Annotated in this window: 48 protein-coding genes; 34 read left to right on the forward strand and 14 right to left on the reverse strand. The window is 44.8% G+C overall.

Annotation, left to right across the window (positions count from 1 at the left end):
* The 4 genes from F6X55_RS20145 to F6X55_RS01125 form a co-directional block, all read left to right on the forward strand.
* Positions 1 to 320 (forward strand): hypothetical protein (locus F6X55_RS20145; protein ID WP_419866447.1); only part of this gene is annotated, 320 nt, incomplete at its 5' end.
* A gap of 35 nt (positions 321 to 355) precedes the next feature.
* A complete protein-coding gene (locus F6X55_RS01115; RefSeq protein WP_026772436.1) occupies positions 356 to 877 on the forward strand; it encodes a hypothetical protein in 522 nt (173 codons plus the stop codon).
* A 439-nt stretch (positions 878 to 1,316) separates the two neighbouring features.
* Positions 1,317 to 2,507 carry a NupC/NupG family nucleoside CNT transporter gene (locus F6X55_RS01120; protein ID WP_153461575.1) on the forward strand — a complete coding sequence of 397 codons (1,191 nt, stop codon included), beginning with the start codon at positions 1,317 to 1,319 and terminating at the stop codon, positions 2,505 to 2,507.
* Positions 2,508 to 2,738: 231 nt separating this feature from the next.
* Positions 2,739 to 4,169, forward strand: a complete 1,431-nt coding sequence (locus F6X55_RS01125; protein WP_153461578.1) for an aldehyde dehydrogenase family protein — start codon at positions 2,739 to 2,741, stop codon at positions 4,167 to 4,169.
* 331 nt (positions 4,170 to 4,500) lie between these two features.
* Here F6X55_RS01125 and F6X55_RS01130 read toward each other — a convergent pair whose 3' ends face one another.
* Positions 4,501 to 5,988 carry an MATE family efflux transporter gene (locus F6X55_RS01130; RefSeq protein ID WP_081704676.1) on the reverse strand — a complete coding sequence of 496 codons (1,488 nt, stop codon included), beginning with the start codon at positions 5,986 to 5,988 and terminating at the stop codon, positions 4,501 to 4,503.
* On the opposite strand from F6X55_RS01130, the gene F6X55_RS01135 reads away from it, so the two are divergent.
* Positions 5,989 to 7,074: an undecaprenyldiphospho-muramoylpentapeptide beta-N-acetylglucosaminyltransferase gene (locus tag F6X55_RS01135; RefSeq protein ID WP_153461580.1), complete on the forward strand. Its 1,086-nt coding sequence runs from the start codon at positions 5,989 to 5,991 to the stop codon at positions 7,072 to 7,074.
* A gap of 479 nt (positions 7,075 to 7,553) precedes the next feature.
* Here F6X55_RS01135 and F6X55_RS01140 read toward each other — a convergent pair whose 3' ends face one another.
* Together F6X55_RS01140 and F6X55_RS01145 are read right to left on the reverse strand one after the other, a co-directional pair.
* Positions 7,554 to 10,658: an MMPL family transporter gene (locus tag F6X55_RS01140; RefSeq protein ID WP_153461582.1), complete on the reverse strand. Its 3,105-nt coding sequence runs from the start codon at positions 10,656 to 10,658 to the stop codon at positions 7,554 to 7,556.
* A 46-nt stretch (positions 10,659 to 10,704) separates the two neighbouring features.
* On the reverse strand, positions 10,705 to 11,145 hold the full coding sequence (locus F6X55_RS01145; RefSeq protein ID WP_026571853.1) for a MarR family winged helix-turn-helix transcriptional regulator: 441 nt from the start codon (positions 11,143 to 11,145) through the stop codon (positions 10,705 to 10,707).
* A gap of 190 nt (positions 11,146 to 11,335) precedes the next feature.
* On the opposite strand from F6X55_RS01145, the gene F6X55_RS01150 reads away from it, so the two are divergent.
* From F6X55_RS01150 to F6X55_RS01170, 5 genes are all read left to right on the forward strand, one after another.
* On the forward strand, positions 11,336 to 11,665 hold the full coding sequence (locus F6X55_RS01150; protein WP_153461584.1) for a hypothetical protein: 330 nt from the start codon (positions 11,336 to 11,338) through the stop codon (positions 11,663 to 11,665).
* A 526-nt stretch (positions 11,666 to 12,191) separates the two neighbouring features.
* Positions 12,192 to 13,205: an ABC transporter substrate-binding protein gene (locus F6X55_RS01155; protein ID WP_026772433.1), complete on the forward strand. Its 1,014-nt coding sequence runs from the start codon at positions 12,192 to 12,194 to the stop codon at positions 13,203 to 13,205.
* A 171-nt stretch (positions 13,206 to 13,376) separates the two neighbouring features.
* On the forward strand, positions 13,377 to 14,234 hold the full coding sequence (locus F6X55_RS01160; RefSeq protein ID WP_026571857.1) for an ABC transporter permease: 858 nt from the start codon (positions 13,377 to 13,379) through the stop codon (positions 14,232 to 14,234).
* Positions 14,234 to 15,445 (forward strand): quaternary amine ABC transporter ATP-binding protein, encoded by a 1,212-nt coding sequence (locus F6X55_RS01165; protein ID WP_026772432.1) that lies wholly within the window; start codon positions 14,234 to 14,236, stop codon positions 15,443 to 15,445. Before F6X55_RS01160 ends, F6X55_RS01165 begins: the two co-directional genes overlap by 1 nt.
* A 191-nt stretch (positions 15,446 to 15,636) precedes the next feature.
* Positions 15,637 to 16,464: an aldo/keto reductase gene (locus F6X55_RS01170; protein WP_153461586.1), complete on the forward strand. Its 828-nt coding sequence runs from the start codon at positions 15,637 to 15,639 to the stop codon at positions 16,462 to 16,464.
* 371 nt (positions 16,465 to 16,835) lie between these two features.
* On the opposite strand, the gene F6X55_RS01175 is transcribed toward F6X55_RS01170, so the two are convergent.
* Genes F6X55_RS01175 through F6X55_RS01185 form a run of 3 tightly spaced genes read right to left on the reverse strand, consistent with a single transcriptional unit; the run spans position 16,836 to position 20,601 of the window.
* On the reverse strand, positions 16,836 to 17,963 hold the full coding sequence (locus tag F6X55_RS01175) for a Ger(x)C family spore germination protein (protein ID WP_237648572.1): 1,128 nt from the start codon (positions 17,961 to 17,963) through the stop codon (positions 16,836 to 16,838).
* Positions 17,960 to 19,081, reverse strand: a complete 1,122-nt coding sequence (locus tag F6X55_RS01180; RefSeq protein ID WP_153461590.1) for a GerAB/ArcD/ProY family transporter — start codon at positions 19,079 to 19,081, stop codon at positions 17,960 to 17,962. Before F6X55_RS01180 ends, F6X55_RS01175 begins: the two co-directional genes overlap by 4 nt.
* 11 nt (positions 19,082 to 19,092) lie before the next feature.
* A complete protein-coding gene (locus F6X55_RS01185; RefSeq protein ID WP_153461592.1) occupies positions 19,093 to 20,601 on the reverse strand; it encodes a spore germination protein in 1,509 nt (502 codons plus the stop codon).
* 54 nt (positions 20,602 to 20,655) lie between these two features.
* Between F6X55_RS01185 and F6X55_RS01190 the strand changes: the two genes are divergently transcribed.
* Complete coding sequence (locus F6X55_RS01190) at positions 20,656 to 20,832, forward strand: hypothetical protein (RefSeq protein WP_153461594.1); 177 nt, start codon at positions 20,656 to 20,658, stop codon at positions 20,830 to 20,832.
* A 4-nt stretch (positions 20,833 to 20,836) separates the two neighbouring features.
* Here F6X55_RS01190 and F6X55_RS01195 read toward each other — a convergent pair whose 3' ends face one another.
* Complete coding sequence (locus tag F6X55_RS01195) at positions 20,837 to 21,385, reverse strand: beta-class carbonic anhydrase (protein WP_153461596.1); 549 nt, start codon at positions 21,383 to 21,385, stop codon at positions 20,837 to 20,839.
* Between the two features lie 292 nt (positions 21,386 to 21,677).
* On the opposite strand from F6X55_RS01195, the gene F6X55_RS01200 reads away from it, so the two are divergent.
* The 10 genes from F6X55_RS01200 to F6X55_RS01245 all read left to right on the forward strand — a co-directional run bounded on the left by F6X55_RS01200 (position 21,678) and on the right by F6X55_RS01245 (position 34,208).
* A complete protein-coding gene (locus F6X55_RS01200; RefSeq protein ID WP_237648573.1) occupies positions 21,678 to 21,893 on the forward strand; it encodes a hypothetical protein in 216 nt (71 codons plus the stop codon).
* A 974-nt stretch (positions 21,894 to 22,867) separates the two neighbouring features.
* Positions 22,868 to 24,616 (forward strand): ABC transporter ATP-binding protein, encoded by a 1,749-nt coding sequence (locus tag F6X55_RS01205; RefSeq protein WP_153461600.1) that lies wholly within the window; start codon positions 22,868 to 22,870, stop codon positions 24,614 to 24,616.
* A complete protein-coding gene (locus F6X55_RS01210; RefSeq protein ID WP_026772429.1) occupies positions 24,616 to 26,649 on the forward strand; it encodes an ABC transporter ATP-binding protein in 2,034 nt (677 codons plus the stop codon). Before F6X55_RS01205 ends, F6X55_RS01210 begins: the two co-directional genes overlap by 1 nt.
* A gap of 28 nt (positions 26,650 to 26,677) precedes the next feature.
* Positions 26,678 to 27,487: a S1C family serine protease gene (locus F6X55_RS01215; RefSeq protein WP_026772428.1), complete on the forward strand. Its 810-nt coding sequence runs from the start codon at positions 26,678 to 26,680 to the stop codon at positions 27,485 to 27,487.
* A gap of 198 nt (positions 27,488 to 27,685) precedes the next feature.
* Positions 27,686 to 28,459 carry a PRC-barrel domain-containing protein gene (locus F6X55_RS01220; RefSeq protein ID WP_026772427.1) on the forward strand — a complete coding sequence of 258 codons (774 nt, stop codon included), beginning with the start codon at positions 27,686 to 27,688 and terminating at the stop codon, positions 28,457 to 28,459.
* 341 nt (positions 28,460 to 28,800) lie between these two features.
* Entirely contained in the window at positions 28,801 to 29,535 is a 735-nt protein-coding gene (gene sigI / locus F6X55_RS01225; protein ID WP_026571868.1) for an RNA polymerase sigma-I factor, read from the forward strand.
* Positions 29,535 to 30,764: an anti-sigma-I factor RsgI family protein gene (locus tag F6X55_RS01230; protein WP_153461604.1), complete on the forward strand. Its 1,230-nt coding sequence runs from the start codon at positions 29,535 to 29,537 to the stop codon at positions 30,762 to 30,764. Before sigI ends, F6X55_RS01230 begins: the two co-directional genes overlap by 1 nt.
* A 165-nt stretch (positions 30,765 to 30,929) precedes the next feature.
* Complete coding sequence (locus F6X55_RS01235) at positions 30,930 to 31,862, forward strand: Gfo/Idh/MocA family protein (protein ID WP_153461606.1); 933 nt, start codon at positions 30,930 to 30,932, stop codon at positions 31,860 to 31,862.
* 45 nt (positions 31,863 to 31,907) lie between these two features.
* Positions 31,908 to 33,476, forward strand: a complete 1,569-nt coding sequence (locus F6X55_RS01240) for a bifunctional GNAT family N-acetyltransferase/carbon-nitrogen hydrolase family protein (RefSeq protein WP_026571871.1) — start codon at positions 31,908 to 31,910, stop codon at positions 33,474 to 33,476.
* Positions 33,477 to 33,482: 6 nt separating this feature from the next.
* Entirely contained in the window at positions 33,483 to 34,208 is a 726-nt protein-coding gene (locus tag F6X55_RS01245) for an SDR family oxidoreductase (RefSeq protein ID WP_026571872.1), read from the forward strand.
* A 221-nt stretch (positions 34,209 to 34,429) separates the two neighbouring features.
* On the opposite strand, the gene F6X55_RS01250 is transcribed toward F6X55_RS01245, so the two are convergent.
* The gene (locus tag F6X55_RS01250; RefSeq protein ID WP_026772424.1) at positions 34,430 to 34,666 is read right to left on the reverse strand and encodes a YhdB family protein; all 237 of its coding nucleotides are present in this window, start codon (positions 34,664 to 34,666) and stop codon (positions 34,430 to 34,432) included.
* A gap of 217 nt (positions 34,667 to 34,883) precedes the next feature.
* Here F6X55_RS01250 and F6X55_RS01255 point away from each other — a divergent pair, with 217 nt between their 5' ends.
* The 7 genes from F6X55_RS01255 to F6X55_RS01285 all read left to right on the forward strand — a co-directional run bounded on the left by F6X55_RS01255 (position 34,884) and on the right by F6X55_RS01285 (position 41,735).
* Positions 34,884 to 35,594, forward strand: a complete 711-nt coding sequence (locus F6X55_RS01255; RefSeq protein WP_153461608.1) for a YhcN/YlaJ family sporulation lipoprotein — start codon at positions 34,884 to 34,886, stop codon at positions 35,592 to 35,594.
* Between the two features lie 295 nt (positions 35,595 to 35,889).
* A complete protein-coding gene (locus tag F6X55_RS01260; protein ID WP_153461610.1) occupies positions 35,890 to 36,528 on the forward strand; it encodes a class I SAM-dependent DNA methyltransferase in 639 nt (212 codons plus the stop codon).
* A gap of 24 nt (positions 36,529 to 36,552) precedes the next feature.
* On the forward strand, positions 36,553 to 37,020 hold the full coding sequence (locus F6X55_RS01265; protein WP_026571876.1) for an S-ribosylhomocysteine lyase: 468 nt from the start codon (positions 36,553 to 36,555) through the stop codon (positions 37,018 to 37,020).
* Between the two features lie 12 nt (positions 37,021 to 37,032).
* The gene (locus tag F6X55_RS01270) at positions 37,033 to 37,956 is read left to right on the forward strand and encodes a PLP-dependent cysteine synthase family protein (protein WP_026772421.1); all 924 of its coding nucleotides are present in this window, start codon (positions 37,033 to 37,035) and stop codon (positions 37,954 to 37,956) included.
* The gene (locus F6X55_RS01275) at positions 37,956 to 39,089 is read left to right on the forward strand and encodes a bifunctional cystathionine gamma-lyase/homocysteine desulfhydrase (protein ID WP_153461612.1); all 1,134 of its coding nucleotides are present in this window, start codon (positions 37,956 to 37,958) and stop codon (positions 39,087 to 39,089) included. The genes F6X55_RS01270 and F6X55_RS01275 overlap by 1 nt, the downstream gene beginning before the upstream one ends.
* Before the next feature lie 403 nt (positions 39,090 to 39,492).
* A complete protein-coding gene (locus F6X55_RS01280; RefSeq protein WP_153461614.1) occupies positions 39,493 to 40,869 on the forward strand; it encodes a dipeptidase in 1,377 nt (458 codons plus the stop codon).
* 398 nt (positions 40,870 to 41,267) lie between these two features.
* Positions 41,268 to 41,735, forward strand: coding sequence for a PCYCGC motif-containing (lipo)protein (locus F6X55_RS01285; protein WP_026571880.1), 468 nt, complete (start codon positions 41,268 to 41,270; stop codon positions 41,733 to 41,735).
* Between the two features lie 341 nt (positions 41,736 to 42,076).
* Here the strand turns inward: F6X55_RS01285 and F6X55_RS01290 are convergent, their stop codons facing one another.
* Positions 42,077 to 43,387, reverse strand: coding sequence for a WD40/YVTN/BNR-like repeat-containing protein (locus F6X55_RS01290; protein ID WP_153461616.1), 1,311 nt, complete (start codon positions 43,385 to 43,387; stop codon positions 42,077 to 42,079).
* 257 nt (positions 43,388 to 43,644) lie between these two features.
* On the opposite strand from F6X55_RS01290, the gene F6X55_RS01295 reads away from it, so the two are divergent.
* Positions 43,645 to 45,054, forward strand: coding sequence for a SpoVR family protein (locus F6X55_RS01295; RefSeq protein WP_153461618.1), 1,410 nt, complete (start codon positions 43,645 to 43,647; stop codon positions 45,052 to 45,054).
* Between the two features lie 593 nt (positions 45,055 to 45,647).
* Here the strand turns inward: F6X55_RS01295 and F6X55_RS01300 are convergent.
* Positions 45,648 to 46,283, reverse strand: coding sequence for an FMN-dependent NADH-azoreductase (locus F6X55_RS01300; RefSeq protein ID WP_026571882.1), 636 nt, complete (start codon positions 46,281 to 46,283; stop codon positions 45,648 to 45,650).
* A 173-nt stretch (positions 46,284 to 46,456) separates the two neighbouring features.
* Positions 46,457 to 46,594 carry a hypothetical protein gene (locus F6X55_RS20005; protein WP_162832898.1) on the reverse strand — a complete coding sequence of 46 codons (138 nt, stop codon included), beginning with the start codon at positions 46,592 to 46,594 and terminating at the stop codon, positions 46,457 to 46,459.
* Between the two features lie 387 nt (positions 46,595 to 46,981).
* Between F6X55_RS20005 and F6X55_RS01305 the strand changes: the two genes are divergently transcribed.
* The 4 genes from F6X55_RS01305 to F6X55_RS01320 all read left to right on the forward strand — a co-directional run bounded on the left by F6X55_RS01305 (position 46,982) and on the right by F6X55_RS01320 (position 51,857).
* A complete protein-coding gene (locus tag F6X55_RS01305) occupies positions 46,982 to 47,839 on the forward strand; it encodes an STAS domain-containing protein (protein ID WP_026571883.1) in 858 nt (285 codons plus the stop codon).
* A 586-nt stretch (positions 47,840 to 48,425) separates the two neighbouring features.
* On the forward strand, positions 48,426 to 48,794 hold the full coding sequence (locus tag F6X55_RS01310; RefSeq protein WP_153461620.1) for an ArsR/SmtB family transcription factor: 369 nt from the start codon (positions 48,426 to 48,428) through the stop codon (positions 48,792 to 48,794).
* Positions 48,784 to 50,907, forward strand: coding sequence for a heavy metal translocating P-type ATPase (locus F6X55_RS01315; RefSeq protein WP_153461622.1), 2,124 nt, complete (start codon positions 48,784 to 48,786; stop codon positions 50,905 to 50,907). The genes F6X55_RS01310 and F6X55_RS01315 overlap by 11 nt, the downstream gene beginning before the upstream one ends.
* 389 nt (positions 50,908 to 51,296) lie before the next feature.
* Complete coding sequence (locus F6X55_RS01320) at positions 51,297 to 51,857, forward strand: GNAT family N-acetyltransferase (protein ID WP_026772418.1); 561 nt, start codon at positions 51,297 to 51,299, stop codon at positions 51,855 to 51,857.
* A gap of 146 nt (positions 51,858 to 52,003) precedes the next feature.
* On the opposite strand, the gene F6X55_RS01325 is transcribed toward F6X55_RS01320, so the two are convergent.
* From F6X55_RS01325 to F6X55_RS01335, 3 genes are all read right to left on the reverse strand, one after another.
* A complete protein-coding gene (locus tag F6X55_RS01325) occupies positions 52,004 to 52,942 on the reverse strand; it encodes an NAD-dependent epimerase/dehydratase family protein (protein ID WP_153461624.1) in 939 nt (312 codons plus the stop codon).
* A 19-nt stretch (positions 52,943 to 52,961) separates the two neighbouring features.
* Positions 52,962 to 54,065, reverse strand: coding sequence for a glycosyltransferase (locus tag F6X55_RS01330; RefSeq protein WP_153461626.1), 1,104 nt, complete (start codon positions 54,063 to 54,065; stop codon positions 52,962 to 52,964).
* A gap of 178 nt (positions 54,066 to 54,243) precedes the next feature.
* A complete protein-coding gene (locus F6X55_RS01335) occupies positions 54,244 to 55,515 on the reverse strand; it encodes an NTTRR-F1 domain (protein WP_202616101.1) in 1,272 nt (423 codons plus the stop codon).
* 209 nt (positions 55,516 to 55,724) lie between these two features.
* Here F6X55_RS01335 and F6X55_RS01340 point away from each other — a divergent pair, with 209 nt between their 5' ends.
* A complete protein-coding gene (locus F6X55_RS01340; RefSeq protein ID WP_237648574.1) occupies positions 55,725 to 57,098 on the forward strand; it encodes a glycosyltransferase family protein in 1,374 nt (457 codons plus the stop codon).
* The last annotated feature ends 573 nt before the right edge of the window (positions 57,099 to 57,671 follow it).

A 57,671-nucleotide genomic window follows, 5' to 3' on the forward strand; every position in this document is an offset into this window, starting at 1 on the left:
CTTTAGAATTAGTGAGTGAATGTGGTGCAGGCGGGAAACCCTTTCGGTGGGCCTTTCAGGCCGAGGCCGGTAACAGAGGCTTTCAGCCGCAGAGCAAACCACCAGTTCACACTGGTGGTTTTGATTTTTTTTGCTTTTGTTCAATGGATGTTGAGTGTTGGACCAGCAGCCCAAACTATGGCAACCGTTTCACTTTGGGTCTCGGAAGCAGTCTGGTTAAATCGATTTTCGCATGTGGAAAAGATGCCGTTTTACAGGATTCATCGTTGTTCGGGAAAATCGTGATATTTCGTCAAAACCATTTAGCTGTTATGGAATAAATGGTAAAATGGTGGAAAAAAAGGAGGATTAATTATTGCGGCAATTCTATTTTTTTCTACCACGAATAATGTTATATACAACTTTGTTGCTGTTTCTGACAGCGTGCCAGCAGTCTTCCTCCATTCCCGAAGGGTTTTATGATTACCAAAAAGAAAAGGCGGAAAATGCGGCGGCCGAGCTTTCGTTTTCACCAAATTTGCCGGAGTACGTGCCGATGGAAGTCGCTTTTCTAGTATCGGACCGCTATTATCTTAATGACAGTGAGAAGGAGGCACTTGATATCAGCCTCTATACCCAGGAAAATGACTTACTGTCCATCCAATTCATCCAGGGGAACATAGAGACGGGACTGATTGATGCGGAAACGGTTATGATCGATGAACAGCTGGAGGGTGAATATGTCGACAATTCTTTTGCGAAAATCCTAAGCTGGAAGAAGGATGGAATTACTTATAAAATGTCTTATCGAGAGAACACTTTAGGGACTACCCAGGAAAAAAACAACAATGTGTCCAAGCAGGATCTAGTCCAGGTTGCCCGTTCCTTTCATTCGTAAAAAAGAAATCATCCGATGATTTCTTTTTTTTATGTCGGGGGGTCAGTCCCTCGTAAAAAGAGGGACTGACCCCAGACGCTGTAACAGACTAAAGGAGTTTGTCCGGTTATTGGATGATTATTTGGGGAAGGAATAAACTAATATATAGGGCATGAGAGAAAAATGTCGAAATTTACACTTGCAAGACGTCTGACAAGCTGTTAAAATCCATAATTGGAAAACAAGGACTGAAAGCATTTTCATTTTAGATGCATGACTGGAAAAACATGGTGCATTTGTGAGGCCAGAAGCCTGCTTCGTATCCCAGGCGGAGAGCCGAATATCACCGTATTTCCAAGAATGCAACGGCTTTCATGTCTGTAGCGATAAAGCGGTAATAGCAGCTGCCTGAGAAGGGGTGGCCTGTATTCCGCTAAAGACTTTAAGGGAGGCTCATGCCGTGGATATTCTTCTTGGTTTGCTGGCAATTGTTATCATCCTCGGGATTTCATTTTTATTGTCCAATGACCGCAGCAACATAAATTATAAAGGGATAGCAATTATGCTGATCGCACAGGTGATTACCACTTGGTTCATGTTTAAGACCAAAATTGGTGAATGGGTGATCACTGGTATTTCGGATGGTTTCAATAAGTTGATCGATTTCGGGATGGAAGGGATCAACTTTGTCGTAGGCGGTTTAATGGTCGAAGAAGGAGGCAGCGTGTTCTTCTTCAACGTTCTGTTATTGATCGTCTTCTTTTCCACTATTTTGGCCGTGCTCACGCATCTGAAGATTTTGCCGACAATCATCAAATATTTCGGCGGATTCCTATCATACATTACAGGACTTCCAAAGGTGGAATCGTTCAATGCTGTCAATAGCATTTTTTTCGGTCAGTCGGAGGCGCTGATTGCGATTAAATCGCAGTTTCATCACCTTAGCGACAATCGTCTTTATATTGTCAGTGCTTCCGCAATGGGTTCTGTTTCCGCGTCCATTGTCGGGGCTTATATTCAAATGCTTCCCGCACAATACGTGTTGGTTGCACTGCCGCTGAACATGTTCAGTTCCTTGATCATCGCATCCATGATTTCTCCGGTAAAAGTCGATAAAAAGGACGACAAAGTCGACATCAAGGAAGTGTCAGATTCCAAAAGTATTTTTGAAGCGATGGGTAACGGAGCGCTGGACGGCGGAAGAATCGCCTTGATTGTCGCCGCCATGCTGATTGCTTTCATTGCTTCACTTGAACTGGTCAACTGGATTATCCAGGCGATTTTCGCAGGTGTGACCCTCCAGCAGATTCTTGGCTACATTTTAGCTCCAATCGGATTCTTGATGGGTATCGCACCGGGAGAGTTGATTCAAGCTGGCGGTATCATGGGTACGAAAATCGTCACCAATGAATTTGTCGCAATGCTGGAATTACAACCGGCAATCGATTCACTGTCTGAGAAAACAGTCGGTATCGTCACGGTCTTCTTGACCAGCTTCGCAAATTTCTCTTCCATCGGTATCATTGCAGGTACTGTACAGGCGATTGATTCGAAAAAAGCCGTGGCCGTTTCAAAATTCGGCCTGAAGCTGTTACTAGGGGCAACATTGGGCTCGATTTTGTCAGCCACAATGGCAGGATTGTTTTTATAATTCGAAAAAGGGTATTCGTGAGATACCCATGGCTGCCGGGATTTCCCGGCAGTCTTTTTTTGATGTGAGAAATTATTCATTCGGTGTATAATTCTTTTTTGATTAAGAGTGCCAAACGGATTAGTTGTATACTGGACAGTTCTCAAACAGGAAAATTAATGATTGGCAACGTTTATATTACAATGAAGGTGGAATGAAAAGTAATATCACGACAAAGAAAGGACGTTGTTTATGTCTGAGCAATATAAATTGTTTATCAACGGTCAATGGGTGGAGACTGATGAAACACTGGATGTACTCGATAAATATTCCCAGAAAACGTACGCAACCGTATACAAAGCGGGAGAGGAACAGGTCGACCAAGCCATTTCCAGTGCTGAGTCTGCCTTTCACAACCATCCGTTATCCCCATATCAACGGTATGAGATATTGAAAAAAGTCAGTGAATTACTTGCAGATAATAAAGAGGAATTAGCTCAAACGATTACGAGAGAAGCGGGAAAACCGCTAAAACAGGCCCTGACAGAAATCGATCGCAGCTCGCAAACCTTTGAGGTTGCGGCAGAAGAAGCCAAACGGATCAGCGGCGAAGGGGTGCCGGTGGAAGCTGCCCCCGGTTCGGAAAACCGGATGGCATTCACCATCCGTGTTCCAGTCGGAGTGGTCGGGGCCATCAGTCCGTTTAATTTCCCGTTGAATTTAGTTTCGCATAAAGTGGCTCCTGCAATCGCGGCAGGCAATGCGGTCGTTTTAAAGCCGGCAAGCGCGACGCCGATCACTTCTTTAAAGCTTGCTGAGCTGTTCGTGCAGGCAGGGCTTCCAGCCGGTCTGTTCAATGTCATTGTCGGTTCCGGTTCGGTCGTCGGCCAGCAAATGATGGAGGACAGTCGTATCCAGCTTTACACGTTTACCGGAAGTGCCAAAGTCGGATTAAAACTGAAACAGACAACCGGGTTGAATAAACTCATCCTGGAACTGGGCAATAATTCTCCGGTCATTGTCGACAAGGATGCAGATGTCGAACAGGCTGCGAACAACATTGCGCAAAAAGGTTTCGCCTTTGCCGGACAGGTTTGTATTTCAGTGCAACGAGTGTATGTTCATGAAGAAATCAAAGACACTTTCCAAAAAAGGCTGATAGAAGCTGTCAAATCACTGAAAGTCGGAGATCCGAACGACCCTGATACCGATGTCGGTCCGATGATCGCTGAATCGGAAGCAGAACGTGCGGAACAGTGGGTGAAAGAAGCTGTCGACAACGGAGCCGAACTGTTAATCGGCGGGGAACGAAACGGACCAGTTTATCAACCGACCGTCGTCAATAGCGTGAAAAAAGACATGAAAGTCGTGTGTGAAGAAATCTTTGCTCCGGTAATCAGTTTAATCAGTTACAATAATCTCGATGACTGTATCGACGAAGTGAATGAATCGCCTTATGGCTTGCAGGGCGGCATCTTTACGCAAAATCTCGATACAGCATTCTATGCTGCCAGAAAAGTAGAGGTCGGCGGGCTGATGGTTAATGACTCTTCCCAGTACCGTGTAGACCTGATGCCATATGGTGGCGTCAAAGACAGTGGCTCAGGAAAAGAAGGGCCGAAGTATTCGATAGAAGAAATGACGAATGAGCGATTGATTGTATGGAACTTAAAAAACGGCTGATTCCTCGGGAGTGGACAGCAAACGAGAAGAGCTTCGGACAAAATCCTCATGACCAAAATGAAAACAGAACATCTTTCTGTTTGGATTTGAAAAAAGGAAGCGTTCTACCCTTCTCATCTGAAAAGTGCGGCTACCCATTCCGGCAAGGTACTTCGCTTTCCATAGCGATACGAAACACGCATTAAACAACAGGACAAAAAGCAAAAAACCGAACGAATTTGATTGGTGGCATTTAGAATTCGCTCGGTTTTTTGCTATGGTGGTTGTTTTTGTTCCCCGCTCTTTTTGATGGGAAGTCTGGTATTCTTTTAAAAGGGCGTATAGGCTTTTATCATTCTTTAGCAAGTTGACCAGCGAGCTTCCGTTGCAGGAAAACAAGCCTTCCGTATAAGGTAATGGCCCCGGCGCTTAAACCGATAATAATGCCCATCCAGTAGCCGAACGGACCGAATTCGGTGAAATTGGCCAGAACCCAGCCGCTGGGTAGACCGATGAGCCAGTAAGAAATCAATGCCATGATCAGTGTGATGTTGACATCTTTATAGCCGCGCAACGCACCTTGCAACGGTGCCCCGACAGCGTCGGCAAACTGAAAGAAAATCGCGTAAAATATGAACTGCTTCGTCAGGTTGATGACAGCCGGGTTATCGTTATACAATCGGGCAACGGCGTCATCGAGGGTATATAAAATCAATCCAGCGAAAAAAGAAATCGCAATCCCGCAGCACAGACCGATGTAGGAGTATACTTTCGCATCATGCACCCTTCTGCCGCCTACTTCAAACCCGACGGCAATCGTTAAGGCCATCGCAATACTAAGGGGAATCATATATAGATAGGATGCAAAGTTGATCGCTGCCTGATGGGCGGCAATTGTTTCCGTACTATATACACTCATCAGCAGGGTCACTGCTGCAAAAATGCTGGTTTCAAAAAAGATGGCAAATCCTATCGGGATGCCGATGCGCAGCTGTTCCCACCAAGCGTGCAGGGAAGGTCTGCGCCAATGCCTGAAAATCATATAAAAACGGAAGGGCTTGTATCGATAGATAACCAAGACCGCTACTGCGCAGGATATCCAGTAAGTCAACGACGAGGCTATCCCGGCGCCGATCCCGCCTAATGCCGGCATGCCCAACCGCCCGAAAATGAACATATAATTAAATAGAATGTTGAGCGGGAGCGATATCAATATAACCATCATCGAGGTTCGCGTCTGACCTAATGCATCGATGAAACAACGAAGCAAATTGAACAAAAACAAGGGAATGATACCTGTTGCCAGCGCGGCTAAATAATACTTGGCCACATGGGCGACTTCTGACTCCAAATCCATCCGGTTGAGAATTGGATCGACAACAAAGAAGCCGATGATGGTGACTACTGTTGCCAAACCGACCGATAAATACATGCCCTGCCGGACGACTTCCGGAACTTCCTTCTCTTTCCCGCCTCCGACTAATTGAGATACGATTGGAGATAATGCAAGCAATATTCCGTTTATTCCGGTGAATACTGGGACCCACAGGTTAGAGCCGATCGCGACTCCGGCCAAATCATGGGTACCGAATCTTCCCGACATCACGGTGTCAAAAAAATTCATGGCATATAAGCTTAACTGGGTTATTAAAATGGGAATAAGAATTACGAGGAATAATTTGAGTTTTTGTTTTAATGAATTCGTCCGGTACATACTGCTCTTCCTTTTTACATAGATTTCGATTAGGATAGAGAGGATTATAGCACATTCCTGTTCATTATTATACTTAGGTTTCTTATGGATAACACTACTACCACAGAAAGAGAGAGGAATTAACATATGAGTGACAAACGGATATTATTTACTGGCGGGGGGACTGCCGGCCATGTAATCGTCAATCTTGCGGTCATTCCCCATTTTCAAAAAGAGGGATGGAAAATAGATTATATCGGGTCGAAAAACGGTATTGAAAAAGAGCTGATCGGCCGTCTCGATAATGTAGAGTATCATGAAATCTCTACAGGCAAGCTGCGACGTTATTTTTCGAAGGAAAACTTTAAAGATCCCTTCAAGGTGTTGAAAGGGGTGCTGCAATCTTACCGGATTATCGGGAAGCGTAAACCGTCGGTCATTTTCTCAAAAGGCGGATTTGTCTCCGTACCGGTGCTTGCAGCGGCCTGGCTTCGAAAAACCCCTGCAGTGATTCATGAATCAGACTATACGCCCGGGCTTGCCAATAAGCTGGCCATCCCTTTTGCCAAAAAAGTGTTGACCACTTTTCCGGAAACGATTCAATACTTGCCGGAAACCAAAGCGGAATGGATCGGGGCAGTTGTACGCGATGAATTATTCGAAGGTAACAGGGAAAAAGGATTGGCTATCGCCGATTTGGATAACAGTAAACCGGTGTTGCTGATCATGGGGGGAAGCGGCGGCTCTGCCAAAATCAATGAATCAGTCCGTGGTAGCCTGGATGAGCTGCTTGAGGACTATCAAATCATTCATATTTGCGGAAAAAATAATGTGGATCCATCCATCAAAAAACGAGGATATACCCAGTTTGAATATGTAAATGAAGAGCTGAGCGATTTGTTTGCCGCTACCGACTTTGTCTTGTCCAGGGCCGGGTCCAATGCAATTTTTGAGTTCCTGGCTTTGCGAAAACCGATGCTGCTCGTACCGCTTTCCCGGAATGCAAGTCGTGGAGATCAAATACTGAATGCCAATTCTTTTCAAAAGCAGGGGTATGCCCACATGGTCGAAGAAGAGGAATTGACAGACAAGCGGCTTGTAGAGGAGCTGAAGCGACTGAAGCAAGAAAAAGCGACGATTCTCCAACATATGCGAAATTATGAAAGTCGCGAGGCGAAGCAGCAGGTCATTTCGACCATTAAACAGGCAGGGCGCATCGGCAGCCAAAAATAAAGGTATAGGACATGACATAGTGCACATAACCACTCCGGCAGGTCATTTCACTTTCCACGGGTACAGCTTCAGCTATTTTGTCAAAGAAGATTTCTTTGCCAATTGGATCTTCAGCTCGCGCTGCTTTCGCTGGAGTCTCCGTGCCTTGCAGGAATGGATGGTTTGCCCCATCATCCTAAGAGAAGCTATAATATTTGCTTCAGAGAATAAAAATCGAAAAAAAGAAAAACCGAGCGAGTTCGAATACGCAGCGTTTCGAATCATCGTTCGGTTTTTTCTTTGGCAACTATGTCTTTGTTCCGGTTTTGTTTGACCCTGAAATTGGCGGAATCAATGGATGCTGTACTTTTCTATGGCAAGCACCACTCCAACCCTCTCCCTCGAGGTCTCGGCAAAGCCTCGTTATGGAAGAAAAATGCCAATTTGACGCTCGGCCCAGACTGGAACGGGCGGGTGACGAGGAGCTTCCGCTTCGCTCCTCATTCTTCTTGTTTGCGATGGAACGGCCACCAGTTACCTTGTTTGAACAGTCGTACCATGATCGGTATGAACAGTGGCAGCATGATCACTGCATATAAGAACAATCCAGTAAGCACAACTGTAGCGATCTGCAACAAGGATAAGACACCGGCCGGCATCATTGCGCTGAATGTTCCTCCTAGTATTACTGCGGCTGAGATAATGACTGTGCCCATGTTTTTCATGGCCGATAACAGCGCATCCTTGATTGTCATGCTGCTGTTCTCGTTAAACCGACCCATCAGGAAGATACTGTAGTCGATTCCAAGAGCGATCAGGATGACAAATGCAAAGAACGGAACTGCCCAGCTTATGCCTTCATAATCGAGAATGTTGATGAAGATAATTTCGGCAATTCCCATCGACGTATAGTAAGTCAGAACAAGCGATCCAATCAGATAAATCGGCATTACAAGCGAACGCAGCAGGATCACCAAAATAATGAAAATCCCTGCCAGCATAAAGATGACGGTACGTGAATAGTCCTGATCGGAAATTTCCTGTAGGTCATGGTTTGTACTGCTTACACCACCGATGGAAGTTTCGGAATCTGCAAAAATCGTTCCATCTTTCGCCTCATCCACAGCTTCCTCCAAATCTCCGATAAAATCGACCGACTCTGTCGAGTATGGGTTGTTGCTCAATACCACTTCAAAAGTCGTAATGGTTTTATCATCTGACAAATATGGTTCGATACCTTCTTGGAAATCTTCGTTTTCGATGGCTTCTTCTGGTATGTTGACCGTCGGTTGTTGTTTGGCGGTTGAAAACTCGTCCAGGTAACTTTGTACTTCTTTCAGGCCGTCGGAAATTTGCACCAACCCATCCGATCCTTCTTGAAGCCCGTCTGCCAGCTCGGAAAGCTGGGACTGCATGTCACTGAAAGCCCCCTTCAGTTCTTCTTGACCGCCGTAAATATCGGTCAGCCCATCCTGCAGGCTTGGGATATTATTGACGACTTGCTGTTGTCCATCAGAGGCCTGATTCAGCCCGGACTGAAGATCGCCTACAGCATCGCTCAACTGTGAAAGACCGTCAGCCAATTGTTCCTGCCCGTCGATTGTACTGGTGAATCCTTGATTTGCTTCTTGCAAACCAGTTAAGACTTGTCTTTCTAGCGTGTTATTTAAACCGGCCAAACCGGGTTGCTCGTCGGTTCCTTGTACGACTGCGGCCAGCTGGCCTTTCGCCGTTTGAAAATCCGGATCCTGTGCAAGGGCCGGGTTGTTTTGTTCAGCACTGTTCAGGCTTTGCAAGGACCCTGAAAGGACTTGCTCCATCGATTGATATCCTTGGACGAGCGAACTCAACCCTTGTTCCACCCCTTGATAGCCATTCAGTAATTCCCGATTGCCATCGATAGTTTGCTGGAGGTTGGTTTGGATTGTTTCCAGGTTGCTTTGAATTTCCCCGGCTCCTTGAGCCCCGGAGGCAATACCGGCTTGGATTTCTGACAATGCAGATTGCATTTCGCCAATCCCGTTGTTTGCTTCCTGGGTACCGTTCATCAATTGATCTACTCCGGATTCCGCCTCTTTCAACTGTGGCTGGGAATCCTTAAGTTGATCGGCTGCATCGGAGAAACCAGATTCAATCTCATCAATTCCATCCGTACTTTCGCCGACTCCTTCACTAAGCTGATCGGTTTGACTATCAACTGTGAAATCTTCGATTACGTCACCGGCAGGGCGGGTTGCACTTCGAACGGAATCGACCCCGTCAAGAGCCGCGATGTGCTGGGAAAGCAGCTCGATATCCTGATAGTCTTCCGGTGATTCGATTTGCTTATCTGTCTTCAATACTACGGTGGCAGGCATTGCCTGGCCAGGTCCTACAGAATCTGCAATCCAGTTAAAAGCCTGCACAGATCCGTAATCATTACCTATCTCCTCTAGTGAGTTATAGGATTTTTGCCCGTTGTATGCAATCACACTCGGTACGGTGATGACCAAAACAATCAATAAAGAAATGAGCGGCCTTGTCCAGGCAAAGGTGCCGACTCGCCCCCACAGTTTGCTTTCATTGTGGGAAACATTTTTATCAAACGGCCAGAACAACTTCCTGCCTAGAACGACGAGGAAGAACGGTACAAGTGTGGCCAAAGCAATCAAAACGACGGCGACCCCCACCGCAACAGCTACAGCAGATTGGTAGAGGGAAAAGGTCGAAAAGCCGATGGTCGAAAAACCGATCAAAACAGCCAGCCCGGCGAAGAATATCGTTTTCCCTGCGGCTTTATATGTCGCCATTACTGCTTCCTTGGTCGTTTCGTGATGCGCTAGTTCCTCTTTAAATCGGCTGATCAGCAAAATACAGTAATCTGTTCCGATTCCGAACATGACGGCAACCATGAAAATCTGGGTGAAGTTCGATAGCGGGAAATCAACCGTATCGGCCAGAATCGACACAATTCCCTGGGCCGCCAGATAACTGATCCCGACCGTAAGCAGCGGGATGAACGGCGCCACAACCGACCGGAAAACTAAAAAGAGGATGATCAGGATAATCGCTACGGTGATGTATTCTGTTTTTTTCAAGCCCTCTTGGGAATTGACCATGATATCATCGGAAATGTAGGTCTCTCCAGTCAGGTAGTGTTCGATCTCGATGGAAGAGGTTGCCTCGTATATGGCATCCCGGGATTCCTGAACTTCACGGTCGGCAAGCGATACGTTCATTGGCACCATGATGGTCGTTCCATCTTCTGAAACGACTTGTTCCTCAATTTCTTCGCTTTCCTCGAACGACATTACTTCTGATATCCCCAAATCTGACTCACGGTCCTGAAGATTCTCGATCCCTTGGGCAATCTCCTGCTTTTGGCTGTCGCTGATTCCATCATCTTCATGAAAGACAAGAACAGCGCTCGCCGTATCCTCCTCCTTGTCATCAGACATTTGTTCCAGCAGTTCGCCTGCTCTTGAAGAGGAGTAACCGTCAGGAACCCCGATTTGTCCTTTGTCCCGCACTAAATCCTGCAAGTTTGGGGAAAACACCAATAAACAAATGGCTGCAGCAATCCAAACAATGAACACTGCCCATCTGAGCTGAATAATTCTTCTCATTACACTAACCCCTTACTTATAAAGTCTATTTGTTCAAAATCTAGCGTCATTTTTTTCTGAGAATGTGGACCAGCTTATCCAGCGTCTGGATGAACTGTCCGATTTCTTCTGTTTTAAATTCAGAAAGAATTTCACCGAGAACCTCATACAGCTTCTCCCTGCCTTGATTCATGGTATGCACCCCGGAATCGGTCAGCGTTAAGTAAACAATCCTGCGATCATTTTCGTCTCGTTCACGATTGACGAAACCGCGTTCGACCAGGCGATTGACTTGTGCGGTCACCGCGCTTTTCCCGATAGAGAATTCGTCGGCGATGTCAGAACTGGTGCATGGTTGATTTTTATGGACAAACCGGAGCGTGCCGAACTGGTCGGAGGTCAACTCTTGATGTACCTGCTCATTCATTAATATATTGACCCTGCGATTGACTTCATTCATCGCAGACGTGTATATATCAATCAAATCATTGAGCTCTTTATCCTGCATGTTTTCACATCCTTTTAAATAGTTCGATGGGTGAATAGTTTGATGACTGAACAATATTTAAACATGGTTTCCTGCAAAAAGCAACTGATTGGCAGCCGAAATAAGAGAAGACTGAAATTTTCTGCCGGAAGGACAAGCTTCCGTTTCATTCGTTATAATAAAGAAAACTGAACAAAATGAGGGGAATAACATGAAACCGATTATCTGCCGGTATTGCGGAAAACCAATTGAAAAAAGAGACCAGCTTGTAACAGCCTCCCATTGGCTGCGGGTGCGCCCATACCATTATGTTTGTTTTGAAGAAGTGGAAAAGGAGTCTTCGACCATTTATAACAGTTGGATACCGTTGAACGGACCTGCCGGGAATATAACGGCGGCAATCATGGCAATGTTGGCTGTATGGTTGTTGCTGACAGGCACTTGGGGTGTTGCAGGCAGCTTGATTGGCCTTCTCGCCTCATACAGGGTATTGCTCCGACTGACAGCCTTCCTGTTGTTCGAGAGAAAAGTGCCTAGATAAAAAAGGTTTGGCGCAGAAACAAGCAGGGTAAAAAGTAATGATTTGATTTGTCTTTTTACCCTGAATTCGCAGAAAAATCGAGCATATCTAACAAAAACGATAGAATCCCCGCCTATTTGCCTATAACCGACATCCTTCGACATTCTTTGCTTGTTAGTACATGCCAGTCGGTTTGGGTTTCCGGTTTGCTTCGGATAGAATGGAAGATGTTGTCCATTGCCGGCATTTTAATTTTATGATTTGGAAAACAGGTGCAGTATCACCAGCATCACCATGTATTATTTTCTTCATTATCTCCTGGAAGAAAGCATGCTCATCCTCCACTACTAACATTTTCTGAAGATTGCGAAATAATGCAACGCGATTCATTCAACGGAGTGCCAGCTTTTATATATGCGGGTTGATTTTTGCCTGCCGTATTGGACTGTTCGTTGAAAATGCATTGGTTCAAAGAAAACCGAACTATAAAATTAACATGCTTCAATGGCGTCTTGACATGAAAAAATCACCAAAAGGGGAAAAGCTGATGAAAAAATTATTGTTTTTATTGATGACGAGTTTACTAGTGTTTTTAGCTGCCTGTGGCGGATCAGACAGCTCGGAAGGTGGTTCCGGGGGAGAAGGAAGCGTTGATACGATCGTTCTTGCCGACGCCGGATGGGATAGTATCCGGTTCCATAATAGTGTAGCGCAAAAAATAATTGAAAATGGGTATGGTTACGACACCGAGGTGACTCCAGGATCTACAGCTGCTACACTTCAAGGTCTGCGTGAAGGCGATATTAATGCCTACATGGAGATATGGACGGATAATGTGAAAGAGGTCTACGAAGAAGCAATCGATTCAGGTGACATAGAGAAAGTTTCGACCAATTTTGATGATAATCAGCAGGGTCTGTATGTTCCTACCTATGTAATTGAAGGGGACGAGGAACGGGGCATTGAACCAATGGCTCCAGAATTGAAAACAGTAGAAGACCTTAAAAACTACCCGGACGTATTCGAAGATCCAGAAGACCCGGGAAGAGGAAGGATTTTGAATGCACCTAGCGGATGGGCAGTAGCCGAACAAATCGATCAGAAGTTTGAAACATATGGTTTGGATGAAACGATGAACAATTTCATGCCAGGTTCCGACGCGGCCATCGTTACATCACTGGCTGATGCTTATGAATCTGGTGAAGCTTGGGTTGGTTACTATTGGTCTCCGACAGCAGTAACGGCCATGTACGATCTTACAAAGCTGGAAGAGCCGGCTTATGACGAAGAAACCTGGAATGAAACCAGAGGAACAGAATTTCCGCCAAATGATGTAGTGGTTGGTGTGCACAAAGACCTTCCGGATCAGGCTCCGGAAGTGGTAGAGTTTTTGAGCAACTATGAAACGAGCAGTGCCTTGACGGAGGAGGCATTGACCTACATGAATGAAAACGATGCATCTGCAGATGAAGCTGCAGAGTGGTGGATGAATGAACATGAAGATCTTTGGACGGAATGGGTGCCGGAAGATGTAGCGGAGAAAGTAAAAGAAGCACTATAAGTAGCTGCTGATCATGTGTAAACTGGCTGCTTTCATAAAGCGGCAGCCGGTTTATGTCATTAGCTGGCCGGAATCGGTCAGCTACTTTCGGTTTTAAAGACAAGCATTCTGTAAAACTTGCAAAATAACTAATAGGTGAGGTGAAAAAACTGCTGAACAGCAGTTGTGCCGATGAGTGATTTTCCTGCTATTCAAAGTCATTTAGGTGACTATGTTTCTGATTTTGTCGATTTTCTGGACAATGCCCTGGCGGGTTTGTTTGATTTTATCTTTTTTATATCTTCCCGGACCATCAATGGTATTGAAGCGTTTTTAGATTTTTTGCCATGGTGGTTGTTCCTCGTTCTCATCTTTTTACTGGGCTGGTATTTTAAATCCCTCTGGTCCGGCTTGTTGTATGCTTTCTTTATTTTCTTAGTCGGAACTTTTGGGTTATGGGAAGAAATGATGATGACGATTTCGATTGTACTGTCTGCCGTTATCATCTGTTTGGTCATCGGTATCCCTCTCGGGGTCTGGATGGCCTTTAGCAAAGGGTTTTCCACGGTAATGCGCCCATTCTTGGACGCGATGCAGACAATGCCGAGTTTCGTGTACCTGATCCCTGCCATCTTTTTCTTTGGACTTGGTAATGTATCGGCTATTTTTGCCACATTGATTTACGCACTGCCGCCGGTCATCCGTTTGACGGAACTGGCAATACGAGGAGTGGATCCGGAAGTAGTCGAATCGGCTCAATCTTTCGGATCTTCCAGATGGCAAATGCTGACCAAAGTACAGCTGCCGCAAGCTCTGCCTACAATCATGGCCGGGGTCAATCAGACGACGATGATGGCGCTCGCCATGGTCGTTATCGCCTCGATGGTTGGTGCGCAAGGTTTGGGAGAGCAAGTCCTGATTTCGATCAATCGAATCGATATTGCGCTCGGATTTGAAGCCGGTATCAGTATCGTGTTCCTGGCAATTATTATCGACCGTGTCACTGGCGGTGTTGCAGATCGTTTCCAGAAGCATAGGAGGGCAAAGTAATGGCGAACAGTAAAGTGAAAATCGACCATGTTTCCAAGATTTTTGGTTCCAAACCGAAATCGGTGATTCCGCAGGTGAAAAACGGTAAATCGAAAGCGGAAATATTGGAAGAGACGGGGCATACGGTCGGTGTTTATGATGCATCGATGGAAATCGAGGAAGGGGAAATATTCGTGATCATGGGGCTGTCGGGAAGCGGCAAATCAACACTTATCCGTTGCTTCAATCTCTTGAATAAACCGACAGATGGTTCGATTTATGTGGATGGAGAAAATATTGTGGAATATAATTCCTCCCAATTGAAAAAATTCCGTCAGGATAAAATCGCCATGGTTTTTCAGCATTTCGGGTTATTCGACCACCGAACGGTTCTGGAAAATATCGAGTATGGTTTGGAAATAAAAAATGTGTCAAAAGAAAAACGACGGCAAATCGCCAGAGAAAACCTGGAAGTAGTCGGATTGAAAGGTTACGAAGATAAGTATCCCGATGAGCTTTCCGGCGGTATGCAGCAGCGTGTTGGCTTGGCCCGTGCGTTGGCCAATGATCCTGATATATTGTTGATGGATGAACCATTCAGTGCTTTAGATCCACTGATCAGAAGGGAAATGCAGCTTGAACTGCTGGATATCCAGGAACGGCTCAAAAAGACGATCATTTTCATCACCCACGATGTCAATGAGGCATTTAAACTCGGTGACCGGGTCGCTGTCATGAAAGATGGGAAAGTAGTGCAAATCGGTACCCCGGAAACCATCCTGGAAAGTCCGGCCAATGATTATATCTCTGATTTCATTAAAGATATCGACCGATCGAAAATTCTTCAGGCTGAAAATGTCATGATTAAACCGAACGCCCTTGTCTCCTTGAAGGATGGATTGAAGGTTGCCATCAAAGAAATGGAGGAAAACGGTATATCCAGCGTTTTTGTTGTCGACCGCAGCAGGAATCTGCAAGGGATCGTTACAATCGATGATGCCATCGAGGGTATCAAGGAAAAGAAGAGCCTCGAAGACGTACTCAATCAGGATGTAACGACAGTGGGCAAAGATGAGTATGTCAATGACATTATTCCGAAGGCGCTTGAATCCAAGTATCCGCTGGCAGTGACAAGCGGGAACGGCAGGCTGGAAGGCTTCATTCTAAGGGTCCATGTTTTGTCCGGACTTGTCGCGGAAGAAGTTAACGAAAGCACGGAATATCACGGTTGATTGCCTGAAAGAATGATTCGGATAACACGTCAGGATTGCGGCTTGCAGAGAACCTAAAGGTTTTTTGCAAGCTTTTTTATGAAGGATAGAATCGACATGGCTACGAAGCCGATTCGTGCTTCTTTTCTTCCATTCCCTGTTTCGTTAGAATGAGGACAGAAGAGCAAATCAATATAGGAAGGGGATAACAAATGGGTTTGGAAACGACGACAAAGCTGAAGAACGGTGTGGAAATTCCTTCGGTCGGCCTTGGTGTCTATAAGGTCGAAGAGGGGGAGCAGGTATATGAATCAGTTAAATCTGCCTTGGAAATCGGATACCGCCACATTGACACCGCTTCTTTTTACCAAAATGAAGAAGGGGTCGGACGTGCTGTGAAAGACAGTGGCATCCCACGAGACGAAATTTTTATTACTACGAAAGTGTGGAACAACGAGCAAGGCTTCACGGAAGCCTTGGAGGCATTCAACCGCAGCCTGACCAAACTCGGGACGGATTATATCGATTTGTATCTAATACATTGGCCGGTACCTGACAAATACAAGGATACTTGGCGTGCTTTGGAAAAAATATATCGCGATGGAAAGGCACGAGCCATAGGAGTAAGCAACTTCTTGCCACACCATTTGGATGATTTGATGCGAGATGCGGAAATCCGACCGATGGTCAATCAAATAGAACATCATCCCAAGCTGGCCCAAACCGAAACAAGAAAGTTTTGCCGGGATCACGAAATTGCTGTGGAAGCTTGGTCGCCGATAGGAAAAGCAACTTACTTGGATGAACCGCTGCTTTGTGACTTGGCCGAAAAGTATGGCAAAACAGCAGCCCAAGTCGTTCTTCGCTGGCATTATCAGAATGGAACGATCATCATCCCGAAATCCACCCGGGCAAGCAGACAACGGGAAAACGCGTCCATTTTTGACTTTGAGCTTTCCGGCACGGAAATGGAAAAGATAGACGGGTTGGATCAGGACCACCGGCTCGGCGCTCATCCAGACCATTTTAACTATGGATAAAAGAAAAGAGACCGGGACAAAAGCATAATAAGGAAAAGAAGTACTCCTGGTCTCCATGCGGCTTCGCTTTCTATCCGCAAGGACATGAGGCAAAACGGAAAACACACCATAAGAAGGTATCTCCATCCAACGGAGGCAGGGTACATAGACTCCAGTGGAATGAGCGCGAGCTGAAGATCCACTTGGCAAAGCGATATTCTTTGCCAATTTAGCTGAAGCCGTGTCCGCGGAAAGCGAAGTACCTTGCCGGAGTGGAAAGTTGCACTTTTATAGGGTAGAACGTTTAGCTTTTTGCTCATCAAAAAAACCGAACGAATGATGGATCGTTCGGTTTTCATTTTGGTCACGATGCTTTTGTAACAGACTCTTTTTTAATCGATAATCCCTTGTCGGATAATGTTGACGTTGAGGTTCAAGTCCAATTTCATTTCCGGTAAAAGATTGCGCCACTCCTCCTGGGTGGTCGGGTGCTTTGCGTTATAGATGCTGCCGAATCCAATAGGATCAACCTTCAGTTCCCGGAATTTATCGAGTAACTGGTTGATCTGCCGATTTATATCTTTTTCAATCGCTTTTTCCAGTTTTTTGACGACTTCTTCTTTATCCAACTCCAGCTGTTCGGAAATTTCGAGCAGTCGTGCCTGTACCTTAATATCGGATTGGAAGCGCAACTCTTCTTTTGAGACCAATTTGATGGAGTTATGGCTCCGCAGTTCACTTAGGGAAAGAAACAAGGACTCCTCTTCCCGTTGGTCGGTATCCTTTTGACGGATGTTTTCAAATTCTTCAATTGGCAACGAAAGCTCAATGCGGCCGGATTGGTACCGACCTGAAAGGAGCTTGATAAAAAAGCCTTCTTCGATGGAAATATCTCCGGCATAGGTTTCATCACGAAACAGCGCCATTCGTTCGATACTGGGCATATGCTCGACCACACTTATCAGCGGAAGAACCGGATCGCTTCCGATGTCGTAGTATTTATGCATGAAATCCCTTAACGTGGTCCGGATCAAAATTTCCTGATCGACATTTGTATCGATCAATTGGTATAAGTGGTTTCCGACGTTGGTCGTGCTCCGTTGGAACACTTCATGCAATACGTCTCCTGCTGCCTGGTCAGCAACGGCCAAAAACATCGTATCGGTAATTTTCGCATCACGTACGAGTGTATCGAGGATACTCGCCACTCCTTTTTCTGCCAGTGGTCTGCCCATCATCAGGACACGGAGTTTTCCTGGAACGAGCTGGAAGTTTGATTTGACGTTGGCTTTTTCACGTGCCCCTTTTAAGGTTTTCGCTTTGGAAGAGATAATTTCATTGATGTTTTTCGCATTGGGATCGAACTGAAAATACACGTACGTGGTGTTCAATGCCTGGCTGTCCTCATTGTCGGAGTCCACCCCGATGGTGTTGATGATGCCGAGACGTTCAATCGGGTAGGCGGGAGCACACCCGGCGGAAAGTAACAGGAAGATAGATACAAGAATAAGCCGCTTCACGTTTTTGCACCTGCCTTTTTGCTTTTCTTCCATTTCCCCTTTAGCCAGACCATTGGCAACAATATAATCGGATAGACAAAGGCTATCCAGAAACCGGAAGCAGCCACACCATTGATGAACTGAAGGATAAAATATTCATGCTTGGTAATGCCGGCGCCAATTAACAACAGAATAGCAACCACCATAAGAACTTTTCGCTGTTGAACATGATAAAGCCTCTTGGTGATATGGGAAATCATCCAGGCCAGCAAAATCATGTTCGGAAGGATGACCATCATCCATTCTGTGACGACTAATACATCGAAACGGCCCACGACGGAGTACTCCACAATTTTGAACAAGACGAGCACCGGCCATATCTGTTCCGGCAATTCCCCTGGACTGAAGTAACCGATGCTGATGACAGTCACTAGCAGAATTAAGAAGGTGGTCATTCCCAATCCTAAATGTGTTGCCAGTTTTGCTTTTTCTTTATTGGAAATGAACGGGTAAATGAAAAACAGGATTTCCATCCCAAGGTAGGAATAAGACGTATGCCGTGCACCTTGCAGCAATTCCAAGGGGGATGCCGAGAGGAACGGTTGAAAATGGGTTATTTCCATATAGGTGACCGATTTATACAAAAAAACGAGCAGCCATAAGGATAGAAAAAAGAAAATGAAGGTAATGCCTACCGCAACCCGCAAACCGCTCATGACTGCATAGACAATCAGCAATACCAATACACTAGCTAACACCCAGGCGCTCAACCTTGGAAAAATAAAAGTTTGAACTACTTGAATATAATCCATTGTCACGCTCAGCAATACAAAAAAGAAGTAGATAATGTAAATGGTACCAAGAAGTTTGCCAATCCATTTGCCGAATAAATCGGTCTGCACTCCCAATATATCGGTGTTTTCGTAATGATTCAAAATGGCAAACATCGCAGCCAGTACAATGTGGACCAGGACTCCGGCAATGAGTACCGAAATCCAGGCATCTTGTTTGGATTGCATGTAAATATAACGGGGCACCCCCATGATTCCGGAACCAGTTTGAATACTGGTCATGATGAAGAAAAGGTAAAAGGCTTTGATTCGCATAGTCGGTTTGATCGTCAAATTTGTCGGATTCACCTTTCTCCCTCCTATTCATCAATGTCCTTCATTTTTCTCGATTTTTTCTTAGGAAAGCGAATCATGTCCTGGGGTTTGTAAGAGTAGCTGCGTTTAAAGTTAAAATAGTATGGTAGCCGGTAAAATGTTTTACTAAAGTCTTTGCCGACAAACGGGTACATCGGCAGCAAGTAGGGTCTGCCCAGGGAAGTGATTTTTAGCAGATGGATAATTAAAAAACAAATACTTGCCATGATGCCGATCAATCCCAAAATACCGCTCATCAAAATCAAAGGAAAGCGAATCACTCTTATGGTGGAACCAATTAAGTAACTTGGCGCTGTAAAAGAAGCGAGTGCGCTTATGGCAACTACGATAATCAGTATGTTACTGGTCAATCCAGCCGCAACAGCTGCCTGTCCGACAACAATACCGCCGACAATCCCGATGGTTTGCCCCACTTTTGTCGGAAGCCTTGCCCCCGCCTCGCGCAGCAGTTCAATCAACAGTTCTAACAATAATGCTTCAAATACGGGTGGAAAAGGGACAGCAGCCCTGGAAGATCCGAGTGTTGTCAACAGAGGTGTCGGAATGACTTCATAATGAAAAGTAATCGCTGCAACATATGCAGGTGTCAATAAGGCCGAGATAATCAAGGCGAAAAACCGAAGAATTCGGATAAAGGAACCGACATTCCAGCGCATATATACATCTTCCGTGGACTCAAAAAAGCTGAATAAAGAAGTCGGAGCCATGATCCCGGTCGGGCTTTTGTCGACTAACACACCGACTCTGCCTTTTGTCAGTGAATAGCTGAACCTGCTTGGCAATTCTGTTTGATAAAACTGCGGGAATATCGAGGTGGATGAATCCTCGATATAATAAGTAAGCGGCGTCGCGTCTTCAATTCTATCTACGACTAGATCCTGCAACCGCTGGCGCATCGTCTGTACATCTTCTTTATTGGCTAATGATTTTAAATACATTAGCCGGATTTCGGTGGGAACCCGTTCGCCGATGATCATTTTTTCGGTTACCAAATCCCCGGTGTTCACCCGCCATCGAACCAGGTTGATGTTGGTGGTCAATGATTCTGTAAAGGAATCTTGCGGACCGAGAACGGTAGATTCCTTGTCGGACTTATCCACCTGTCTTTTTTGCTGGTCGGGGATAGGATAGGTAAGCAGTTCTGTTTCATTTTCGATGTAAATGCCGACAGATCCCATGATAAGAGCATCTACAATTTCCTCCATTTTTGTTTGTGCGACACTATTACCCAAAGGAAGCGCATTGCTCAGTTTTTCTGAAGTCCATTGCTTATCTCCTTCAAGCAAAGGCGTCAATATATGATTGTTTAATTGCTGTTTTTTGACGATGATGCTGATATAAAAAACGAGCATGCGTTGGCTTCCGGTTTCAAACTCTTGCATTTGAAAGTCCGGGTTGTTATGCATCGCTTCCTGCAAGTTTGTCTTTAAATTTTCAATAGAAGAAGGAAGCAGCTCCTTTGATTTGCCCCTCCGGGATCCACGCTTTTTCATCACGATTCCTCCACCAAAACAATTGCTTTTAGTATGCGGATAAACAACAAAATTATGAAGAAAAGCGAAAAACTTGCTGGAGCTCGTACAGAGACGGTGGAAGTCGAGCTAATCGGGCCGTTCGTAGCCAGGCAAGATAAGCAAAGGCGGAACAATGAAATGAAGGGCAGGGAGGATGTACGAAAAAGAAAAACTGCCGGGGTGGCCGGCAGTTTCGTTACGACGAGATAGAGTCTTAAAAACCATATACAATGACGTCAAGTTTTCCGGTGGAAGGATCGACTATTAAGCCATGTACCGGTGTATCTTCGGGTAAAAGCGGGTGATTTTCGATGGTGCTGACACTAGTTCTCACCATTTCCTCTACTTGTTGACTGCCATTGAGCCATTCAGCGAGGCCTTTGTTATTATTGAAACCCTCCATCGATTCCTCGCTCACTCCCTGCAGCTTCATCCTCTCTATCGCGGCTTCCGCGTCAAAATCCTTCATCCAGCAACCATAATGTCCGATGACAAATATTTCATCGGCCCTTCGCTCGTATACAGCTATAAGCAAGCTGCGCATCACACTGTCATAAGGGTCGGAAACAAAACCGCCAGCATTTTTGATCATTTCGACATCTCCGTCTTGCAGGTCGAGTGCATTCCTTAGAAGAGATTCGATCTGTGGTTCCATACAGGTCAAAACTACAGCATTCTTATTGGGATAAAGGGATGGTTCCCTTATTGGTTGGCCATCTTCTACAAATTTTCGATTATATTCCAGCATGTTTTCTAGCAGCATAAATGTCACCCTTTCTGACATTAAAATAACTGTAGATGGGTGGAATTTCAATAAAAACATCCTACAAAAGTATTGTTTTCAGAAAACTTGCCCGCATATCCTTTTATTGCGCCAGTGTGTATGTTACAGTGATTTAAATAGTAATTGTAATACCACCACGTCATTGCGAAAAAAGTTTTAAAACTTCGTTTTACCTCACATTATGCAAAATTTTGATTCAAGCACCCCCTTTTATTTCAAAAAGAATACGAATAAGAGTATAGTAAATAATGGGTCCTAAGGAAAGGGTGAGATGATGGAAGAGATGACAAGAAAGTGCCGGTTATGCCAAAAACCGATGCCACCATCACCGTTTATGACATGTCCTGCTTGTTTAGCGGATAGCGAGAAGGTGAAAACGTACATCCTGAAACATCCGCATGTGACCCCTGAGAAAATAGCAGAAGCAACCGAAGTCCCTTTGGACAAGGTGTCTCATATGGTTAAGTTAGGTGTCAATTCCAAATAGTAATTTAAAAGAGGCTGTGACAAAAGCATAGAAATCAATATAAAAACCGAACGATACCAAATCGTTCGGTTTTGCTTTGGTCGCCGTGCTTCTGTCCCGGCCCTTTTTTGTTGATTAGAAAGGATAAAATAAAAAGAATGACCTTTTCTTAAGCCAATCCATAAGATGACACAAAACCTTACGCCAAGACGTGTAGGAAGTCGACAACATGTGGCCTGTGCAGGTAGGTGTTGCCACAGGATGCATGGGAAATTTAGCTGTTCTCCTTTAAACCAGGGCTTGCTTATGTGTCGTTAAAAAAGGAGGCAAACTATCAGAAAAATAAAACAACAGGTTGACACACAATATTCACAATTATATAATAAGAAAGCATAAAACGAAGAAAGGAGGTCACAGACCATGAAAAAAGTAATGATTGTACGTCTCAAAAAACTTCATACGCCTGTGACCTTCTGGAAGCCTTATGTTTACTGATTAGTGAATTTTCTATACTACGGAAAGTACATAAGTATGTTTGGACGGTCACGAACAATCATTTCCGTGACTTTTTTTATTTATAGACACACGTCTGCGGATGTGTGTCTATTTTTTTACCGAATTTCAGATTTAAGCATGAGAAGAACTAAAAGCATTCGCCATAATCCGGCGATATGCTAAGTTTTTCTATCACTTGTAAAGGCCAAAAGGAAAAAAAGGAAACAAGTATAAGAAAAACTAAAAGCATTCGCCATAATTTGGCGATATGCTAAGTTTTTCTATCACTTGTAAAGGTCAAAAGGAAAAAAAGGAAACAAGTATAAGGAAAACTAAAAGCATTCGCCATAATTTGGCGATATGCTAAGTTTTTCTAACATATACATGTCAATTTTAGGAGGGGTTGTTGATGGGTGTTATGCAGCGTAAACAGGAAGTAGTAGGGGATTGGAAAGAGAGCGGTTAGCAAATCTATCGAAGAAAAGAAGCAGGTGACAAGTATGTTTAGTGTATTTTGGAAATTGGATTGGTTTTTTAAAAAGTATTGGAAAAGGTACAGTTTTGCGATTGTTGCATTGATCGCTGCGAGTCTGATTGACTTGATTCCGCCAAAGCTTGTGGGAATGGCGATTGATGAGATGCAGTTTCAAACGTTTGATTGGGACCGGATGGTTGAATTGCTATTGTTATATGGTTTGATCATCATTTCAAGTTATACCATTTCTTTCTTGTGGGATTATAACTTATTCGGCGGTGCTGCCATTATGGAAAAACTGATGCGGACTCGTCTGATGAACCACTTTCTGCGAATGACCCCCACTTTTTTCGGAAAGTACAGGACGGGCGACTTAATGGCGAGGAGCACCAATGACTTAAAGGCGATATCAATGACAACGGGCTTTGGCATCCTGACGCTGGTCGATTCTAGTATATTCATGTTGATGATCATCGCGGTAATGGGGTTTACTATCAGCTGGAAGCTGACCTTGGCAGCGCTTTTGCCACTGCCGATCATGGCTGTCGTCATGCAAAAATATGGAAATGTCATTCACGATCGATTTACCAAAGCCCAGCATGCATTCGGCGAAATGAATAATGAAGTACTGGAATCAATCCGCGGAGTAAGGGTGATCCGTGCTTTTGTTCAAGAGCAACAAGACGAACGGCGTTTCCAGACAATGACGTCTGATGTATATCAAAAGAATTTGGAAGTTGCCAAGATAGACGCGCTTTTCGAACCAACCATGAAAATTCTCGTCGGCTTATCCTATACGATCGGCTTAGGGTATGGTGCCATGCTGGTATTCCAAAATAATCTGACCATCGGCGAGCTTGTATCGTTCAATGTCTATTTAGGAATGCTGATTTGGCCTATGTTTGCTGTCGGTGAATTAATCAATGTCATGCAACGGGGAAATGCCTCCCTGGACCGGGTTCATGAGACACTGGGCTATCAGGCGGATGTACGGAATCCTATTCAACCATCGGGCGCACGTTCTCCGGAGTCGATTGTCTTTGACAAGGTAAGTTTCGCTTATCCAGACAGTGTGAAAGACAGTCTGCAGGCAATTGATTTCGAGGTGGAAAAAGGAGAGACAATCGGAGTTGTCGGAAAAACCGGGGCAGGCAAGTCGACCTTATTCAAACAATTGCTGCGCGAGTACCCGGGTCTGCGCGGTAATTTGCGGATTTCGGGAATTCCGATCGAGCAACTGAAGTTAGAGGATGTCCGCAGCTGGATTGGATACGTGCCTCAGGAGCAAATCCTGTTTTCCAAAACCATCCGGGAAAACATTCAATTCGGTAAACCGAATGCGACGGATGAGGAAATATTCCGTGTCATGGAAACAGCCCAGTTCTTGAAAGACATCGAAACACTTCCGAATGGTCTCGATACAATGGTAGGCGAGAGCGGCGTCACGTTATCAGGAGGGCAGAAACAGCGTGTGTCCTTAGCACGGGCTTTCATCAAGGATCCACAAATCCTAATCTTGGATGACGCTTTGTCGGCGGTTGACGGCAAGACAGAGGCTAACATCATTGATCATTTAAAACAGGTACGTAAGCATAAAACGACCTTTATCGCTGCTCACCGGTTGTCGGCGGTTGAACATGCTGATTTGATCATTGTCCTTGATGAGGGGAAAGTAGTTGAGAAAGGGACACATCAACAATTAATGGAGATCAATGGCTGGTATGCAGCACAATTTCAACTGCAACAGCTTGAAGAACAGGAGGTGATCTCCTAATGAAGAAATCAACGACAGAAAAAAAATTATTTCAATATGCGATGAAGTTCAAGAAAACCATCATACTAGGTCTTGTTTGTTTAGTTGTCGCTGTATCGCTTGAACTGGCCGGCCCGTTTATCGCCAAGCGCGTCATTGACGATCATATAACCGGCATTGAAACAACTTGGCATCAAGTAGAAAAACGGGATGATAAGTACACGGTTTCCTTCAATGGGGAGCATTACAAGCGTGAAGACCGCATGAAACAAGGGGAATCGTCTCTTGGTACAGTCAGTTTGATGCAGGTTGGCAGGTCCTACTATCTTACAGATAAAGAAGTCAGCCAAACCGGCACCCGCAGCATCGAGGACGGCTCCGTCATAGTAACAGGGCCGGAGGGAACCGAAGAAGCGGAAGTGCAAAAGTTGAGTGTTGCTGATTTGTATAACTTCTTCAAACCAGAGCAGTCACCGATTGTATGGCTTTTGAGTTTATACGTTTTGCTGCTGTTGATCGCGGCGATTTTTCAGTTTGGAAAGACCTACTTGCTGCAAAAAGCTTCAAACAGGGTAGTGGAAAAGATGCGCAACGATATCTTCAAGCATACACAAGAAGTGCCGATTCAGTATTACGTCAATCAGCCTGCCGGAAAAATCGTGGCCAGAGTGACCAATGATACGGAAGCGATCAGGGACTTATATGAACGTGTGCTGTCCGTATTTGTCACAAGTATCATTTACATGGCGGGAATATATATCGCGTTGTTCCTGTTGGACTTTCGTCTGGCAGCACTCTGTCTGATCTTGTTACCGGTCATTTATCTATGGATGAAAGTGTATAAATATTTTGGAACGAAATATAACAGAGTGGTCCGGTCAACGGTTAGTGACATCAACGGAAACATCAATGAATCGATTCATGGCATGCCCATAATCCAAGCATTTCAAAAAGAAGAACAGGTGAAAAATGAATTTGAAGAGATGAATGAACGGCATTTTGTGTACCAGCGAAAGCTTGTGAAGCTGAGTGCATTAACGTCGCACAATCTTGTCAATGTGTTGCGCAATCTCGCGTTCGTGGCATTCATCTGGTATTTCGGCTCTTCCTCGATCGGTCCGGAAAGTATTATCACAGCGGGCGTTTTGTATGCATTTGTCGATTATTTAACAAGGCTTTTCAATCCAGTAAATGACATTGTCAATCAGCTGCCGTTATTGGAGCAGGCGAGGGTGGCAGCGTCCAGGGTTTTTGAGTTGATGGAGCAGCAGGGAGAGGATGTCGAAACCGCACCAATCGAAAAATATAAAGGACATGTTCAGTTTCAGTCAGTCTGGTTTGCTTATGACGAAGAAGAATATGTTTTGAAGAATATCGATTTAGACATCCGACCGGGAGAAACGGCTGCCTTTGTCGGGCACACCGGGTCCGGGAAAAGCTCCATCATGAATTTGCTATTCAGGTTTTATGATCCACAGCAAGGAAACATTTTGATCGATGGCAAAAAGATTGCGAAGCTATCGAGACAGCAGGTAAGGAGCCATATGGGGATCGTATTGCAGGATCCGTTTCTTTTTACAGGTACCATTTTGTCGAATGTCACCATGAATGACCCGACTATTTCCCGGGAAATGGCGATAGATGCATTAAAGGCTGTCGGTGCTGATCGGTTCATCGAACGACTGCCAGGTCAATATGAGGAACCCGTCAAAGAGGACGGGAGCACATTCTCGATGGGAGAACGGCAGTTGATTTCCTTTGCCCGGGCCCTGGCATTCGATCCTTCCATCTTGATTCTTGATGAGGCTACAGCCAATATCGATACCGAAACGGAAAATGTTATCCAAAAGGCATTGAATGTACTGAAAGAGGGGCGAACGACCTTGATTATTGCCCATAGGCTTTCGACAATCCAGCAGGCAGATAACATCTTTGTCCTGGAGCATGGTACAATCAAAGAACAAGGCGACCATCAAAGTCTACTGGAACAGGCCGGCCTTTATTATCAAATGTATCAGATGCAGCAGGGCAGGCTGAAGGAACAGGTCGTTTAAGCAAGACGCGGAAGCGTGGGGTGTGTAAATGGCGAATTCAGAGGACCGCAAACAGGATATCATCGATAAGGATTTGTATGAAGAAATCCCGGAGGAAGAGCTGTTGGAAATCCTCGAAGAAGAAAAACGGAAATCTCGCGAGAAAGAACAGGAGGAGCGTGATCGACCAAAACGCCCGTTTCCGAAATATACGTTTTGGTTGATTGCAGCTGCCATGATGATAAATGTCATTGCTTTACTTCCGAATACTGTTTCGATACCTGCTGTCAACTTTTTGATTACCTCATCCAAGCTGTCGGCAAACGATGAAATCAGCAGCTATAAACCAGCGGTCGTGGTCATCGAAGCCGGCGATAGCCGGGGAACAGGGTTTTCCATTACGGAAGATGGACGGATTTTGACCAACCATCATGTGATTGAAGGGGAGAAACGGATCGTGGTTGCTTATCCGGAGGAAGGGCTTTTTAAAGCGGAAGTGGTTGCCGATTACCCTGACGTCGATTTAGCCGTGCTTCAGGTCGAAGGGGAGGATTTGCCGCACTTGGAATTAGCTGAAAGCAGCCGTTTTACCGAAGAAGAACATTTTTATTTTATAGGTAACCCGTTGCGGTTTCAGGGGATTGCCAATGAAGGCGAAATAATTGGTTATACACAGCTGCCTGATTGGGAAGAACGGGTGATGATGTTGAAAGCGCCTGTTTATCGAGGCAATAGCGGCAGTCCGGTTATCAATGAAGCTGGAAAAGTAATCGGTGTGGTGTTTGCTACGCTTGATGAGGAAAAACACGGAAAAGTCGGTCTGGCGGTTCCGATTGAATATTACCATGAACAACAATAAAGTTGCGGTCGGGACAGAAGCAGCTTGACCAAAAAAACCGAACGATTTGTTCGGTTTTTTAAATGGTGTACTTTGGGAAATTAGAGAGTGCTCCTTCTATCAATCCCGGCAAGTCCGTCAGCTCTTTTCGTCTGCATGCCCGCTGCGTTTTACATGGGTAAGACAAGGGTATTTGTAAAGAAAAAAGGAGGAATGATGATGCTTTACTATGCATCCTCTTTGAATGACTATCAATTAAAGGCAAGCGACGGTGAATTGGGGAAAGTAAAAGAATTGTTTTTTGACGATAAACAATGGGTGCTCCGTTACTTTGGAGTGGATACCAGGAAATGGCTGCCGGGCAAGAAAGTACTCTTATCCCCACGGTCTTTCCAGACAATCGATGACGAAAATCGGACAATCGAGCTGTCGAGCGATAAAGAAACGGTACGGAACAGCCCTTCGCTTGATGAGGGCTCTCCATTATCCAGAGAGTATGAAATGACCCTCACTCGATATTATGGGTGGGCACCATACTGGACAGGCGGACTGCTTTGGGGACGGCAGGATGTACCATTAGTTGGAGCAATCACCAATTCAGATCAGGCAAGGGATTTACCAGAGAATCGAGAAGAAACTCTGGCAGAAGAACTGACGCATAACTTACGAAATCTGGACGACTTGACAGATAAATTCACCGTTCATGCTTCAGATGGGAAAATCGGAACCATCGACGATGTTTTATTGGACGGGGAAAACTGGAAACTGCGCTACCTTGTCGTGAAAAATGGACAAGGCTTTTCTTGGGAATATTCATTGCTCTCCCCTGATTGGACGCAGTCGGTAGATTGGGTTGATTACAATCTGTACCTCGATGTCACCCAGGAAGCAGTGAAAAACGGTCCCGGAATTTCAGAGAAAAAGGAAATAACCAGGGAAACCGAACAAGAGCTGCACACGTCCTATGGCAAAAAGACCTATTGGACTTACTAATCAATTGGAATAAGCAATGCACCACCATCATCACGATTGGTGGTGCATTTTTTTGTCTGAAGAATCTTGAACGGGAGATTGTAACAGTAATTCTTTTAACATCAGTATGTTCTTCACTCTTTCCACGGATTTTGTAACTTCATGACAACTATTTAAACAAAATGTAATCTTCTTGTGATAGCTTCCTGTTTTCTGATTCGGTATCATTAATCATATTAAAGAATAATGGAGATTATCATGCAGAATAAATATAAACGAACAATACAACATAGCAAATTAAACAAAACACCCAGAAAAATACTGCGATATTCGAAATTTTTAAAGGCTGGAGGTGATGAGGGTTGATCACTCATCGCTCTGCTTCTGATAATAAACAACGTTTAGAAGATTTGATTGAAATGGTGCAGGAAGGAAACGAGGAAGTACAAAATAGCTTGTTGAAAGCGTATCAACCTTTCATCGCCAAAAGCGTTTCGGATGTGTGTAAACGATATATAGATCCTCAAATAGATGACGAATTCAGTGTCGGTCTGCTGGCATTCAACGAAGCCATGCTTTCTTATTCAGCTGATAAAGGCAGTTCGTTTTTGTCGTTTGCCCGACTTGTCGTGAAGCGCCGTGTCATCGATTATATCAGGCAGGAACAGACCAAGACTGCCGCCGCATCCATCGATGAGCCGTTAGAAGATGCCCAACTGGAAAATCCGTCTGAAGTGAATGCTGCCAAAGCAATTTACCAGGACCAAGTCGACAGTTGGTATCGGAGGGAAGAAATCAAAGATTTGCAAGATAAGCTCAAAGAATATAAATTGTCCTTTGAGGAGCTTACAGTTATTTCCCCGAAGCACCGTGATGCACGAGAGTCAGCCATCCGTGTAGCCAGAGTGCTTCATGAAAATGAGTTTCTGAGAAGTTATGTCCTTAAGAAAAGAAAAATTCCGATTAAAAATCTGGTCAATTATGTGGATGTCAGTAAAAAAACATTAGAGAGAAACAGAAAATTCATCCTTGCCATTTTTATTATTCTCAGTGGGGACTATATTTATTTAAAAGATTACTTAAAGGGGTTGGGTTAGTGAAAAGAGGAATCATCATGGAGCGGCACCGCCATTACATGATTGTAATGGATAGATATGGTGTATTCCACAAAGCTGAACCTGTTGCTTCTGCAGAGGTCGGCGCAGAGGTGGAGTATAAACCGATACAGAACGGCCGCTTCCATCGCTTTTTGTTAACTGGGAAGACAGTGAACAGGCGCACAAAAGTCGCTGTCATGACGGTCCTGGTCATGCTGATCACCCTTCCGTTATACGCTTGGTACAACGGGGACAAAGTGTATGCTTATGTCAATGTCGATATCAATCCAAGCGTGGAAATGGAAGTGGACGAAGCCATGAAGGTGAAAAGCATCAGACCGTTGAATGAAGATGCAGAGCAGATTCTGATCGAGATAGGATCATCCTGGGAAAATAAAACGGTAGAAGAGGTGACCACCCTTCTGATTGAGCAGGGAAAGAAAGACCGGCTTATCGACGGGGAAAACGTGGTGCTGATCGGGGTCAGTTACTTAGATGGGCAAAAGAAAGAAAAACATATTACCGATACACTGGATCAATTTTTTAATCAGCATCCACAAGAGGAACTTAGTGTCGCAACGTTCGAGGTGCCTGAGAAAATCCGTGAAGCTGCAAGATCCGAGCGTAAATCGATGAATGAATTGTTCGCAGAACAGGTCGATAAACAGGTGGAGTCCGATACGGAGGCATTGCAAATCGATGATCAGGAAAAAGAACTTATACAATCTTATTATAATAAAGATGATCACGAGGAAAAAGCTGACGAGCGGGATTCGACCGATACTTCAACAAATCATAGTGATAACCCAGCTGAAGCATCTGACGGTTCGAATGATTTTCAAAGCGATACAGTCAAACAAACAGCTGTCAAACAAAATGAAAACAATGATTTAGCAGTGAAACCGGATAACGGAAAACATGTAGACTCCCAAGAACAGGCAGAATCTCATCGGTCCAATACTCCTGAGGCATTGAAGAAAAAAACAAACAAACAGGGAATGAAACGACAAAAAGAATCAAGTCAAAAACATCGGATGAACAACAAAAGTAAACCGGAGCATTCCATACAACACACCCCGGCCGGACATCCGAACAAGAAAAATAATAAACGACCAGACAGAAAAAAACAAAGTGATCACCAGCAAATGAAACACGATAAAAACAACCATTCACCGGGACACGGTAATGGAAATAAGAACCGAAACGGTCAACGTCATGGTCATCATTAGACAAAAGCCCTTTTCCTTTATTAGGAAAAGGGCTTTTTTGAAAGGAAAACCGAAGCTGAGCACTACATGACCGGTAACGTGTGATTTAATTGGTTTTTGGTTGGTGATCTTTTCTTAATCAAGTACAATTAAACTATACAAAATTGCGGAGAGGGAGCTGCACAAATGGAGACAAGAAAACCGAGGATAGGGATTGTAGGGCTTGGGAATATCGCACAAAAAGCCTACCTGCCCATACTAATGAAGGAAACAGACTGGCAGATAGCGGGAGCCTACTCACCCGACAGGGCGAAACGGGAGAGATTGTGCCGTCATTTCCGGATCAACAGCTTCGATAGTTTGGCATCGCTGTCTTCCCAAAGTGACGCTGTATTTGTACATACATCCACAGATACGCATTTTGATATCGTTTCCTATTTACTTGGACAAGGTAAAGACGTATATGTCGATAAACCATTGGCCGCCAGCCTGGAGGAAGCAATCCGGCTAGCGGAATTAAGTGGAAAGACCGGCAGAAAACTGATGGTCGGTTTTAACCGAAGATTCGCCCCGCTGTACAGGAAAGCGAGACAATTGTCAGGTGGATTGAATTGGGTGCAAATGGAAAAGCACCGTGCGGACAACGTTGGGCCAGATTCATTCGCCTTCACGATGCTTGATGATTACTTGCATGCAATCGATACAATTCGCTGGTTGGCTGATAAAGCAGAAGTGAAAGTCACAGATTCTTTTACAAGGGAAAACGAATCCGGGCAGATGTTGTTTGCAAAACATTCATTCCAAACAGACGGACAGCATTTCACTGCGGCGATGCATCGCCGTGCCGGCACTAATTTGGAAAAACTGGAATTAGTGAATGAAAAATCGATAATCCGGGTAAATAATCTAAATACACTCCAGGTGGAAGCTGAAGGATGTCTATCGGAGAGTTATCCCCCCTCATGGGAAGACCTGTTGACGACTAAAGGGTTTACGGGAGCCGTTTCCCATTTCATTTCGGCGGTCGTGAATGATGAAGCCCCTGAAGTCGATGGTTGGGAAGCTCTAGAATCTCAACGGCTGCTTGATAAATTGATCATTAGGCATCAAGAAAGGTAACCGATCGTAATCAACCGCATCAAAGATAGAAAGGGTTCGATCTATATGTCCAAACTGGACTTGAAGCAATTCGAGAAAAAACTAATCGTACGCAACATTGTGGAAGAAGATATTCCGCAAATAGTAAAGCTGCAGGAATCCTGTTTCCCGCAAATGGATCCTTGGAAACCGGAGCATCTACAAAGTCACTTGGAACATTTTCCGGAGGGCCAGTTTTGTGTGGAATTGGATGGGGACATCATCGGAAGCTGTTCCAGTTTAATCATCAACTTTGATGAGTATGATGACAAGCATACGTGGGATGACATTACCGATGAGGGTTATATTACCAATCATGATCCTGAAGGGTACAATTTATATGGTATCGAGGTAATGGTTGATCCCGAATATCAGGGAATGAAAATCGGCAAACGCTTATATGAAGCACGGAAGGAACTGGCGAGAGAGTTAAATTTAAAAAGTATTATTATCGGGGGCCGGATTCCGAATTACCATAAGTATCAGGATCAGCTGACACCAAGGCAGTATGTCGAGGAAGTGATTGAGAAAAAGATATATGATCCGGTTCTGACATTTCAAATCATGAACGGGTTTACCGTTATGCGCATCAATCCAGGCTATCTGCCCGACGACGTACAGTCAGCCAAATATGCCACATTGATGGAATGGAACAATATCGATTACCGCGCGAAATCGAAACGGCATTTTAAGACGGCATATCCGGTGCGGATCACCGTGATTCAGTACATGATGAAAAATATCGAGTCCTTTGAAGAATTTGCCCGGCAAGCAGAGTATTATGTGGACGTGGCTTACGACTTTGGCTCTGATTTTGCCGTTTTCCCTGAAATTTTCACGACCCAGTTGATGTCATTCCTGGAGGAAAAGGTGCCATCCAAGGCTGTACGACGCTTGACCGAATACACAGAAGACTACATCGAGTTATTTACTTACTTGGCGATGAAATACAATATCAATATAGTCGGCGGCTCTCATTTCGTTGAAGAGGATGGTCATATTTATAACATCGCCTACCTATTCCGCAGAGACGGTACGATTGAAAAACAATACAAAATCCATGTTACTCCGAACGAAAGGAAATGGTGGGGCATACAGCCTGGCGACGCAGTAAAAGTGTTCGACACGGACTGTGGCAAAATCGCCATCCAGGTTTGCTATGATATCCAATTCCCTGAACTGACAAGATATGCGGTCGATCAGGGGGCGAACATTATCTTCGTGCCGTTTTGTACCGATGACCGGCAAGGGTATCTGCGTGTCAGATATTGTGCGCAAGCCCGTGCTGTCGAAAACCAAGTATATACAGTGATTGCCGGGACAGTGGGAAATTTGACGCAAGTTGAAAACATGGACATTCAGTATGCGCAATCGGGCATTTTCACTCCATCGGACTTTGAATTTGCCCGTGATGGGATCATTGGTGAATGCCACCCTAATATCGAAACAGTCGTGGTAGGGGACGTGGACTTGGAAATCTTGCGCAGGCAGCGTAAATCGGGTACAGTCCGGCAACTGCGTGATCGAAGACGGGACTTATTCGAAATCAATTATAAAAAATTGAATACCGGAGAAAACGATCAGAAGAAGGGATGATCATTCATGCTCAAGGGACAAGTGGCAATTGTAACGGGGGCATCCCGCGGCATTGGCAAAGCGATTGCCCGTGAGCTTGCCAAAAATGGAGTGAAGCTGACGATTACAGGAAGTTCAGATGAAATTCATCGCACCAAGCGAGAACTGGAGGAAGAAGGCTGTCAGGACATTTTTTCTTTTCGCGCCGATGTGACCAAAGAGATTGAGGTCGACCAGGTAGTCCAAGCCACCAGGACGTCGTTTGGCTCGGTTGATATCCTTGTGAACAATGCAGGAGTAGGCGTGTCGAAAAAAGTAGAGGATATAACGGTTGAAGAATGGAGAAAAACGTTCGAAGTCAATGTACAGGGTGTATTCCTGTTTACGAAAGCAGTAATCCCGATAATGAAGCGGCAGCAGTCCGGTACAATTATTACGGTTTCTTCAGATGTGGCCCGCTATTCACTTGCAGATAAAGGCTCTTTATATACAGCAACCAAGTATGCTGTCCAAGGATTTATTGGCTCAGTTGCTCAGGAGTTGCAACGGGATGGTGTACGGGTGAGCACGATAAACCCTGGACTTGTGGATACCAATTTTGGCGAAAACAATAAAAGTACTGCCGGTAAAGCCGATTGGCTGAAAGCGGAGGAAGTGGCTGAGGCTGTCCGGTACATGGCAGAAGCACCTAAACACATGGTAATTGACGAAATGTATGTCCATCCTCTTTGTCAAGAATATCCGCGCACGTAGGAACGGCATAAGTTCGAGCTCAAAAATCCTGCAAGAAAGCGTTTGGTGCTTTCTTGAGAAAGGGAAATCCGAGCCAGGAGTGACGTATCGATAGGAAGAAGCACCCATCCAGCAACAGGATAAAGGGATTGAAGAACTTACAAGCCAAAAAAAACCGGGCGAATTCGTTTAGCACTTAGAATTCGTCCGGCTTTTGTTTTGGTCGATATACAGTCGCTTTTTTATATTTCAACTTCAATTGCTGGTGTGTGGGCCATCGCGTGATCGATATAGTGGAGCAGACTTTCATGGGAATCGATGACGTTTTGTTCGCTTCGTGTATAGTGAAAGGCGTGTAAGAACGTTTCAATTTTTTTTGCTAAAAAATCGTCCTGGGTCCGCACCATCAATACAAGCAAGTCATCCCATTGTCCCCAAAGTGTATAATACAACGCTTTGTCATAGTCAGGTATAACCATTCTACATCCCTCTTTCTGAAGGGTTGCGATTAGTTTTTCCTCAGTCTTTCAAAACAATTTACGTGCGTTTATGGAGGGGATGGAAATGTTTTCGGTAAGAAAGGCAAGCAATGCCAAAGCTTGATTGTTTTTACCATCGATTGGTGATTGGTGAAGCGCATAAACCTCTATTCTTGAACCATACTAGCATTAAACCAGAAAGAAGGAGGACCACACCATGAAATGGAAAGCATTAGGTGTCACTTTATTAGGTACGGCAATGCTGATGGGCTGTCAAAACAATGATGACAACCAAACAGGACAAGGTACCGATGATAATGGAGTACAGCAGACTCGTTTTAACAACACGACAGATTATCCGAACCAGGGCAACACGCCTGGGGACGATGATTGGATGGATAACCGTAACATGGCAAACAACGGAGAAAATGCCGACAATCAAGGCAACCAAAACGGGAACAATGATCAGTATGAGGTCGATGAGCAGTTGGGAGACCGGATTGCCGAACAGGTCGACGACATCGACCGCGCTTATGTGTTGACTACAGGTAACAATGTATATGTAGCTGCCGAACTGAACAAAGGTACCAACGGAAACAATGGTAATGGCGGCAATAATAATGATACCGGCGGCAACAACAATGGGGACGATGGCAACAATGCCAATTTCGGTAACAATGACAAGAATGGCGAAAACGGAAACAATGGCAATGGCGATAATCAAGTGAGCGAGAGGATTAAAGAAGAGGTTTCCAAAGTGGTGAAGGAAGCAGATGACAATGTGGACAATGTATATGTCTCAACGAATCCGGATTTCGTCAATCTGACCAACAATTACGCGGAAGACGTGAGAAATGGCGAACCAATCGAAGGGTTTTTTGAACAGTTCGGGGAAATGACCGAGCGACTTTTCCCGCAAAACCGATAGAGCGTTTTTGCTATGTGAACAAAGCGGCTGACCATTTTCCAATGGCCGGCCGTTTTTTAATGTCTGTTTTGCTTTCCGTTTTCGGTCAAATTCTGGATTGTTTCTCCAAACTTCTGTCCTCTGATTAGAAAAAGGATAGGCAGATTCCTTTGATCCGTATAAAAAAGCAGCGGCACTGCATTATCAATAATTATTCTTAATTGATAAAGCCCATTTAATATGTTATATTATTACCGATAATCCCAATAAAACATAGTGTATTAGTATGAATTAAAAAATGGGAGTTGAAAAATGAATGGGCCGTGAATTTATCGATTTATTTAATGAGTGGGCTGGTTCGTATGATGAAACCGTAACAGGTCATGATCCGCAGTATCGTGCTGTATTTGATAAATATGATACAATACTTGAAGAAGTCACCAGGAATTCCCGGGGAAACGTTTTGGAATTTGGCGTAGGCACCGGAAACCTTTCCAAAAAGCTGATGGAAGCTGGTCATAAAGTGATCGGCGTTGAACCTTCCCTGGCTATGCGGGAAGCGACTGCTAAAAAATTTCCGGACTTTCAAGTAGAAGATGGAGACTTTCTCACTTATCCACAACCGGAAATCCCGATAACGACCATAGTGAGCACCTATGCTTTCCATCATTTGACTGATGAAGAAAAAGGTCATGCAATCAAAGGGTTCAGTGAATTGCTTCCTGCGGGAGGCAAAATTGTATTCGCCGACACTGCTTACCAAAACGAAGAAACAAAGCGACAGATTCACCAACAGGCGAAACTTAACGGGTATGACGACTTATTATATGATTTAACAACCGAATATTACCCGATGCTCGATTTGCTGCAAACATTGTTTGAAGAGAACGGCTTTTATGTTACGTTTAAACAAATGAATCAATTTGTTTGGCTCATGATTGCCGAAAAGCAGTAACATTAACAAAGGAGTGGAGAAATGATGCCAGAAAAAATGAATGTGGAAAGCTTCAACCTAGACCATACGAAAGTAAAAGCACCTTATGTCCGCCTGGTCGGAGTGACTACCGGTCAAAGCGGTGATAAAGTTTATAAATATGATATCCGGTTCTGCCAGCCGAACAAAGCTCACATGGAAATGCCGGGGCTGCATTCGATTGAGCATTTGATGGCTGAAAACATCCGCAACCATATCGATAATGTGCTTGACATCGGTCCAATGGGTTGTCAGACAGGCTTTTATCTAGCCATTCTCAATAATGACAGCTATGAAGACGTGTTGGATGCATTGGAAAAGACACTGCAGGATGTATTGGAGGCTACCGAAGTACCTGCCTGCAACGAGGTGCAATGTGGCTGGGCGGCCAATCACAGCTTAGAAGGAGCCAAAAAAATTGCTGCTGACATGCTGGAGAAGAAAGACGAATGGCAGCACGTTTTCGCAGAGTAGGGGGAGGCCGACATGACTCGCTATCGAAATACTCAGGAGCTGATCGGTAACACCCCGCTAGTTGAATTGACCAAGTTCCCCCTTCCCGAGGGGGTTCGTTTTTTTGCAAAATTGGAGTTCTACAATCCCGGAGGCAGTATCAAAGACCGATTAGGCCAAGAGTTGATTAATGATGCACTCCGAAGCGGAAAAATAACGAATGGCGGAACCATCATCGAGCCGACTGCAGGCAATACCGGAATCGGTCTGGCTTTAGCTGCCATTGATAAAGATGTTTCGGTTACTTTTTGCGTACCGGAGCAATTTAGTATGGAGAAGCAGGAACTGATGAAGGCACTAGGCGCCACGATAGTTCATACCCCTACAGAAAAAGGGATGCGGGGTGCAATAGCCAAAGCGGAACAACTTGTCAGGGAGACCCCGAATAGTTATTCTCCGCAGCAGTTTGCCAACGATGCAAATCCAGCTACTTATTATAAGACGCTTGGTCCGGAAATTTGGCGCGATTTAGAGGGCGAAGTCGATGTGTTTGTAGCTGGAGCCGGTACAGGTGGCACATTCATGGGTACTGCGCGTTATTTGAAGGAGCAAAATCAAGCCGTGAAAACCGCCATCGTCGAGCCGGAGGGGTCGGTGATTGCCGGTGGAAAATCCGGTCCGCATAAGACCGAAGGAATCGGCATGGAGTTTCTTCCGGATTATATGGATCGTTCCTATTTTGACGCCATTCATACTGTCCCTGATGAAATCGCCTTCGATTATGTCAAAAAGCTGGCTGCCATGGAAGGGTTACTGGTAGGAAGTTCTTCCGGAGCAGCTTGTTACGCCGGCTTACAAGAGGCATTGCAAGCAAAGCCTGGTACGAACATTGTCACGGTTTTTCCGGACAGCAGTGAACGATATTTGAGTAAACGCATCTATCAAGGAGGAGTATAATGAAGTCCAAAACAAAAGTTATTCATACAGGTATTACAGGAGATGAAAAAACCGGCGCTGTTTCCGTACCGATTTATCAGGTGAGCACGTATGCCCAAGAGGCAGCCGGAAAACACACTGGATATGAGTATTCCCGTACCGGTAATCCGACTAGGCATGCGTTGGAAACGACGATAGCCGAGTTGGAAAACGGGAAAGCAGGGTTCGCTTTCGGTTCGGGTATGGCTGCAATCACTTCTGTCATGATGCTATTGAACAGCGGAGACCACATTGTCATGACCGATGATGTATACGGTGGTACGTATCGGCTAATGACTGGTGTATTGAACCGGTTTGAGTTAGACCATTCTTTTGTCGATACCAGTGATGTGGAGAAAGTGAAAGCAGCAATCAAGCCGAATACAAAAGCCCTTTATATCGAGACACCGACCAATCCGTTGTTAAAAATCACGGATTTGAAAAAAATGGCGGAAATAGCCAAGGAAAACGACCTTTTATTGATAGTGGACAATACTTTTGCCACTTCTTATTGGCAGCAGCCGATTGATTTAGGGGCAGATATTGTGCTCCACAGCGCAACCAAGTATGTCGGCGGCCACAGCGATGTCGTCGCAGGTTTGGTTGTCGTCAATTCCGATAAGTTGGCTGAAGACCTCCATTACATCCAGAATTCTGTCGGCGGTGTACTGGGACCACAGGATTCCTGGTTGTTGATGCGTGGAATCAAGACACTAGGACTGCGTATGGAAGCAGCTGAAAAGAACTCCCAAAAGCTGGTGGAGTTTCTGCAAAACCATCCGCAAGTCAGCACGATTTATTATCCAGGTCTTCCTGATCATAAGGGCCATGACATTGCCAAACAACAGGCCGATGGTTTCGGTGCCATGATTTCTTTTGACGTGGGCAGCTCTGAACAAGCAGACCAGGTTTTGTCTAAAGTGAAATACTTTACGATTGCTGAAAGCCTTGGAGCCGTTGAAAGTTTGATTTCTGTACCGGCGAAAATGACGCATGCATCAATCCCGAGAGAACGGCGCCTTGAACTTGGCATCACCGATGGGTTGATCCGGGTTTCTGTCGGCATTGAAGACAGCGAAGACTTGATCGACGATCTGAAACAAGCAATGGATTAATCAAGATACCAGAATCCCAGTCACAGTGCCGTTTACTGTGGTTGGGAGGCATGATGAATAGTTAAGAAAGCTTGGCCAAAAGCATAGCGACCAACACAAAAACCGAACGATTCTTCGTTCGGTTTTTGTTAGAAATAAGCAAACCATTCTAATCCTTCTCTAATGAATCGCGCTCCACTCCAATTCGAACCCCGCATCAAACAACAGCAAAAAAGAAGTTTATTGAATTCACCGAACGACTATGATTGACATTTGCAATTTGCTCGATTTTTGCTTTGTGGCCACGCTTTTTCCCCAGCCTCTGATGTATAGGTAATGCTTCATAACCGGGACGGACTTTTTCTTTTCTTTTGCAAATTGTGCTAAAATAAAATCAGTTATGAAGCAAAGGATGTGGACCAATATGTCAAATAAAGTGTTAGCTTATTTACAAGATAATCGGGAACGTTTGTTGGACAAGTTAAACGAGTTCCTCTCGATTCCAAGTATTAGCACGGACAGTGTACATAAACCGGATGTGGCAGCGGCAGCTGATTTTGTATCGAATTACTTGTCGGAAATCGGCTTTACGAATGTAGAGGTGCAAGAAACGAAAGGGCATCCGCTTGTTTACGGAGAATGGAGCGGGGCAGGAGACGATGCCCCGACAGCTTTGTTGTACGGCCATTATGATGTCCAGCCTGCAGACCCGTTGGAATTATGGGAAAGTGAACCATTCAAGCCGGAAGTTCGAGATGGCAGACTTTATGCACGCGGAGCAAGCGATGATAAAGGACAAGTTTTCATGCATCTTGCCGTGTTTGAAGCTTACATGAAAACGGAAGGCTCCATGCCGGTCAATATCAAGGTCTGTATTGAAGGGGAGGAAGAGATCGGCAGCGAAAACCTTTATCAAGTGTTGGAAGATAAAAAAGAACAGTTTTCTGCCGACTTTGCGATCATCTCAGATTCGGGAATGGTGGACACCGGTCAGCCTACCGTATTATATGGGTTGAAAGGCTTCACCGGTTTGGAATTCACCGTGCATGGCCCAGCCAGTGACCTGCATTCTGGTATATACGGAGGGGTGGTCCGTAACCCTGCAATGGCTTTGGCTCACATGCTGGCATCATTAAAGGATGAGCAGGAAGTCGTGCAAGTGGACGGATTCTACGATGGAGTGGAAGAGCTGACAGAGGAAGAACGTAAGCTGATTGCCGACGTACCGGGTGAAAACTACCAGCAGACGACTGGAGTGGAAAAAACGGTTTCGGAAAAAGGTTTTACCGCCAAAGAGCATATGATGGCAAGACCGACAATGGAAATCAACGGTATGTTCAGCGGTTATCAAGGCGAGGGGACAAAAACAATCATACCTTCTTCGGCTACCGCAAAACTGACCTGCCGACTGGTACCAGGAATGGATCCTGACCAGATCCAGCAGCTCGTCATCGATCATCTGCATAAAAATCTGCCGGAGGGTGTGACGATGGATGTGAAGCCAGAACCGTTGTCAGCCAAAGCATACAAAGTAAATCCAGACCATCCACTGATTAAAATTGCAGGTGAATCGTTGCAAAAGGCTTTCGGAAAAGAAGCTGTTTACGCACGTCTTGGCGGATCCATTCCAGTTGTAGAATCAATAGATTCGATTTTCCATATGCCGGTGGTCCTCCTTGGGTTCGGGACCCCGGAAGATCGGTTGCACTCCCCGAACGAAAGTTTCCCATTGGAAAGCTTCGACAAAGGAATGGAGACACTCGTTTACTACTGGAATGAAGTGAAAAACACATCACTGTAAACGAAACAGACAGTGACAAAAGCATTGTGACCAACGTAAAAGCCGGGCGATTTCGTTCGGCTTTTTGATTTTAAAAAAAGTAAACGGTTCTATCCTTCACTTTTAAATAAAGCTACGTTCCACTCCGACAAAGTACTTCGCTTTCCGCGGGCACGGCTTCAGCTAAATAGGCAAAGAGAAGAGCCTAGCCAAATGGATTTTCAACTCACGCTCCTCCCGCTGGAGTCGGTGCACCTTGCCGGTTTGGATGCAGATTGTTTCCTTCTGACGTGATTTCCGTTCTGCCTACTGCCGTTACGAAAAGCCTGTATAGTTGTGAAGGTTTATTGAAACTCTTCGTAAAATTAATGCGGGAAGAGAGACAACGGTTATAATGAAGGGAAGGAGGAGGAGAAGGATTGAAGAAACTATCCATATATGTTTTCACAATGCTGATAGCCATGCTTGCATTAGTTGCATGCAGCAGTCAGAAAGCAGAAGAAGAGCTAGCTCCTAACCAGGAACTGACGGCAGGTATCACCCACCTTCCACAGTTTTTAGAAAATGCGTCGGAAGACTTACAGAAGGTATATCAATCAGCGGCAGAGCACCAAGAGCTCCTTGAACAAATCCCTTGTTATTGCGGATGCGGCGATGCTTCTGTCGGTCATCAAGACAACTATGATTGCTTTGTTCATGAGGTGAAAGATGACGGAAGGGTTGTCTGGGATACGCATGGAATCGGCTGTCAGGTATGCATCGATACAGCAGTATATTCAATCAGTGAATACAGGAAAGGAACCGATATCTCAGCCATCCGTAAAGCGATTGACAACACCTATCAAGACTTGGATTACCCAGAACCGACCCCGACTCCGGATGTTTGAAATATTTATAAAAACGGTAATCAAAAACAGACTGGGACATAAGGATCATGACTAAAATAAAAGCCGAACGTTTCTGCATCTCGTTCGGCTTTTATCGGTTTTCTCATAACTCATTTTAGCAAATAGCCAACCGCTTTTGCTTTCTGAGGAAGTGGAAGCCGTAACCGTGGAATGGATAGTATCTTGCCGTAGCGATGCGAAGCACGCATCAAACAACAGGATAAAAGACAACATACAAATAAAACCGAGCGAATTTAATTAGCTTTAGAATTCGTTCGGTTTTGCTTTGGCGGTCATGCTTTTGCTCGGCCGCTTTTTCTGATGCTGATTTCAAAAGCATTTCAATCGGGGATAAGCACACCGTCAGGATCGACCAAACCTGCAAAAGACCACGTCTTGCCGTTATCATCAGAAGAAAACTTCGCCAGTACGTTGCCGCCGAGGAAGTCGCCTTGCGGACCTTGATTGACTAACAATGTACCTTTCTCACCTTCGAATACAGGAATCTCCGCTTGGGTGAAATAGCCTTGATATTCTTCTGGTATCGGAATTTCCACCCGTTCCCAATTTTCCCCGCCATCACTCGTCCTGTATAAATTCGGTTCAGGTGGATTGGCTTCTGTCCGATATTCACCGAACGAGATAAATCCCAGCTTGTTATCAACAAATCCGCCGTCCGTCACCAAAGCATGGGTGTATTCTACGGAACCTGTCTGATACCATGACTGACCACCATCATATGTTTTCCATATAAAATGCGCTTCGCTGCTCATCGTCTTATCTCCAGTTACGATGAGGTAGCCATCCTGCCCGGAGGTAAAGCCGAGAAGGGTGAGACGTAAAACGGGCAGCTTGTCGGATACCAGCACTTCTTCCCAAGTCTTTCCTTTATCATTGCTTATAAGTAAGCTCAAATCTCTTTGTCCTCCAAGTACAAATGCTGTTACCTCGGGTGTGATGACATAACTCCCTTCCCTCAAAGACGAGTCTGCGGCACGGTCACTGCTAAATAGTTCTTCCGACGCAACAGGTACTGTCTGCCAGTCTTCTCCATTATTATACGTGATTTCCAAAGAGCTGCCGCTCACTCGGTAAGCGGTTTTATCAGTGGAGTCTTCTATTCCCAGATTTTTTTGATAGTCTTCCAGCGTTTCAACGGGCGGGAGACCGATCTGGGTATCATCTGATTTCTCGATGGACGTTATGCTGTATTTTAAACCGTCCTTTTTCTCAATTCCGAGCTTCCAAACTAGATTGGAAACCACTCCATTTTCATTCGGCTCGCCCCAGCTGTTATCTGTTTTTTTCGCACCTTCAGGTAACTGGACCTGGAATATTATCGCTACAACGAATGAATTTTCGTCACCTGATATTTTGGTGAATCTAGTGAAGCTAGCATTAGCGACTGTGCCATCACTTTTCAATTGCTGCATGAAATCGAACCAAAGCCGGTAGGCAATGGTTTCTGCTTTGTTATCGCGCTCCTCTACTTGTACCGTGTAAGGAAGTTCGCCGTTTATGTCTGTTTTTGTTTCTTGTTTTTCTGGTACTTGCTCAACCTGTTCTTCATCTTGGTTTCGTATTTGGACCACAACCGCAATAACAAGTAACACGAATATAAAAAGTATGAGCATCCATTTTGCATTTTTCATCCTGGTCATCCTTCATTCTTTGTATTGAAAATCTTTCTTACCCACCTCCTAGGGGATAGGGAAACAGTAAAGTTTGACAAGCAAAGACATATAGAGTTTAACATAAATATCCAATCATCAAGTGATATTTTTCGAAATGAAAAGAGGCAGGAAGAAAAATTGCACAATAGCTCAATCCAGTGTTCTTCTTTTCCCTTCATCATTGATTATCGTCGTACATATATTGAGATAACATCACCATAAAGGGGAGATCATTGTTGAAACAAGCGGACCAAAACTCGCTGGAAAGAGCAATTGATGAGATAACGGAAATTGCCGAAGGATTTGGCCTCGATTTTTATCCAATGCGTTATGAAATTTGTCCGGCGGAAGTGATCTATACATTTGGCGCCTACGGAATGCCGACGAGATTTTCCCATTGGAGCTTTGGCAAGCAGTTTCACAAAATGAAGCTTCAATATGATTTAGGCTTGAGTAAAATCTATGAGCTTGTCATCAACTCGAATCCCTGTTATGCTTTTCTGCTCAATTCCAATAGTCTGATTCAAAATAAATTGATTGTCGCACACGTTCTCGCTCATTGCGACTTCTTTAAAAACAATGTACGTTTCCAAAATACCAACAGAGATATGGTCGAAAGCATGTCAGCTACAGCCGAGCGGATTGCAGCTTATGAAAAAGAACATGGACAGGAGGAAGTGGAGGCGTTCCTCGATGCGGTACTTGCCATTCAAGAACACATTGATCCCAGGCTGATCAAACCAAAACTCGATTGGGATAAGGATGAACCGGAGGAAGAGTTGCCGGATAAAACAACTCCATACGATGACTTGTGGAGCTTGGATGATAAATCGCAGAAGAATGATCGACCGAAGAAAAAAAAGGCATTCCCTCCGAAACCGGAAAAGGACTTGCTTTTGTTCATAGAAGAATACAGCCGTACACTGGAAGACTGGCAACGAGATATCCTGACGATGATGCGGGAAGAAATGCTTTATTTTTGGCCACAACTGGAAACGAAAATCATGAACGAAGGTTGGGCATCCTACTGGCATCAGCGTATTTTGAGGGAAATGGACCTGACCAGCGATGAATCGCTCGAATTTGCAAAATTGAATGCCGGAGTTGTCCAGCCGTCAAAAACACAAATAAATCCATATTATTTAGGGGTGAAAATGTTTGAGGATATTGAGGAGCGCTTTAATCATCCAAGTGAGGAAATGACCAGGTGGGGAGCAGAACCGGGGAAAGGTCGGGAAAAAATATTTGAAGTCAGGGAAATCGAATCGGATATATCATTCCTCCGCAACTATATGACTAAGGAGTTCGTTCATCGGGAAGATATGTATTTGTTTCAAAAACAAGGCCACGAATACAAGATTACCGATAAAGACTGGGAAGCAGTCAGAGATCAGTTGATCACCATGCGGGTGAATGGCGGATTTCCTTACATTACCGTACAGAATGGCGATTACTTGCGAAACAGTGAGCTCTATTTAAAGCATCATTATGAGGGAGTGGAACTCGATCTGACTTATTTAGAGCGGACGCTGCCATACATCTATAAGCTTTGGGGAAGGAACGTACACATGGAAACAGTAGTTGAAGACAAAGCGGCCTTGTTCAGCTACGAAGGCAACAAAGTATATAAAAAGTATCTGACATGAAAAGGGGCAAGGACAAAATCGCGACCAAAATAGAAACCGAACGATCCCACGATTCGTTTGGTTTCTTGTTAGAAAAAAGCAAACCACTTCTATCCTTCTCTTATGTCGAGCTCCACTCCGGCAAGGAACTTCGCTTTCCGCGGGCACGGCTTCAGCTAACTTGGCAAAGCGCTTTGCCAAGTGGATCTTCAGCTCGCGCTCATCCCGCAGGAGTCTGCGCATCTTGACTCCGTTGCATGAAGAGGATTTCTCCTCTAGGGTATTTGTGTCTTGCTTAGTTAGTTGCCATAACGGGTGAAAAGCTAAGTCGCATGGAAACTAGGGGCACCTTTCTTTTTATGCTATTGGTTCGCGCCCTTCAATTTCTGAAGCATTAAGGACCCTTCTCATGCTGGTTTTTCTTGGTCACTGTTTAGGGATTGCACAGTATCTTGCCGTAGCGATATGAATCATGCATCAAATAACGGGATAAAAGGGAGTTTATTGAAGGCACAATTAAAAACCGAACGAATATGATTGACATTCGAATCCGCTCGGTTTTTGGCATTGGTGTCTATGCTTATGCTTTTGTTTCGGCCGCTTTCTATACAGGTTTAAAAAGTACGGGCCAGTTCTTTTGCACGGGCAATACCATCAGCTTTGATTGCGTCTGCTTTCTCTGGCATTGCTGCATGCCCTTCGATAAACAATCCTTCAAAGGAAGGGACACCGAAGAAATCCATGATAATGCTCAAATAACGGTGGCCCATTTCCAACTCGGCCGCCGGTCCTTCAGAATAGATGCCGCCGCGGGCCTGGATATGCAATGCTTTTTTGTCCGTCAAAAGACCGATTGGCCCTTCTTCTGTATATTTGAACGCTTTTCCTGCAACCGCCACGGAATCAATGTAGGCCTTCATCAAAGGCGGGAAAGAGAAATTCCAGAACGGTGTCACGAAAATGTACTTATCAGCTTGGATGAATTGTTCGCTCAATTCCGAAAGACGTCCGACTTTGGCTTGCTCCTCCTTCGAAAGCTCCTCAAATCCTTTCCCTGAACGGAGTTTCCCCCAGCCTTGAAAAACATCGGCATCAATATAAGGGATATGTTCTTTATATAAATCAATAGTGACAATTTCGTCCTCCGGATTTTCCTGCTGATATGTTTCGATGAATGCCCTGGCAGCAGCCATACTGAACGATTGTGTTTCATCGTGGGGATGGGCTGTGATGTATAAAACCTGTGTCATTGAACTCACCTTTCTGTTTTGAATAGGATTAGTGTGATATTTAGCAAGTAAAAACATACATGGTTATTACCTTGAATTAAAGATAAACAATCCAAGGTAACATGGTAATGCATTGTCGTTTTGTCTGTCAATTGAAAAGGACCAGCCGATTCAACGGCTGGTCCTTGGCATTATTATTTCCCTACATACGGATTCCCGCTTATGTTTTTTCTTGCTTCATCCGATATTTTGAAAGGTTCCGGTTTCGTCGCTTTATCCAGCGTGACTGGTGGAGTTCCGCTGCCGTCGTAATGCAAAGGCTTTTGTTCCATGAAAAAACCTCCTTTTAGTAGTTCTATTATATCAGAAAACGGTTACAATATGGTCCTTTTTATTTTACCCTAAGTCCCTTTTTCCATACTTTGTTGCTTTTTGGATCAAAATGCTTTGTGATAAGCTGGCTTGTTAAGGGAGTTGGTGCGGGGCTGCAGAACATTGTACGCAATTAAGTAATGATTGCTTCGGAAAATTCGTTCATGACTTTTAGGAGAAAAGACCCCTTCTATTGGAGACCAGCTTTCATCAGAAGGTAAGCTGGAAACAAGGCGCATCCTTATAAATATTGCCAATAGTTATGATAAACTTGGAAACAAGTGAATGTGTCGGAAGATGGAAGGAAAAAATAAATTATCAATGTTTTTTAAAAGGGGTAGAGAAATATGTCTAAACAGGACGAATGGCTTTATCAATATCTAGTCGATAATGCTGCTTCGATTACGGAGAAGTGGCTTCAAACACGAAAAAACAAAAATGGTTCCATATATTCGGTTAATTCGGAGGATAGTGTGGAAAATATGCTGCGGGAACAGAACAGAATGACAATAGAAGCAGTCAGCAGTTCATTGCTTGCAGATGAAGGGACGGTTAATAAGCAAGTCGACGAATGGGCAAAAACAGTCGGAGAAAGCAGGGTCGATTCCGACACGCCTATTTATGAAGTAATAGAAGCAGTGAATAAGGCTGAAAGCGTATTTATGGAATTTGTCCTGCACTTTATTGAAGAAAATGAAGACGTTGTTCGTAAGGAAGATATCCTAAGGTGGAATCGCCAGGTGAATTCAGCTTTCAATCAAATGGTCACAAAGTTCTCCGAAGTGTATTATCAGCTTACCAGACAGCGCCTTTTCTCTCAACAGGAATTGATTCATCAGTTAAGCACTCCGATCATTCCGGTTTTCGAAAACATGGCTATTGTTCCATTGATTGGTGAAATGGATTCCTATAGAGCCAAGTTTGTCATGGAGACTATTCCAGGTAAGTGTGTGGAAAATCAGGTAGAGCACTTGTTTATCGACCTGTCCGGTATGCCGGCGATTGATACGATGATCGCTCAGCAAATTTATCAGCTGACAAGTATGTTGAAGTTGTTGGGTATTTCATCCACCATTTCGGGAATCAGGCCGGAAGTGGCACAAACCGCAATCCAATTGGGAATCGATTTTGAAAGTACAGGTACATACAGTTCATTGAAACAGGCACTGCTGACTGCAGGATTAAATATAACAGCAGAGCAGTGATGAAGACAAAGGACCGACAAAAGCGTTGTGACCAAAATAGAAGCCGGACGATTCCACATAATCGTCCGGCTTTCTTTGTTAGAAAAGAGCCACCGTTTTGCCCTTCTTTTATTTATGACTCCGGCGAGGAACTTCGCTTTACACAGGCATGGCTTCAGCTAACTTGGAAAGGAATACCGTTCTGCCTATTGCTGTTACGGGGTAGAAAGCTATTCCTGTAATAAGGTGTACTTATTTTTATATGCTGTTGGTTCGCATCCTTCAATTCCCGAAGAATAATGCGCCCATATGTTGATTTTTCGTCTTCTTCACTGTTTAGATATCTATTAGCCGATAGAAAAATACGTCTAAACATCCTGCTCTTATCACCTGGAAATCAGACCGCTAAAATGGAGCGGAGGCAAGATACGGAAACTCCTACGGGAACAGTACGAGCTGTCTTTTTGCTCTGGTGGCCGTGCTTTTGTCCTGGTCACTTTTCAGTAGGAATGCCGTTTCTAAAACATTATAATGAACGTTTGAATGTAGAGTGGATATCATATAAAATAAAGATATTCAAATATCAGTTTGAATAAGGAGGGTGGCAATGGCGAACGATCGCTGTGATATATATTGCTATAACGAAGAAACGGTCAATCGAGTGAAAAATAAAATGGACAGTGAAGACATTACCGGGATAGTAAAAGTGTTCAAAGCAATGGCGGATGAAAAACGGGCTAAAATTGTTTTTGCTTTATCCCAAGAGCAAGAGCTTTGTGTTTGCGATGTGGCTAATATCATTGGGACTTCCGTCGCAACCGCTTCCCATCATCTCAGGAACTTGCGGAAAATGGGGCTGGCCAACTACCGTAAGCAGGGAAAGCTTGTGTTTTATTCGTTAGAAAGTGAATCAATGGTTCAATTACTAGTGCAATCATTTGCCCCTAATGAAGGGGTGGTGGCAAATGGAAGATAAGCGGATGAATGAAGATGAAAAAAAGGTTTACCGTGTACAGGGATTTACCTGAGCTGGCTGTGCCGGAAAGTTCGAAACGAACGTTAAACACCTGGATGGTGTTTCAGATGCAACTGTTAATTTTGGCGCTGCAAAACTTACAGTATATGGAGATGCTTCCATTGAACAATTAGAAAAGGCGGGAGCATTTGAAAATTTAAAAGTAATGGAAGAACATGAACAATTTACAAAGGACCGGCGCCCATTCTGGAAACAAGAAGCGAACCTGCCCGTTCTGTTGGCATTGCTGTTTCTTATAGCGGCTTGTATTTCTGGAAAAGTGCAAATGGGCCAAGGCTTCATTCCGGTTTTATTATATGGTATATCAATCTTGACAGGTGGGTATAAGCTGTTAATCCAAGGGTTGAAGAATCTGGCTGCATTTCAATTTGACATGAGGACGTTAATGACTGTAGCGGTAATTGGAGCAGCTGCAATCGGTGAATGGGGAGAGGCGGCGGTTGTCGTCATCCTATTTGCGGTTAGTGAAGCTTTGGAATCCTACTCGATGGATAAAGCGAGAGAATCTATCCGGTCATTGCTGGACATAGCACCGAAGCAGGCGCTGATCCGAAGGAACGGAAAGGAAATTTCTGTTTCCGTTGATGACATTCAAGTGAGCGATCTAATGCTGGTGAAGCCTGGCCAGAAGCTCGCGATGGATGGGGTAGTCGTAAAAGGGACCTCCGCCGTCAATCAGGCGGCAATCACCGGGGAGTCCGTTCCTGCTTTCAAAGAAACAGGCAGTACTGTTTATGCGGGAACCTTGAATGAAGATGGATATTTGGAGGTCGAAGTCACTAAACTGGCGAAAGACACGACGCTGGCCAAGATCATTCATTTAGTGGAAGAAGCTCAAGCGGAACGGGCTCCGTCCCAGGCATTTATTGATAAATTTGCTGCCTGGTACACTCCGGCTATCATTTTGTTTGCCTTGATACTTGCGGTTGTTCCGCCTCTTTTTTTCGGAAGTTGGCACGATTGGCTGTACAGAGGTCTTGCAGTTCTCGTAGTCGGTTGTCCTTGCGCATTGATTGTATCCACTCCTGTTTCCATTGTCACGGCAATCGGACACGCTGCAAAGCATGGGGTGCTTATCAAGGGCGGCGTTTATTTAGAGAAGGCCGGTGCCTTGTCGGCAATTGCTTTTGATAAAACGGGTACGTTGACAAAAGGGGTGCCGGAAGTGACCGATACTTTCCCTTTTTCAGATCAGACGGACAAAGAATTACTCCTTATTGCAGCTGCATTGGAGAAAAAATCTGGACATCCGCTGGCAGCGGCTGTCACTCGTCATGCAGACAAAGAGTTATTAGAATATCGACACTTGCCAGTAGAGGATTTTTCTTCGATGACAGGGCAAGGGGTAAAAGGCCGCATAAAAGGGATAGAATACTATTTAGGAAGTCCGAATCTATTGGCGGGGATGGTGGATATATCCCGGAAGCTTTCCAATCAAATCCTGGCCTTGCAACAGAAAGGGAAAACAGTACTTGTGCTGGGTACCGACAAGGAGCTGCTTGGATTGATCGCTGTTGCCGATAGTATCAGGGAATCAAGCAAGGCGTCTATCGAAAAACTACACACTTCTCAGATTAAAACCGTCATGCTGACAGGGGATAATTCAGAAACGGCACGATCGATTGCCGAGCAGCTTGGAATCGACGAAGTGCAGGCAGAACGGATGCCGGAGGAAAAACTGGAATATATTAAGCAAATGCAGAAGGAACAGGATGTTGCCATGGTCGGGGATGGCATCAATGATGCACCGGCGCTGGCCGCGTCATCGGTAGGAATTGCCATGGGAGGCGCGGGTACAGACACAGCGCTTGAGACAGCTGATATTGCTTTGATGGCTGATGATTTGGAAAAACTCCCGTTCACCATGGAATTAAGCAGGAGAACGTTGCAAATCATTAAACAGAATGTCTCTTTTGCTTTATTGATCAAGCTTGTCGCCCTGCTATTGGTTATACCGGGGTGGCTTACACTCTGGATGGCGATTTTCGCAGACATGGGCGCAACCTTGATTGTGACCTTGAACGGTCTTCGTCTGCTCAAGGTGAAAGAATAGTACTTCTAAGGACCTCCTAGATCGTCAGGGAGGTCTTTTGCTTCTTTACAGGGTCTTCGGACGCGTGCTGTTCCCATAGATATTTCTCGTTGTACCAGGCGAATCAAGAAACAATGTCTCGTACACTGTTTATAAACAGGAAGCTGTTCTTAGTGAAGGAAATACCCGGAGACTCCTGCGGGAGGAAAGGCCTCGGTGAGATTCCGCAGAGCGTCAGCTCGAGGAAGCTCACCAGCCGCCCGCGGAAAGCGCAGGGTATTTTCGGAGCGGTGAACTCCCACTCAATAAAAGGCAGCATGCGGAATGCGGTTGGATCAGGTTAGAAGAGATTGAAGCCGTGGGGAAGTATGGTAAACTGATAGAAATACAAAAAGATAGAGGGGATTTTTGTGTTTACCTATCAAGTAGACGACGAGATACAATTAAAATTGATGGAGTTAAGCGATGCCGAAGAGCTTTTTGCGCTGACAGACAGTTCCCGTGATTACTTGCGCGAGTTTTTGCGGTGGGTCGACGGGACGACCACGGAAGAGGATACACAAGCATTCATTCAGTCTGGCTTGCAGCATTTTGCAGATAACAAGAGCCTCACCACCGCGATACTATACCAGGGGAAAATCGCAGGAGTGATTGGATTCCATGAAATCAGTTGGAACAATAAAAGTGCTTCAATCGGTTATTGGCTGGGAGAAAACCATCAAGGAAAAGGAATAATGAGCAGGTCCGTGAAAGCATTGACCAGTTATGGATTTGACAGGCTTGATTTGAACCGGATTGAAATCCGGGCTGCAGCCGAGAATGTGAAGAGCAGGGCGATACCGGAGAAATTGGGATTTACCAAGGAAGGGTGTATCAGACAGGCTGAGTGGCTTTATGATCACTTTGTTGATCACGTTGTGTATGGCATGCTCGCAACAGAATGGCCGTATGAATACAAAAAAAATTCGTAACGGTAAAGCCTGTAGCGTAGATTGTCGATTCTTCGTTACAGGCTTTTTAATCTTGTTGTTTCTACCAGACAGGTAATAAAATGGAGAAGAGTACGTCAGAGCTTTTCCGGATTTTTCGCACAAGGTATTGCTTTTTCAATCGGTTGTCACTGATTTTTCAACCATTCGTAGGTATTTTTCAATCCCTTTTCCAAGGAGTGCTCAGGATTCCATCCTAATTCTGTTTTGATTTTTTTGGTATCAAGACAACGATTTGTAACGGTGTCGATTGTCCGTTCAGGCTGATACTCAAACGGGCTGTCACTTCCGGTGATGTCTTTTATGGATACTGCTAACCGATGGATAGTAGTTTCTCTGCCAGTCCCAACATTAAATACGTTTCCTGCTGCTTCCGGATGAGAAGCAGCTTTGCGAATAGCATCGATGCCATCTGAAATATAGGTGAAGTCACGGGTCTGTTCACCACTCCCATATATGATCAGCGGTTCTCCTGCAGCTGCTGCTTCAAAAAACTTGGCCACCACTCCGCAATAGGGATTGACTGCAAGTTGGCCAGGTCCATATAGATTGGATAATCTTAAAATAGTAAACGGAAGCCTGGATAAGTGGTGAAAAACATGACAATAATGCTCCATGGAAAATTTGCTTGCTGCATACGGCATGGAAATATCATAATAGCTTTCCGGGGTAGGAAGAATATCGGCATTGTTGTAAACCGAGGCGGTCGAAGTATACACAAACCGTTTGATTTTTGGATTTAATTCCATCGTTTTTTTCAATAAACAATATCCCCCGAATAGATTTGTCTGAAAGTCGGCTTCGATATCATCGACAGAAAGCAGTAAGTTGCGGCAGGCTAAATGAAATATATAATCGACTTGCGGAAGAACTTCTTCCAGAACTTCCTGGTCGGTAATGGAAGCTTTATAAAAAGAAACCTTGTTTGACTGTGGAAGAGATTCCTTGCGGCCGGTTGAAAGGTCATCAATTATATAGAGATGATCCGTTTCGGGAAGAAGGTCAGCAGCTAGCTGTGAACCCACAAAACCGGCGCCTCCGGTAATCAATACGTTACCCAAAGACATTTTCAACATTACCTCCCCTTTAGTTCAATTCAGCAGTTTCATGCTGATTGATACCTAGCTTCTTTTCTAATAACTCTTTGTTAAATATAATTTTCTTATCATTCGGACGGTACTCTCTTGCTTTTTCGTTATGCTCATAAGACTTTTCAAAATCCTGCAGATTGTAATAGCAGACACACATTTGCAAATGTGGATACCAAGTAGCGTATGCGGGGTAGGTAAAACTCCACTTATTGGGATCGGTTTCCAATTTTGTCGCTAAGTCATACCAGTAGACTGCTGTTTTGTAATCTTGTTGGCGTTGAAAGTTAAAGCCTATGCGACTGCATGTTTCGGGACGGGGGAGTTTAGAAAACTGGAAAGAGCGGAATAAAGATTCCAATTCTTTAACGGTATCTCCCAGATGACGGTGGCAATCCGCCTTGTTTATACAGGCGTACACTTTGTCCTCTATCCAGCCATCTTCCATGGCTATATTTTTTTCGTAACTTTCAATCGCTTTTTCATAGTGACCATTTTCTCTTAACTCATTTCCATAATAAAAATAGTCGCGGGGAGAAAAGGTATCTCCTCTATCCAACTTTTTCTGATAGATCGACAGATTACGACCTACTGAATGTCGGATTTTCTTGTGTGTGACCGCTACATCAGAATTGATGATATTGCCATAAACCTCCAGATATTGATGGCAGTCGCCTTTCCACTTAAAGTTCCGACTCCTTTTTACGAGACGGTTTCTTCTGTATTGAAGGGTTACATTTCCGTATTCATCCATGCCGGCATTGTAATACATCGATACCGAATCAACTTCAGGATTCAACGTTTCCTTCAGTTTTTTTAATTTTTTCCGGTCTTCTTCCAAAATGACATCATCCGCGTCTAAATATAAAATATAATCTTTGGTAGCATGCTTGAATGATTCATTTCGGGCTGCTGCAAAATCCCCGATCCACTCAAAGTAAAAAACTCGATCTGTATATTGCCGGGCTATATTTACCGTGTTGTCGTTGGAACCAGTATCTACTATATTGATTTCATCTACGATATCCTTGATGGAATCCAGACATCTTGCGAGTACCGCTTCTTCATTCTTCACTATCATACATAAACTAATAGAAATCATACTTATTCCCCTTTCGGATTATGATGCTGCACATATTCCTCCTGTTGTTAACTTATTTGAAAAGGCAGGAAGTGGTTTGTATAAAAACCTAACTTGAACAAAAAGGCAAATAACTAATGAAACTTCAGAAAAAGAAAAAGGTGTTGAATGATCAACACCTTTTTCAAATTTTTATTGCTTAAGGCCCCGTCGGTCCAGTAGGCCCCGTCGGTCCAGTAGGCCCCGTCGGTCCAGTAGGCCCCGTCGGTCCAGTAGGCCCCGTCGGTCCAGTGGCACCCGTCGGTCCGGTAGCACCCGTAGGTCCAGTAGCGCCCGTCGGTCCAGTAGCGCCCGTCGGTCCAGTGGCGCCCGTCGGTCCGGTGGCACCCGTAGGCCCGGTAGCGCCCGTAGGCCCGGTAGCACCCGTCGGTCCGGTGGCACCCGTCGGTCCGGTAGCGCCCGTAGGTCCGGTGGCACCCGTCGGTCCGGTAGCGCCCGTAGGTCCGGTAGCACCGGTCGGCCCGGTAGCACCCGTCGGTCCGGTGGCACCCGTCGGTCCGGTAGCGCCCGTAGGTCCGGTGGCACCCGTCGGTCCGGTAGCGCCCGTCGGTCCGGTAGCACCGGTCGGTCCGGTAGCACCGGTCGGTCCGGTAGCACCGGTCGGTCCGGTAGCGCCCGTAGGTCCAGTGGCACCCGTCGGTCCGGTAGCACCGGTCGGTCCAGTGGCACCCGTCGGTCCAGTGGCACCCGTCGGTCCAGTGGCACCCGTAGGCCCGGTAGCACCGGTAGGTCCAGTGACACCGGTCGGTCCGGTAGCGCCCGTAGGTCCAGTAGGCCCCGTCGGTCCGGTAGCACCCGTCGGCCCGGTGGCACCGGTAGGTCCGGTAGCACCCGTCGGTCCGGTGGCACCGGTAGGTCCGGTAGCACCCGTAGGTCCAGTAGGCCCCGTCGGTCCGGTAGGCCCTATTGGTCCAGTCGGTCCAACTCCGTCACCGCCTTCGGCAGAGAGTAGCTCTACGTCATCTACTAATACAGCGGGAGCAGTAAGAGCGCTGACAGGCTTGCTGATAATCACTTGTGCTTGAGTAGTGCCTGCAGGGGCTGGTTCGGTATTTTGATAGAAATTATGCCAAGTACCATTGTTGACAAATGGGATATTGCCAAAGAAAATTTCTGTTTCCAATCCCGTTCCAACTACTGTATTTGCTGCATTTAAGAACAATACTTGAATGTTGATAACAGGGCTTGGATTGGTTGTTGTTTTGGCAAGAGAGACAAGCAATTCATATCTTTCCCCGGCGGTGGCAGCAACTGTTTGGGAAAGAGATGCTTCAGCAGCTCCGCTAGCAAGCCGGGCTGAGTGAAATCCCGAATGGGCCTGGCCGTATACCACGGTGGTGTTTACTGCGTTCCATCCGGTAAGGTCACCTGTCTCAAAACTGCTATTTACAATAAGGTCATTTAGTGACAAGTGTCTTTTTCCTCCTTATCCTTCAGATTTGAGAAACTAGTAATACTAGCAAACTCACCATATACTATGTCGCTTCCGTTAGCTTGTTCAGGCTAATGTTGCTGATATATCGCACATTTTCATTTCTATGCTCCTGTGCTTGCTTAGTAACTTTGGAATCAACCGTTCATACACTATTACAAAACGGAATAAAAAGGGAGTAATAGATGATGGTTCCTTTCGTTGAGAAAATTAAAAGATTGTTAGGGGTCCATAATGAAGTAGAGGCCAAAGCAAAAATTAAAAGGTTTGAGGATGACCGTCAGTTCGCTGCGGAATATTATGCTTTACATGCATTTCTGGCAATCAAGGATTGTCTCCTTCCACAAGGTTGGTTGTGGTGTTGGCGGGGATTGGATAAATTCTCCGGGGATAAACAACTTCTGCAACTAATGGATTTAATCAATAATGAATTGGGAAGGGGTGGAATACCTACAAGATTTTCCGCCAATAGTAAAAACACAATAGACCAGGAAACTACCTGGACGAAAATTGAGAACGGGAATAAATTGAAAATATTGCAAGGATCAATGGAAATAGCGAATCAAATGCATACAATTTCAAAGGGCACCTCCCGAATGGATCTCATCAATCATACTTTGAACTATTATCCCGCTTATTTGGGTTATGTCTCTGATTATACCTGGCCGATCGCAGGGAAATTGCGCAATCCAGGTTTTAATAACACCTTGAAGCGGTTGACGGCCGATATTGTGCCCTTTTATGATTTTTTTCACTTTCATTTCGGTAAAACACTTACACTTGATCATTCCGACTTGGATGTGATAAAACATCAAAATAAAGGCGTCATCATGCATCACTGGGGCAGTGAAGTCCGTTTGTTGTCCACAGCGAAAAAAAGCAACCCTTATGCAAAAGTGAAAATCGCGGATGAAAGCATGCTCAAGCGGAATCTGGCATTTTTTTCAGGAAAAATACCACACTGCATCGTTGCTGATGAAGAGATGTATCAGTACGTAAAAGATTATTATCCAAAGGTATCCGTTGTGCCGTTGATGATTGACTTGGAAAAATACAAACCGCTTGAAGTTGCACCGCCGCTTCCTGACAGACCGTTGAAAATTGTCCACGCTCCTACTTCTCCGGAAATCAAAGGTACTCCTTATGTTGTAAGTGCCATCGAGAAGTTGAAAACCGAATATTCTTTTGAATTTACGTTGGTGCAAAAAATGTCGCATGAACAGGCAAGGATGGAATATCAGAAAGCGGATTTGGTGATTGACCAACTGCACATCGGCAGTTATGGTTTGCTGGCTGTCGAATCAATGGCGATGGGTAAGCCGGTTATCTGCTGGATCAGCGATTTTATGAAAGAAAAATATCCAGCCGATTTACCAATTATTCCGGCTAACCCGGATTCGATAGAGACCATCTTACGCAGTCTATTGCAACACCCTGAACAATTGGACGAAATCGGTCGGAAGAGCCGTATTTACACGGAAAGACACCATGATATGATGAAAAACAGTCAGTTGATTTTTGATATTTATCAGGAAGAATCATCTGCCAATGGAAATTCCTGAACTCCCGAATCGCTCTTCGATGGATGCTTGCCGCGGGCACGGCCTCAGCTAACTTGGTCAAGAAAATCACTTGACCAAGTGGATCTTCGGCTCGCGCTGTTCCCGCAGGCGTCACCATCGAACGCTCATCGTGGAATCAACAGAGGTAAAACGAAAAAGCGTGATTTTCTTTGTTTTATAAAAGGAAGTCACGCTTTTTTCTTGTACCACAAGATGGCACCAGAGGATAACGTCATTGATCCAGCTTCTTAGCTTCCTTCCGTCGTAGTGAAACGATTCGTTAAACAATGAAGGAATAGAGGGCACAAATCACTTGAAATTAGATAAAAAGCGGTCTGTAGGGAATTTAAATTCCCTATAGACCGCTTTTTTAAAATTCTACTTTTTCAAAGACCTTCCGTTTTTCAGTGGACTCAGAAAGCGGTTGGTGCTTTCTGAGGAAGTTTGAAGCCGTGCCCTTGGAACGTTCAGTATCTTGCCGTAGCGATTCGAAGCAAGAATTAAACAGCAGGATAAAAAGAAGTCTATCAAAGGAATATACAAATAAAAACCGAACGATCCGATTAGTGTTTA

This window comes from Sediminibacillus terrae, from assembly GCF_009602435.1.
In the GTDB taxonomy this organism is placed as follows: domain Bacteria; phylum Bacillota; class Bacilli; order Bacillales; family Amphibacillaceae; genus Sediminibacillus; species Sediminibacillus terrae.

Coding starts and splice junctions, on each gene's coding strand:
- F6X55_RS01310 (WP_153461620.1), top strand. CDS start 48,426: ATGGCGAACGATCGCTGTGATATATATTGCTATAACGAAGAAACGGTC.
- F6X55_RS01125 (WP_153461578.1), top strand. CDS start 2,739: ATGTCTGAGCAATATAAATTGTTTATCAACGGTCAATGGGTGGAGACT.
- F6X55_RS01290 (WP_153461616.1), bottom strand. CDS start 43,387: ATGAAAAATGCAAAATGGATGCTCATACTTTTTATATTCGTGTTACTT.
- F6X55_RS01150 (WP_153461584.1), top strand. CDS start 11,336: ATGAAACCGATTATCTGCCGGTATTGCGGAAAACCAATTGAAAAAAGA.
- F6X55_RS01340 (WP_237648574.1), top strand. CDS start 55,725: ATGGTTCCTTTCGTTGAGAAAATTAAAAGATTGTTAGGGGTCCATAAT.
- F6X55_RS01185 (WP_153461592.1), bottom strand. CDS start 20,601: ATGAAAAAGCGTGGATCCCGGAGGGGCAAATCAAAGGAGCTGCTTCCT.
- F6X55_RS01300 (WP_026571882.1), bottom strand. CDS start 46,283: ATGACACAGGTTTTATACATCACAGCCCATCCCCACGATGAAACACAA.
- F6X55_RS01145 (WP_026571853.1), bottom strand. CDS start 11,145: ATGCAGGATAAAGAGCTCAATGATTTGATTGATATATACACGTCTGCG.
- F6X55_RS01265 (WP_026571876.1), top strand. CDS start 36,553: ATGCCAGAAAAAATGAATGTGGAAAGCTTCAACCTAGACCATACGAAA.
- F6X55_RS01210 (WP_026772429.1), top strand. CDS start 24,616: ATGAAGAAATCAACGACAGAAAAAAAATTATTTCAATATGCGATGAAG.
- F6X55_RS01170 (WP_153461586.1), top strand. CDS start 15,637: ATGGGTTTGGAAACGACGACAAAGCTGAAGAACGGTGTGGAAATTCCT.
- F6X55_RS01270 (WP_026772421.1), top strand. CDS start 37,033: ATGACTCGCTATCGAAATACTCAGGAGCTGATCGGTAACACCCCGCTA.
- F6X55_RS01215 (WP_026772428.1), top strand. CDS start 26,678: ATGGCGAATTCAGAGGACCGCAAACAGGATATCATCGATAAGGATTTG.
- F6X55_RS01245 (WP_026571872.1), top strand. CDS start 33,483: ATGCTCAAGGGACAAGTGGCAATTGTAACGGGGGCATCCCGCGGCATT.
- F6X55_RS01165 (WP_026772432.1), top strand. CDS start 14,234: ATGGCGAACAGTAAAGTGAAAATCGACCATGTTTCCAAGATTTTTGGT.
- F6X55_RS01280 (WP_153461614.1), top strand. CDS start 39,493: ATGTCAAATAAAGTGTTAGCTTATTTACAAGATAATCGGGAACGTTTG.
- F6X55_RS01330 (WP_153461626.1), bottom strand. CDS start 54,065: ATGATTTCTATTAGTTTATGTATGATAGTGAAGAATGAAGAAGCGGTA.
- F6X55_RS01235 (WP_153461606.1), top strand. CDS start 30,930: ATGGAGACAAGAAAACCGAGGATAGGGATTGTAGGGCTTGGGAATATC.
- F6X55_RS01130 (WP_081704676.1), bottom strand. CDS start 5,988: ATGTTAATTCCTCTCTCTTTCTGTGGTAGTAGTGTTATCCATAAGAAA.
- F6X55_RS01260 (WP_153461610.1), top strand. CDS start 35,890: ATGGGCCGTGAATTTATCGATTTATTTAATGAGTGGGCTGGTTCGTAT.
- F6X55_RS01240 (WP_026571871.1), top strand. CDS start 31,908: ATGTCCAAACTGGACTTGAAGCAATTCGAGAAAAAACTAATCGTACGC.
- F6X55_RS01160 (WP_026571857.1), top strand. CDS start 13,377: ATGAGTGATTTTCCTGCTATTCAAAGTCATTTAGGTGACTATGTTTCT.
- F6X55_RS01325 (WP_153461624.1), bottom strand. CDS start 52,942: ATGTCTTTGGGTAACGTATTGATTACCGGAGGCGCCGGTTTTGTGGGT.
- F6X55_RS01140 (WP_153461582.1), bottom strand. CDS start 10,658: ATGAGAAGAATTATTCAGCTCAGATGGGCAGTGTTCATTGTTTGGATT.
- F6X55_RS20005 (WP_162832898.1), bottom strand. CDS start 46,594: ATGGAACAAAAGCCTTTGCATTACGACGGCAGCGGAACTCCACCAGTC.
- F6X55_RS01195 (WP_153461596.1), bottom strand. CDS start 21,385: ATGCTGCTAGAAAACATGCTGGAATATAATCGAAAATTTGTAGAAGAT.
- F6X55_RS01205 (WP_153461600.1), top strand. CDS start 22,868: ATGTTTAGTGTATTTTGGAAATTGGATTGGTTTTTTAAAAAGTATTGG.
- F6X55_RS01255 (WP_153461608.1), top strand. CDS start 34,884: ATGAAATGGAAAGCATTAGGTGTCACTTTATTAGGTACGGCAATGCTG.
- F6X55_RS01200 (WP_237648573.1), top strand. CDS start 21,678: ATGATGGAAGAGATGACAAGAAAGTGCCGGTTATGCCAAAAACCGATG.
- F6X55_RS01220 (WP_026772427.1), top strand. CDS start 27,686: ATGCTTTACTATGCATCCTCTTTGAATGACTATCAATTAAAGGCAAGC.
- F6X55_RS01250 (WP_026772424.1), bottom strand. CDS start 34,666: ATGGTTATACCTGACTATGACAAAGCGTTGTATTATACACTTTGGGGA.
- F6X55_RS01155 (WP_026772433.1), top strand. CDS start 12,192: ATGAAAAAATTATTGTTTTTATTGATGACGAGTTTACTAGTGTTTTTA.
- F6X55_RS01190 (WP_153461594.1), top strand. CDS start 20,656: ATGAAGAAAAGCGAAAAACTTGCTGGAGCTCGTACAGAGACGGTGGAA.
- F6X55_RS01275 (WP_153461612.1), top strand. CDS start 37,956: ATGAAGTCCAAAACAAAAGTTATTCATACAGGTATTACAGGAGATGAA.
- F6X55_RS01135 (WP_153461580.1), top strand. CDS start 5,989: ATGAGTGACAAACGGATATTATTTACTGGCGGGGGGACTGCCGGCCAT.
- F6X55_RS01305 (WP_026571883.1), top strand. CDS start 46,982: ATGTCTAAACAGGACGAATGGCTTTATCAATATCTAGTCGATAATGCT.